This window comes from Centipeda periodontii DSM 2778 (genome assembly GCF_000213975.1).
Lineage (GTDB): Bacteria > Bacillota > Negativicutes > Selenomonadales > Selenomonadaceae > Centipeda > Centipeda periodontii.
The window spans coordinates 1,811,713-1,853,096 of record NZ_GL892076.1 but is presented as its reverse complement, the minus strand read 5'-3'; the positions used below and the strand labels follow the sequence as shown (position 1 = coordinate 1,853,096).

Below are 41,384 nucleotides of genomic sequence, written 5' to 3'. Positions count from 1 at the left end.
CCTTGTGAAGCGGCTGTTCCAAGCGGGCAGGACAAGGTATCGTGGCATCAAGAAGAACCTGCTCCGTTACGATCTGCTCTTTGCATCGGCGAACCTCGTCATGTGTTTGAGGGCAGGAAGGCAGAGGGCGTTCTGCATGACAATGGGATAAGTGCGCCCTTTTTCCCAAATTTCCCGGTGAAACGGGCGATTTGGGGAAGAAAAGAAAGAAATAGGGGCATGATATTCTTCTTTTGCATGCCTGTGGATAACGTGATCCTTATTATCCGTGTTTTATCAGCGTTTCCCTAAAATCCTTGCGAAGAAGTTGTCAACTTTATTTATACAACATCACTCTGTGAAAAAAAGGGAGGGATAAAATATCGTGGGCATTATGAACGGGTTTTTAGATTCTTTGAACAGACTACCGAGTGGAATTTACACCATATTCGGTGTCATAATCGGATTTGGATTGTCTTGGCTAAAAGACCACTATAATAAAAGACCTCGCCTATATTATTCTCTCCAGCCGAAATTGATGCCTGATGATTGGGATTATGCATTGACTACTAAAACAGGTGAATCGGGATTCGCCATCCATGTATTTAACACGGGGCTTGCACCAGTCATTTTAGAAATGCTCCGTATCAACATCAATGGCAAGCTCGTAGCCGATGTGTTCATGGATTACCAAAAAATTATGCCATATGAGCAATACGAGCATAGCTTGGATAAGCAAGATTATGAGGCAATAAAACATTGGTGCCATAAAAGCGGTGTCAGCACACTAAAAATCGTAGCCCATACTGTATCTGGAAAAAAGATAAACAGCGAGATGGACGCAATAGTGATTGCTATGCACAATGGAGACTTCCCTAAAGCAAAGACATCATAGGAGGATTGCACGATGGCAACTTTACAGGACTTAATAGCGCAAGTGGAGGACGAGTCATTGCGTGACCGTATCCAGCAGGAGGCAGACCGCCTCTTGAATCAGAAAAAATTTGGTCTCATCTTTGAGGAGCATTTGCCAGCGTGTACCCCTCTCTATGATGTACCTGTTCGAGTTGGCTCTTTTGTTGCCCTCAAAACTGGGTAATATGAAGGATATTTATCGAGTCCTTCGCATGGAGGGAGAAAATGTTGTCTGCCAATTAGAGGACTCCGATGAGGAGAAAATCCTCTCAATAGATGAAGTCGTGACCATCGCTCGATTCGGTGAGGCTATTTACCCTTGCCTAAAGAAAATCGACACCGTGGAAAATGCGTCGGAGAGTAGCCTTTGGCATATGCTTATCGAAGCGGATAATTATCATGCCTTGCAGCTTTTGGAGTATCTCTATGCGGGAAAAGAGGATGCCGTATATATCGAGGGATTAGTTGCGTGATTGATATGACGTGTTTTGCCCACCTTTGTTAAGAAGTATCCTCCTTCAATGTGGTTACAAAGTACATTCTACGGATTCAGCCGCTTTTGCATACCCTTACGGTCTCACATCTGTTGTAATCCAACAGATTTGCAGGTGTTGTTGGAGGAAGCGCACTTCGTCGACCAGATCATATTTGGTCGTATAAATTATAGCACGGAAGCTCCTGCTTATACGCTGCACAAGCAGTTCTTCAACGCCATGGCTGCGGAGGTAATAACGTTCTGAAACAAAATAAGAGGAACAGACCTGCTGTACGACAGCAGGCTGTATCTCTCTTAAAGCGATAATCAAAAGATGGAGGTTTATCATGATTTATACACTGGACGATTTTGTGAGGAAGTACTCAAAGATTTGTAGCAAAGGCTGGATTAGAACGCATCGATCAGGACCTACCGGAATAGGAAAGACGCTGGAGGATCTTCTTGGCATTGTCGAGAATAATATTAATGCCCCAGACTTTGGTGACTACGAATTGAAATCCTGCAGACTGGATTCCAACAGTATGCTTACCATTTTCACAAAAACACCTCAACCGCAAGGTGCTGCCAACACACTACGGATGACATTTGGCTATTCAAGTGATGCATACGATAATGGTGAAAAAGTTCTTCATTCCACGCTTTCTGCTGACCGCTTTGTTTCAATTGCTGACACAGGACGCAGTTTAAAGGTTGTGTGTGGGTCAGAAAAAATTTCCATTATTGCTGAAGACGGCATCGAATACGCTTATTGGACACGGGATCAGTTGAAAAACGCCTTTGAAAAGAAATACAAGAATAAGTTTGTTTACGCAAAAGCGCAATCAAGAGGTAAAGGAGCAAGCGAGGAATTTCGTTTTGTTGAGGCATATGAAGTCGCAGGCTTTAACTACGAGGCCTTTGTCGATCTGCTTGAGCAAGGAAAGATATACATAGACTTGCGAATTGGTCAGTATCATGGTGGAGTCAAAAATGGTCGGACCCACGACCATGGAACAGGATTCCGGATCAAAGAAAGCGATCAACCGCTCCTGTTTAAGATTAACAGGAGAATCGTATAAAAACAACGAGGAGTCAGCCAATGGCAGATAGAAAAATCTTTGTAACGGGTGATTTAACTTCAGACGACAAATTCAAAGAAGCTATTGAGCAAGTTGAAAAGAAAGGGTTCATCCCGTCACACCGAGCCGGAGATACTGGTGTTGGCAAAACACTTGAAGATGAGCTTGGGGTAGTAGAAAATTCTGTTCAAGCTGCGGATCTCGGTGAAGTTGAGCTTAAAGCTACACGTAGAGATTCAAATAGCAAGCTCACTCTTTTTACAAAAGCCCCCAAAAAGCGTGGGGTAAATTCTCGTGTGCTCCGATCTCGATATGGGTATCAAACCGATGAATCAAGAGCCTTAAATCCGAATATCAATATTCTTCACACCCAAGTAAACGGGCGAGATTTTAACACTCTTGATGGTGAACCGTTCTTAAAGCTGACTGCACAGGACGATCGGTTATACTTAGAACACGCAAAAGACGGAATCCTCGAAGATGTATACTGGGAACAAGAGCAACTCAAGAAAGCCTTCGATAAAAAGTATCCTTCCCAAAAGCTCTACCATGTTCAAGCAGAAGTGAAGAAGGAAGATGATGGATCCGAGTCTTTTCATTACAGTGAAGCATACAGCTTGGGAGACTTTAATGCAGAGAGAATGATAGAAGGATTAAAATCTGGTGAACTAGATGTAGATATTCGACTGGGTGTCTATGCTTCTGGAGCGCGAAAAGGAAAGCCACACGACAACGGAACTGCAATAAGGGTTTCTTCCAAGAAACTCGATGAATGCTTTGACGAAAAGAAAAAGCTCCTTTAAAATTCGAGCTCCACTAAGATAAGTGCCTTAGTGGAGCTCGGATTTTAATTTTTACGAAGGATAATGATATGTTCCATTGTTATAGTGGAACTAGTAGCTCCACTAACATTTGTAGGTGAATTCTGAGAAGGCATTACCTTGTTGGGAATATTTCTGTCAACCGTAAATATTGGTGTTAATCCATATTGAGGAGCCAGCTCAGTTATAATGACATCCGTTTTTAGAAGCTCATTTTTAACTGTTCTGTTCCCAACCACCCAGAACTGATAACCTCCGGAACGTGTCTTCATTGCTACGCTCTTAAGAGAGGCATCAAGGTCTACATAGAAACTATATACATCTCCTGCACGTTCAATGTCTGAGTCTTTGATTCGATCTAAAGATTCTCTCAGGGTAGGACTCTGTAAGGCAAACTCAAAGCCATTCCTATATTTTTTTCCGCCCATTAAAGATCTGTCCACACGCATGATCTCTTTTTCTGTGAGAGCAAAAAGGTTAATCCACTGTAGTGAAAGTCGGCTATACTCTCCGTAAGCAACTGTCGTGCGGCTATCACCATAAGGAGGGGAGGTAATGATAAGATCGTAGGTGTCATCTGGAGCGTCTGTTAAGGTGCAGGCATCATTCCTGAAAATCGACACTTTAGGATGTGCGTTTTCTCTCTCAAGAGCCTCGTAGAAGTCTTGCATTTTGTCGATGTTTCTAATCAATATTTTTTTGAACTCACTAAAAGTATCTGGGCTAAACGTTTGCACTTTGGCTGCCGGCATACGAAACATTTTAAATTCTCCATTGCGTCGGTTAGAGACAAAACGAATACTCTCACTTAAGGCTATAAAGACAAAATCACGAACATCCTTGTCTTGAATCTTCTCAATCTCAGATTTAATAATTGAGAGCTCAAGAACAACACGGGGACGAAGCCAGTATCCAAGGTTTTTGAAATCTGGGACTTTGATATCCAGCTTTTTTTCTTCACAGAATCGTTCCAAGTATTTAGGAGCTTCATCCCCCCAGCCTTTCTTATCAGCGACATCCAAACCAAGGGTATCGATGATATAGGAATCAATCGCATCTATAGCCCACGATAATTCGCTTCTGCGGGAAGATATATGCGACAAAAGGGAATCGGTTTCTTTTACGAGAAGGTCATGCTGAATGGGAGTCGTTTTAACTTTTGTTAGCAGCAACGCCAGTGGATTAATATCGTTTCCTGCAACAGTTTCTATACCACTAAGCATCCCCTCTACTAAAACTGTTCCTGATCCGGCGAAGGGGTCAAATAATGCGTGGACTGGCTGGAGCTCCTTAACTAATCTGATTATATTGCGACTAATCGGGCAAACCATCATTGCTGGATAATTGTGGAGTCCGTGTGTATATTCCTTTGTATCGTCCTCTTTGAAATCCCAATACTCAATGGGGAGAGTTTTCAGTTTTTCTATCAGCAATTTATCTGTAGACGTGATCATAGTACCTTCATTTTTTACTTCTTTCGATTCAGCACTCTTTTTGCGGTATTCTCCTTCATGCGTTTTTACCTCAATAGTGCAAATCGTATCGTTGTGCCATCCTCCATGAGGAACAAGCAAAATCCGTTCAATCTCGAAGCCATACTTGTATCCAATTCCACCGCTATTCCAACCAAATGTTATAACTTTGCCGCCGATTTTTACAATGCGGGATATTTCACGCTTATGGTTTCCCCAAAACGATGCCTTGGTCGTGTCCCATGTGACCGTATAACCCATATCGTTATAGCATTCACTCACCTGTCTTGGTGAATATGGGGGATCATACAACACACCATCGACAGATGAATCATCAAATAGTTTCAAAAAATCAAGGGCATCTAAATGGTAATCTGTATCGTATTCCAGATTAAGATCGTTTGTGACGCTTGCGATTTTATTTCTGTTAGCAAAGGGGTCAATCCAATACTTACTAAGATCCACCTCCTCTTCGAGAAGGGCCTTGATGGGCGGAGTCTCAAAAGTGTTTTTATTTGGCATTGACCAGATACGTTCTATCCGAATACTTTGGGTGTCATTGATCTTCTTCAATGTTGACCTCCTGCATAATCTCTGGTATAAGGATCAGAGCGTTATTATCCTTATCGAAGAAAATGTCTAATTTGGTCTTTCCTTTTTCGACATTCATATTGGCTAAAACGCTTTTTGGAAGGCGTATACGCATATCTTGTTGAAGAGTATAAGAATCAAGATAGATGAGGTTGTTTTTCATGAGAGGTCTCCTTTCTGATGTCGCCCTAATTATAGAACAATTTCAACCTAAAATCAACCTAATATCAGGTCGAGTTTTTTATTCCTATGTCAGCAATTATTGAAGAGAAAGCATTGATGTTGTATAAATAAAGTTGACAACTTCTTCGCAAGGATTTTAGATGGTTCGTTGTAAAATGAAGTTGAACAGCTAAACAAAAATAAAATCCTTAGTGACATCCCGTGCTATAATGGTTCCGCTACAAAACATCAGCAAAGGAGCAATCACTATGGATTACGCCCATTCTACCACAACGGAAGCTGTTCGTAAATCGGGAAAGCACCTTACCCTTGATGAAAGGGGGCAAATACAGGCACTACACCGTGAGGGATTCTCGCTTCTGAAGTGGTATACTAAAACTGGACACAGAAGGGGATATCGAGTGTAATCAAGCACTGCATATTTTATGATCTCACCGTTTCCATCATCATGCGGTAGTGCTGATCTTGCCCCATAATCTCAAACACTTTCTCAAAGGTAGACTTGAGGCTTTGAATATCTTCGGTATCTTCCACATAATCGAATCCTGCATTAAATCCCTGTGTGTCAGAGCCGACATATTGCAATAACGCATTGATGGATTGGACAAGCTCTTCATCTCTGTTCCCGTCAGCATCGTTGAATACGGTTTCGTCCTTGAAGATGCGTTCGCGGAGAACGTGCCCTTCGAAGCCGCTGATCTGCAGGAAGTAATAGTCCAGTATGTGCCGCATAACCCGTTTCAAGGCGATGGCAGACTTTACCTCGCCATATTCATGCCAAAGTGCCGCATAGGAGTTTTGGACAGGATTGTAATTATGGGGGATGGTTGGCTCTTTAGCGTGTGGATTATGCTTGGTGCAGCAGAGAACTTCAGAGATGTTATTGGTCTTTTTTACAACGAACCACGGCGAGAAAAAGCTGTACTTTGTACTTGAGACCAAGGGCAGTACGCTGCAGGAGGACTTGCGCCCCACGGAGGGTGCCAAAATTCGCTGCGGCAAGGCACACTTCGCCGCTTTGGGAGAGAAAGCGCAGTTTATGCCCATAGATGATTTCTCGGACTTCATGCACGAGATTTAATAAGGAAGAGAGCGAGGGAGTGCCCTTCGCTCTTTTTGTATGAGCATCTACGGATTGTCTCGGTTGTCTGCGGAATCAGAATGGGCGTTTTGATTTCCTCGCTATAGTTTCATGGCTGTGTTAAGATAACTACATCAAACGACAGGGAGGCGACCGTGATGGTCAAAATGACAGATATTTATGCGGACATTATAAATCGGTACGGATGGGAGAACTACAAGGATGCCAAAGAGCGGCTTTTGAGAATGAAATATGCAACGCTCCAGCAAAAGCTCGTTCTCTGCGACCGGCAGGAATTTAAGATCAAGGGGAAAAATGTAGTCCCGTGGACTGACGCCCCCGTTATACGGAACATTCTTATGGAGGCCGTTAATGATGAAGAGAACAATATTATAGCTGACTGGTTCAACGGTAAAGTGAACACCGACAACTCCTACAAGGCGATTTTGCTTTATAATTGCATGAAGCTACTTATAATGCAACCGTGCATTTGCGGGGAAACGGACGAAGTGACCATGAATGAATGGCTTGCTACCGTGGCGGCGGCCATCAAATATCCTACCGCAGTTCATGTATCGGAGATTACTCGAGCTTTGGAGGACTTCCGCAACAATTCTCTCGCACTCGCCCATACCATTGGCATAGCCGATATGGTGGTAAGGGCGGAGGATGGCTCAAGGTCGTATGCCCTTCGAGGAAAGGAGCGGGATATTAGCATTGAGGGCAAGACCATCGACGAAGTGTTGGAGGATATTTCGTCGCAAGATGACTACTTCGCAGTGTTGGGGCAAATTCTTCAGAAATTTAACGCTCACGCAAAAGAACGCGCATATAATGCAATTTTATGGTACGCCGAGGCCAAAAATCTCTACGAAGCCAAGAGTGCCGATGATGCCATCGAGTACGAGTCTATCGCCTCAGAATACACCGTATGGTATCAACGAATCCATGAGTTCCTTGAATCCAACCCGGAAATTTGCCGGAAAATTGAGGAGGAGACTAAGGTAAGTGACTTGTCGGACTTCTTCCGCATGGCGGGAAGGTAAAACAAATGATGGCATGGGCAGTATTGTAAACTGTCTCAAGGCTGTTAATGCCCATCAATAGAATAGTAGTTCCCCCCCAAAAAAAAATTGCACGGATTGCATAAATTTTGCTTTACACGCAAGAGTATATGATGTATAATGCAAAATATAGAAGTGAGACAAGCAAAAAGCTTCGCAAATCGGAGGACGAATCATGCAAATAAAGTATACTCGCGGAAAGCCGGTTGATAAAGAGCGACTGGCACAGTACCTTGAGGCTGCCAAGGGGCCTAACAGAACCATGAAGCAATTCGCCGAGGAGTGCAATGTAAATCCATCTACTCTTTCGAGAATCGCCAACAAAAAGCTAGTGGGCGGTAGTTCGGAAGCATTAATGGTGGCTATATTTGAACATGCTGATCCAGCGAGCGGAGTTGCTCTTGAAAACCTTATGGATGCTAACGGCATGGTACCGGCGGGAAGTATTCGCCCACATAACTTTGGCTTTCAAGAGCGTACGGTATCGGAAATTCTTATATCTGAGATGAATCGTAGGGTACAAGCTACCGTTACGGTGCCTCTCAGAAGGCAATTCAGACTTTCGAGAACCATGGGATATACGCCGGATATCGTGTTTGAGAGTGATACATTTGGTGGAAATGGTCTGTGGGCAATAGATGTTGTTCCGATGGCGCATTTTATGGCGCGTAGAGATGATGATACCTCAGAGGAAATGGTCAGGCGTCGTGCTCAGATGATGAATAGGCGCAGATTCTTTGACCGCCTCTCTCGTTATGCGACTATTGGCTACTTCTGGGAGGAAGAACTTCCTCAGAGGTTTTCTTACGTACTTTTAGATGCTGATACCTTTAAGGACATAATTGCTGAATACGGCGAACAAAAATTTAAGGGCGATGTATCGTTAATTTTTGTCGACTTAAACAATCTCAAAATTGTGGATGAATTTATCTTCCCAAGACAAAACGGCGACACTATGGAAAAATTTTTCACCGTTCCTGTAGATGGAAAAATTACAGAAGATGATGACTGGCTGATAAATATCGATGATATAAAGTTAGGGGGAGACATATGATTGGGAATGGCATACTTTATACCCATCATGGCAAGAAGAAGCCACAAGGCGAATTGGCTATGGTTAACAAAAAGGCCGCTCTTGCCTATGTGCAAGGGAGCGGCAAGGACAAAGCAATTGTCGGCTATACATACTTGGATGAAATAATTGACAAAGTCTGTAGGAGCGAATTGCCGTCATATGCGGTCAATTTTTAAGATGCGTTCCCATCAGAGGCGTATGGGGCGAAAGACAAGATTAAATATTTACCCGCCGTGCAGTTCGAAGGCGTAACAGGCCGGGGTAGATGATAGCAGGTACGAATTTACGTACTATGGCTATTAGTCTGCCCCGGCCTATTTTACTCTAACAACAGGGAGGAAAGCACTATGCTTAGGGAAATTAAGGATATCAAGGATCGTTGCGCTTGTTATGTGGATGACATTACCGGCATTGTAGAGCACGAGTACAAAAAGGTAAAAACCACGACAACGGTGGCCGTTGGTAATGAAATAACCATAGAGAGGGACACCACCGTTACTAAATTAAAACGAGTAAGTCCGCAGAAGTTTGAAGTTGAAAAATATAATATACCAAGTGTTGCATAATCATTCGCAGAGCTGCTTGACGGCCAGAGTGAGAATTTCGGTTAAACGAGATTATCATTCTGGCCGTTTTCGTTTCTATGGATACCGAGATGAGTTCATAAACTTTATGGATTCATCTGAGTAGCCATAGACACTCTCTGAAATACAAGGATGTCTTGAAGGATGTCTTGATACTCAGAAACGCTTTAGTCGGGGGTAAACCTCGACATTATTCCGACCAATTGAAACCTTGGAGTCGCTCTCCGTTGTTCCTGAAGGCGTAGATTGGTTCATTAGTCGACCACAGGAACAGTCGGCCTCTATCCTAAGAAAGGATGAGCCGACTTGATTACAAAGTTTGAAAAAGAAAACGGAAACTACAATATCCCTATTGAATTGCCGGGTAATTATGGCAAGAAGACTCCCGAAGAGATAGCTGATACGAAAGCAATCATCGAGAGCGTTAAGCAGGAGTATCCTGATGCCGTTATTTCGACAGTTAAGTGGGGTTGGCGTATTTTCAGAGCGATTGTCATCGAGGGTGACCGCGACCTGTACGAGACCATAATGCACGAGGAAGATGTGGTGCAAAAGCGGAAAAGCCGTGATGAGCGTTGCATTATTTCTGACGGTAGCGGTCACGCGGTTCGTTGCCCGTCGCAACTTGCGAATCCCGAATACGACCACGGCAAGCCGCAGGGCAAGGGCAATCGCAAAACCATTATGAACACCTGCGACGGCTGCCCTTACAACACATTCGATCGCCCGGATTTTAGCACTCAGTCTCTTGAGGATATGTTGGCGACGGATGAGGACGACGAAAATGATTTCCCTGATGCTCTTAAAGCGGGAATACAACGGGAGTCTGACCGTTACCTTGCAGCCAGTAAGGAAGTCCTCGACCTTATTGCAAGAAAATATCCTGACAAGCTGCCGGAGTTTACCCTTCGCCTCGCTGAGGTCAAAGGTAGCGAAATTGCCAAAATACTGGGCAAGAATACGAGCAGTTTGTATAAAATCGGCAAGGGTATCACCAACGACCTTTTGGAGCTTTTGGATTCCCTTTGGTATTTGAACATTAAACGCCGCTAATCCCACCATATAATAACAGGCTAATCGCCGCAGGAGGATTTTTCTCCTGCGGCGGTTTTTTAGTCCTTCATATAAAAATAGCACTCATACCCATCGGCGCGAAGATTTAATCCTTCTATCCAAGGTGGAGTCTTGCCCATAATATCGCATATTTCCTCCACAGGCGTTTCCATCGCTACCTCCAAAATCAGTTCGTCATGGACATGACCACAGATAAAACGGTCAGACAAATTTTTCATGGTATAAGCCAAAATATCACGGCTGACAGCTTGAACAAGATTTTCAACAAACTTGGGGCCGTAACTTTCCAAACGCTCCCATTTTCTTGAAGTCCCGTTGATTCCAAAATATGTGACGCTTTCGCTACCGTAATCATTTGGCTCGATTTTCGGCTTCACATAAGCCAGCCTCCGCCCGGAAGGCAAAACCATAAACATGATACCGCTTTTATACACAAAACGAATACCATGCGTTTCCGTCATAGCTCTGGTCTTTATGCAGTTTTTGACGGCTGCGTCCATACTCCACCAAAGTCTCGTGATATTGGGGCTGGCCTCCCGCCACATATCAACCAAAGGTTGCAGTTCGTCCTCGGTTAAGCCCATATCTAATGCACCCATAGCTTTTAATGCGCCAACGGAGCCGCCGTAACCAAGGGCGAGTTCTGCTATTTTACCTTTTTGACGAAGGTGAGAATTTACGCCGTGCTTTTCCACGGGAACACCAAACATTTGAGACGCGCTGGCGCAGTAAATATCATCGCCCCGGTCAAAAACCTCGATCCGCCAATCTTCTCCGGCAATAAAGCTGATAACCCTTGCCTCGATCGAACTAAAATCCGCAACCACGAATTTGAACCCCGGTCTTGGAATGAACGCCGTTCTTATTAGCTGCGAGAGCGTATCGGGCACATTGTCGTAGAGCATGGACATCAGTTCAAAATCGCCGCTGCGGACAAGTCCTCTGGCTTCGGCAAGGTCATCCAAGTGGTTCTGCGGCAAATTTTGGAGCTGAATATGCCGCCCTGCCCATCGCCCCGTGCGTGAAGCTCCATAAAACTGGAACATGCCTCTGGCTCTGCCGTCAGCGCAGACCGTGTCCATCATTTTCGTGTACTTCTTTACGGATGATCGTGACGTTTGTTGACGCAGAGTCAGGACTTCCGCTACTTCCTTGGGGACGGTTTTCAACAGGCTGATAATCGCGTTCTTATCCAGACTGTCGGTGCGGATATCTCTTTCTTCCAGCCAGCTTTTTAGTTGCTGTACGCTGTTGGGATTTTCCAACTTGGTCAGGGTCTTCATTCGTTTTATGAGACTTTCCCTGGCTTGATCGTCAAAGCGAATGGCGTTTTCAGCAAGCGTCAAGTCAACGAGGATACCACGGTCGTTGATTTTTTCGGAAAGCCAATATTCCTCCCAGGTGGAATCCGGGACAGGGAATCTTGACAGCTTTTCTGCAATCTCCATTTCCACTTGCACGTCACGTCGATTGTATTCCACGAAGGTTGCCCATTTATCTGGGGCGTTATCGGGGAGATTGCGTATTCGGCTGTCGTTCTTGGTGGGCTTTCGAGGGAGGCTGAAAAAACGAATGAGGTTTTTTCCTTCAACCATTTTCTGCTCTTCCAAGTGAAAGATCGCGCCAACCTGCTCCAAGGTCAACGGCAGTCCGCAATATGCTGACCAGACCATCGTGCATTTCCACGAATGGGGGTCGAGGTAATCCGATACTGTGTCATTGGTATCGCCGTAGGAGCGAAAATATTCCGGGCAGTTGCGGCGCAGCCATACGGAGAGAAACACACGTTCAAAGGACGCGTTATGCGCCCATTTGGTAACGGCGGGAGAAGAAAGAGCCGACAGTATCGCCGCAGGAATTTGCTCGCCCTTTGCCGTCTCAATGACTTCGATGGGAGCGCCATCTACGGAATAACCAAAGAGCAGGATTTTTGCATCCTCGGAATCCGCATAACGATAAACGCCGCAGTCTCTCAGGCTGACTGAGGAAAAGGTTTCAATGTCAAGATACAAATCTTTCATGGGATTCATCTCCTGTTGCAAAAGGACGGCGAGGTAATCCCGCCGTCCTTGCCAAACTGTATGCGTCGTTATCTTTTAGGAGAGGAAATCGTCCTCGTCCTCGTCTCCGAATGCTTCGTCGACACTGATGGTGGAGCCGAGAGGCTGACCGTCGGCCATCTTCATGAGGTAGTCAAGGGAGACGCCGATGCCGCGATTGCCGTTCTTGTTGTAGCAGTAGAAGCCGATCGCCGCTTTAGCGTAGATGCCGGAGTACAGTTCCGAGGAATCGAGGATTTCGTTCTTGTTGCTGTCCACCACGCCGGGGCGGCGCTCGTTCTTGGCATTGAGGTAGAAGGCGTTCTGATACGCCGGGTCGCCGTCCTTCTTTTTGTCGCCGTCATGGAGAGGCCCATCCTTGATGATTTCCTCATAGGTGGGAACCGTGCGCCCCTTGCCTTTGAGAATGGATACGCCGTCTTCGTAAGCTGCCCGCATGGCGGCATCGATCTTAGTCAGTGTTGCTACATCGTCCTTGGGGATGATGAGGCTTGCGGAGAACTTGGGCTTGCCGTCGCCGTAGGCTTTCGGGGCATTGATGTTGAGATAGGAGCAGCGGGTGCGTGCTCCGGTGGTGCATTTCGTTGGATGTTTCTTTGACATGTTATTGCCCTCCTTGATTGTTGTCTTCGTTAAATGCATCGTCGATGTTGTGCATTTCCGGTCGCTTGTCGGATTCCGGAGCCAGCACGGGCTTTCCTTGAGGTTTTATAATCAGCTTTCCGAGGATTTCCTCGAATCGCTTTTTACCCAGTAATTTCTTCATGGCGGTGATTCCCAGCACCTTTTTCTCGAAGGGATCGAACCCCGCATTGGAGACGATTTCAGCGACGGCTTCATCGTCGACGTATCTTCTGACACTTCGACCCTCCACAATCTTGAAACCGGGATACTTTGTTCCGGCGATAGCCTGACGGAGCGCATACTCCTTGAGATCGTCTGCCCAAGATACCAGCCCCGCCAGCCTCGGCAACAGGGCGGCAATCTCGTAATTGTCGAGCGTATCCGGCTCATTGAAAGCCGCTCCCGCCAGTTCGAGGTAATGATCCGCTCTGGCACGGCAAATATCTTTCACCTTGCAGAAGCGGCAATGGTCACCTGCAGAAAATTTTCCATCGCCCTTGATGGCAAGCTGCGCCGCCGGAGCGAGATCCTTCTCCGCCCATAAGAGCAATTCGTCCTTGGTCGTTTCCCAAGTGTCGTAATGTTCCCGACGGGGCTGGAAGATGGAAAGCTTCACTTTCTGTATGTCGTAAAGGCCGTCATAAAGGTCAATACCGCCCAAGGCATAGCAGGAAAGCTGTGTGTTTTCCTTGGCATCTACCAGTACGCCGACACCATATTTCATGTCGATTACTTGGAGATAACCATCGGTAACGATCAAGCCGTCCGCCGTGCCGAATCCCTCCGGCACCCACTTGGAAAAATCCACTCTTTGCTCGACGCAGACCACGGGATCGGCGCAGAACTTTTTCGCCTCGGCCACTTGCTCCATAAAGAAGTCACGGTAGCTTTCGGCGGCATCCTGCATTTCGCTGTTGTACACATCGAGATTTTCCGTGGGGTCTTGGCACTCGCGCCCCAATGCCGTGAGTACCAAATACTCGCATAAGCTGTGTGCGCAAGTACCTTCAAGCGCATAGGGGCTTGCCCTCTCCTGTACTGCCGCATTGAGTTTTGCCGACGGCGGGCAATGTGTCCAACGGTCGCTGGACGATGCCGAAAGATATGCGTGTATGTCAGGCATTAAGCAACACCTCCGCCTCGGCTACGATGGCGGCGTATTCACCGGGGTCAACGGCAGACAGGCTGTTTGCACCGTGCTTGTTGATGATTTCCTTTACCTTCTCCCGCTGACCGTTATTGGCAATATCGGCTAAGAGCTTTCGCACATATTCCTTGGTATATTCCGGCTCTTTCGGAGTCGGTGCTTGCTCCTCTACCGGGGGAATTTCCTCCTTGGGCGGCTCCGCTTTCTTCTTGGCGGGAGATTTCTTCTTCGGCTCGTCCTCGGCGTTTACATTGAAATAACGCCGCAGAGTCTCGGATATTTTAAGAAGTCCGTTCCCGCACTCGGCGATACCCTCAATTACCGCCGAGATTTCCTGCATCTTGTCCATCTTGTACCTCCGTTTTACCGTTCTGTTCCAATCTGTCGGCGAGTCGTTTGGCGATTACGCTGATGGCGATAAGCACATCGCGCAGTTCCTCGTCATAACTCGCCTGTTTTGCCTGTGCCATGTGGTAGCCTCCTTTCGTCGATTTCCGCTTCGGTCGAGAGTGTTGTTTAGCCCTCTCACTTAGGTAAGGAAATGAAATGGGCTTTTTTCTACCAACCGCTGAAAATTTTTTTGTTTTTTTGAGCGGCTTGTTTTCCCCTCTCACTTAGGTAAGGAAATGAGAACACAAAAATTCCACCGTCGATGAGAAAAAAATTCTGACCGCACAAACGGTCATTTCTTTTTATGGAAAGAAAAAATTTTTCTCGGACGGTGGAAAAATCGTTAGTTCATTTCCTTACCTAAGTGAGGGGAATAAATCCACACGAAAGGACTGGTGCATATGGCTACAAACGAAAAAACGCGACACTTGGTATACATAGCATCCGCTTACTCCGGCGACATAGACGGCAATACGAGGAAGGCAAGGCTGTACTGCCGTTTTGCGGCTTTGGAAGGAAAATCGCCTATCGCACCCCATCTTTATCTGCCGTCCTTCTTATCGGAGGAAACGGAGCGAGAACTTGCTTTGGAGATTGACCTTGCCATTCTCAACTACTGCTCGGAGCTTTGGGCGTTTGGTGAGCCGACCGTAGGCATGAAGGCTGAGATTGCTGCGGCAGAGGAGCAGGGCATAAGGATTCGTCGGTTTACGGAAAATATGGAGGAAATCGTATGAAGTTCACATTGTTTACCGCCGATTGCGTCGGCAACGAAAAAAACTGCGTCTATCCCCATAAAGCGGAGATTGACTCGCCCACGGCTTTGGCGGCGGCTGTTGCCAATGACCACACGGCGGGGAAGTTTAAGGGCAGCTATCGCTCCAAGGGAAAATTCGAGTGGTCGAACTGCATTCTTATGGATGTGGATAACGACAAAAGTGACAACCCCGCCGACTGGGTGGACGAAAAGAAACTGCTCGCCGACTTCGGCGATATGCAGATGGTGATTATTCCCAGCCGTCACGACATGAAGGAAAAAGACGGCAAGACGGCGCGCCCCAAAAAGCACGTGGTCTTTGTCATCGAGCAAACTGCGGACGCCGTCCGTTATGCAGCTATCAAGGCGGCAATTCAAGCGAAGTACACCTACTTCGATGATAACGCCCTCGATGCGGCGCGGTTTATGTTTGGCTCGGAGGTTAAGCCGGAGGATATTGTTTGGAATGATGGTTGGCTTACCATCGACGATGACCTTGGCGGCGAAGAAGCATTGGAGGACTTGCTCCCGGAACATTCTAAGGAAATCTCGGCGGGGGTCAGGAACAAGACGCTGTCTCGCTTTGTCGGTCGCGTGCTGATGCGGTTCGGAGATACGGAAAAGGCGCGGGAACTCTTCGAAGCTGAGGCGGCAAAGTGCAATCCTCCCTTGGAAGAACGGGAACTTGAAACCATCTATCGCTCCGGCAGGCGTTTCCTTAAAAAGGTACAGCAGAACGAAAACTATGTGCCGCCGGAGGAATACGAGGCCATGTTTGGCAGCGCGGGATATTTGAAGCCCGAAGACTACTCCGACATCGGACAAGCCAAAGTGTTGGCGTCGGTTTTCGGTGACAAACTCTGCTACTCCGGGGCTACCGGCTTTCTCCGCTATGACGGCTCGGCGTGGCTTGAGTCCAAATATCAATCCATAGGTCTTACGGAGGAATTTTCCGATATGCAGCTTGCCGATGCGGAAAACCTTATACAGCAGACCGAGGATGCGCTCCTTGCGTCCGGCATTACCGAGCAGGACATCATCGCCGGTGGCAAGACCCTCGAAAAGCAGATAGCGGGGGAGGAGCAGACAAAACTCTTTATGGCGTACCTTGCGGCAATCAAGTACAAGGCTTTCGCCATGAAACGGCGGGACATGAAGTTCATTGTCTCCGCTATGGAAGCGGCAAAGCCCATGCTTGAAGTCAAAGCCGCCGATTTAGACCGCGATCCCTTTATGCTGAATTGCAAAGACGGCACCTACGACTTGACGCAAGGCGCGGACGGACGGCGTGACTTCAATCCCGACGACCTTATCACCAAGATATGCAACACATCGCCGAGCGACGAAGGAAAAGAACTCTGGGAGAATTTCCTCACGACCATTTTCTGCGGTGACCGGGAACTTATTGAGTATGTGCAGAAAATCTGTGGGCTTGGGGCGATAGGCATCGTTTACCTTGAAGCCATCATCATCTCCTATGGTGACGGAGCCAACGGCAAATCTACCTTTTGGAATACCATCGCTTGGGCTTTGGGGACTTACGCCGGAGGAATATCCGCCGATGCGCTTACCACGGGTTGTCGCCGCAATGTGAAGCCTGAAATCGCCGAAGCAAAGGGTAAGCGACTTCTTATTGCTGCAGAGTTGGAAGACGGCGTGCGTCTATCAACCTCCGTGGTGAAACAGCTTTGCAGTACCGACCAAATCAAGGGCGAGAAGAAATACAAAGACCCCTTCGATTTTATGCCCAGTCATATGTTGGTGCTGTACACGAACCATCTGCCGAAGGTGGGAGCAATGGACAGGGGCATTTGGCGGCGGCTCATCGTCATTCCCTTTAACGCCACAATCACCGGCAAAAACGACATCAAGAATTTCTCCAAGCATCTCACGGAAAATGCCGGGGGATATGTTTTGAAGTGGATTATCGAGGGCGCAAAGAAAGCCATTGACGATGGGTACAATCCCAAGCCGCCCAAGGTGGTGGAGGATGCCATTGGACGGTATAAGAGCGATAGCGACTGGCTGGGCTACTTCATCGAGGAATGTTGTGAAGTAGGCGAGGACTTTGTGGAGAAATCCGGCGAGTTCTATAACGAGTATCGCGCTTTTTGTATGCGGACGGGCGATTACATCAGGGATTCGGCGACCTTTTACTCCACCATCGAGCAAGCGGGCTTTTCTCGCTTTAGAAAATCCAACGGACGATTCATCAAGGGAGTCAGGCTGAAAAATAGTGCCTTTGATGACTAATGACACCCATGACCGTCAATTTTTATGACGGTCAAAGCTGTGTGGTAGTCAGCCAAGAATCCAGATTCGATGGGACTTCAAGTGGGTTATGACACCTATGGCAACCATTTACTATACCCCCTTTAGGGCTGATTTATTCCTTAAATCTCTCTATATAAAAGGTATGTAAAGGGATGTCGTAGGTGTCACATAGGGGGGAAAGCTATGAGGGAAAAGAACATCGAGCGAAAACTCGTAGAGGCTGTGAAGTCACTTGGCGGCATTTGCCCAAAGTGGGGATCGCCGGGACTTGACGGCGTACCCGACCGCATCATTCTCCTGCCCGGTGGACGCACGGCCTTTGCCGAACTCAAAGCGCCGGGTAAGAAGGTGCGTCCGCTCCAAGCGGCACGGCATAAAACCTTACGGCGATTGGGCTACAAAGTCTATGTGATTGACGGTGCGGAGCAAATCGCGCCGATACTTGAGGAGATTGGAGGGGACTGATTTGATTATCACTTTGTGGGACGGCAGAAACGAACCCGTGACCGAAATACGGGATATGCTGTATCTCGTTGACGAATATATGGGCATGGATGCCCGGTGGTGGTTTGAGGACTGGCTCAAAGACCAAGAGGATAACGAAAAAGCCTACGATGGCCTTTGGAAGGATTACGAGGCACAACAAAAAGACCATAAGGACACCATCCGCGAGATAGAGGACAAGGTCAAAAAACTCGCCGAGATTATCGAGTACAAAGATTTTGACGGCAAAGCGGCAGAGAAAGCCTTGCGGGATATTTACCATATCCTTTGGAGGGAACTCCGATGAAGTACACGCCGCATGAATATCAGACCTACGCCGCAGATTTTATCGAAACTCACGACCAAGCCGCCGTTCTCCTCGATATGGGGCTTGGAAAGACGGCTATCACGCTGACGGCAATAAACGACTTGCTTTTTGACCGTTTTGAAATCTCCCGTGTGCTGATTATCGCGCCATTAAGGGTGGCGAAAAACACATGGCCGCAGGAGATAAAGAAGTGGGATCACCTCGTAAACATCAGCTATGCCGTAGCCGTAGGCACGGAGCAGAATAGGCGAGCGGCTCTCACTCAAAAAGCCAATCTCTATATCATCAACCGAGAGAATGTGGACTGGCTCATTACAAAGAGCGGCTTGCCCTTCGATTATGACATGGTGGTTATCGACGAACTCTCCAGTTTCAAATCCCACCAAACAAAGCGGTTCAAGACGCTGATGAAGGTTCGCCCCAAGGTAAAACGCATCGTGGGCTTGACGGGTACGCCGTCTAGCAACGGTCTGATGGATTTATTCGCTGAGTTTCGGTTACTCGATATGGGGGAGCGGCTGGGGAAATTCATCGGTCAATACCGAGAGCAGTATTTTGTCCCCGACAAGCGGAGTCAGCAGATGGTCTTTTCCTACAAGCCTCGACCCGGCGCAAGGGAAGAAATTTACAGCCGCATCGCCGACATTACCATCTCCATGAAAGCGGGAGATTTTTTGAAAATGCCGCCACTCGTGATGAATACCATGACCGTCAAAATGACCGACAAGGAGCGAAAAGTCTACGAGCGTATGAAAGCCGACATGGTGGTACAGCTTGGCGGCAAGGAGATAGATGCCGTCAATGCGGCGGCTCTTTCCAATAAGCTATTGCAGATGGCAAACGGTGCGGTGTATGACAAAGACTGCAAAGCCCTTCACCTGCACGACCAAAAACTTGATGCCTTGGAGGACATCATCGAAGGAGCAAACGGCAAAGCGGTGCTGGTGGCGTACTGGTTTAAGCATGATTTGGAGCGCGTCAAGTCGCGGTTTTCCGTGCGAGAGATAAAGACCGACCGCGACATTGCCGATTGGAACGAGGGGAAAATCCCCGTCGCCGTTATTCACCCCGCTTCTGCCGGACACGGGCTTAACTTACAGGACGGCGGCTCTACCTTGGTGTGGTTCGGACTCACTTGGAGTTTGGAACTTTATCAGCAGACTAATGCTCGGCTCTATCGCCAAGGACAAAAGGACACGGTGGTTATTCATCACATCCTGACGGAGAACACCATCGACCAAAACGTGATGTATGCCTTAAAGCATAAGGACAAAACTCAAGCGGCTCTTATCGATGCCGTGAAAGCTAATCTGGGAGGTGCTGTCCATGAATCCGTATGAGGCTTTGGCTAACGCCATCATCGAACAGGCGGCGAAAGACCATAAAAAAGCGGCGAAGTTTCTGAAGAAAAATCGTCGCACAAAGGAACTATCTGAAATTGTCGCCGCCCAAGTCGCCGCAAAACAAAAACACCGAGAAGAGCGAAAGGCTCTGAAACTTCCCGCCGAGCGTGAGAAACTAAGCCGTGAGGAGCGGAAACTAAACGCCATCATCAGCCATGAAACCTTACGGTATGATACCGAGAAGTTTTTCCGTTCCGATTGGTTTGGGGAACTCACGGAGTTGGACGGGGAAGTGCTGCTCTCGCGGCTTAAGCAAATGGAGGAGGCGATGTAAGCGTGAGCGTGAGAGAATTTTTAGAACGGGCGCGGCATTTGGACGATGCCATTAACGCCCAAATTGCGGAGCTTAACCATCTGCGGGAACTCTCCATGAAGATAAGCGGCAGCCGTTTGGAGGAGCGCGTCAGCCACAGAAAGCCCACGGAAGCACCCTATGCCAAGTGGGTGGAGCGGATTATTGACAAGGAAAAAGAAATCAACGAGAACATCTATCGCTTTCTTGCCGTCAAGATGGAGATCAGCGACTTCATCGACAAGATTGATAATCCCGAATGGCAGAGCCTGTTGCGCCGTCGCTATGTGCTGTGTAAGTCTTGGCCTGATATTGCCGTGGATATGTTCAGCAGTTTGAGAACCGTTCAGCGGCTTCACAATAAAATCTTAAAAAATCTCGAAAATTGACACGGTTTGGCATTAGTTGGCACTATTTGGCACTGCTTGGCACGTTGTTGACCGGGGCTTGACATGGTATAGTATAGGCTAGAAAAGTGTAGATAGACCTCCGAGGGAGAAATCCCTGCGGAGGTTTTTTATTGCCCAAAACGAGGTGGTGCTATGCCGAGGAAACCCAAACGCCCCTGCCGTTATCAAGGTTGCCCAAAACTGACCGACAGCAAGAGCGGCTACTGCGAGGAACACGAAAAGCAAATGCAACGGCACTATGAGCATTTCGCCCGTGGGTACAATCAGCACGAGCGATATGGTGGTGCGTGGAAGAAAATCCGCGACCGTTACATCGCGGCGCATCCTCTTTGCGAGAGATGTCTTGGGCTTGGCTTTGCGACGGTGGCAACGCTTGTTCATCATGTGAAGCCGATTGCTGATGGTGGGACGAATGAGGAGAGCAATCTCAAAAGTCTGTGCGTCAGCTGTCACGAGAAAATCCACCAGCGGAAAAAATCCGACGGCTGACCGGGAGGGGCGGTAGAAATCTCTACAAGCCACGCCCCGTCTGACCGGCACGGGGGCTCGCGTAAAAAAAGAACGGTTCAAACGGGGTATTAAAAAACGGGCAGATTGGAGGTGATGCCCTATGGCAAAGGACGGTACAAATCGCGGTGGTAGGCGAGTCCGGGCGGGAGACAAACCCGAAGCACTGGCAGATAAAATTGCGGGCGGGCGAACGGCGCACATCATGGAGTTCCCCATGACGGAACTGGACGGCACAGACCTTGTGGATGCCGCCGACCTCTATGGTGAGGAGATGCCAACGCCGAGCGAGTTCCTGTCTGCGCGACAGCGGAATGGAAAGCCGCTCGGTGCGGACGAGATTTTCCGCGAGACGTGGCTGTGGCTGAAGGAGCGCGGCTGTGAGCGCCTCGTGAATCCACGCCTGATTGAAAGCTACGCGCAGGCATTTGCCCGCTTTGTCCAGTGCGAGGAGGCAATGAGTCAATACGGGCTCATCGGCAAGCATCCGACCACCGGAGGGGCAATAGCAAGCCCCTTTGTTCAGATGGGGCAGGCATTCCAGAAACAGTCCAATCTGCTCTGGTATGAGATTTTCGACATCGTAAAGCAGAACTGCACCACCACGTTCAGCGGATCGCCGCAGGAGGATCGGATGGAACGGCTGCTGCGTTCGAGGAAGTAAGGAGGGAAGTCATTTGAACAAAACAACATCGGAGATGAAGCTCGTTCCGATCAGTAAACTCGTGCCATATGCCAACAACGCACGGACGCATTCGCCCGAACAGATCAACAAGCTGCGCGGCAGTCTGCGGGAGTTCGGATTCGTCAGTCCCGTCATTATTGACAAGGACTACGGCATCCTCGCAGGACACGGGCGCGTTATGGCTGCACGGGCGGAGGGCATGGAGAATGTGCCGTGCGTATTCGTCGACCATCTGACCGAGGCGCAGAAGAAGGCATACATCCTCGCGGATAACCGTTTCGCACTCGATGCGGGATGGGATGAAGATATGCTGCGTGTCGAGATGGAAGCCTTGCAGGGTATGGACTTCGACATCTCACTCACGGGCTTCGACGAAACCGAGATTGCCGATCTGCTCTCACTGGATGACGACGAAGCGCAGGAAGACGACTTCGACGTGGATGCGGAACTCGCAAAACCCTGTGTTGCTCAATCGGGTGATGTGTGGCATCTCGGCAAGCATCGTGTTATCTGCGGAGATTCCACGTTGCCGGAGACGTATGAACGTCTGCTCGGCAGTGAGAAGGTCAACCTCGTATGCACGGACCCGCCGTATTTTGTGGCTCTGGAAAGCACATCTGGGAAAATCAAGAACGATGATCTGAATGACAAGGACGCTTACGACTTCCTGAAATCTGCCTTTACCGCCTTTCACTCGGCAATGGCGACGGACGCTTCCATCTACGTTTTCTACGCAACGGCAAAAGCCCGCATCTTTCATGACGCTTATGAGGATGCGGGCTTTAAAGTTGGCGCGGGACTCGTGTGGAAGAAAGACCGCCTTGTACTCACACGGACGGATTGGAAGTACATTCACGAACCGGTCATCTGGGGCTGGCGGAAGGACGGGCGGCACAGATGGTACGGCGATCAAAAGCAGACTACGGTGTTCTCTTTTGATCGTATCAAGGACTCGAAGAAGGACGGCTACGGACATCCATCCTCGAAGCCCGTACCGCTCATTGCGTACCTTGTTAAGCAGTGTACGCAGACGAATGGCATCGTTCTTGACGGCTTCCTCGGTTCGGCATCAACGCTCATCGCCTGTGAGCAGCTGAACCGTATCTGCTACGGTGTGGAGCTTGAACCGAAATTCGTGGATGTCGCTGTTGAGCGGTACATCCAGAGCAAGGACGGAAATGCGGAAGATGTGTTTTTGGAACGTGATAGTGAGCGCATTCCGTATGCGGATGTGCCGAAACCAAAGGAGGAAGCATAATGCGTGTGTTTTTGAATCCGGGTCATGCCCCGGACGGGAATCCAGATCCCGGTGCGTGCGGGTACGGACTGAGAGAATGTGATGTGGCAAAGAATGTCGCTGATCTTGTTGTGGGCTACCTTACTGCCGCAGGTGTTGAGGTGGTCGGCAACTTGCAGTCTGACAGCCTCCATGAAGTCGTATCGGCCTCCAACCGTGTGGATGCCGATGTATTCATCTCCATCCACTGTAATGCGTGCAACGGTGTAGCACAGGGGACGGAGGTTTGGCACTACTACGGAAGCGGCGCAGGGGAGAAGCTGGCACAGTGCATCCAGAATCAGATTGTGGATGCGCTCGGAACAGTGGATCGCGGCGTGAAAGGCGCAAAGCCCGGTGTCAACGGACTGTATGTTCTGAGCAACACCGATGGGGTCGCCGTGCTCGTGGAACTTGCGTTTATTGACCATGTGAGCGATGCAGAGCTTCTGCGGTCGCAGCAGGATGAATTTGCCCGCGCCATTGCGCGTGGGGTAACGGACTATGAAGGAGCGTGTTGAAGATGAAACTGGAACACATTCAAAACGAGCTGAAGAACCATGTAGGGGACTTTGTGCGAACGGAGGCAAAGGAAGCGACCGTCCTCTGGATGCACGAGAAAGGGCTCTCGGCGGCGCGTGAAGTATCGGCGGCGTATACGGCGGCACTGAAGGAGAGCGCGGAGAAGGAGACGGGATGGTGCAGGTTCCGCGACCGTATCTTCCTGCCGCTTGTCATTGACGGTGCGATCTGGATGACGAGCAAAATGCTCGAGCGCATGACCGCTCCCCATATTGTGAAATGATGACGCTCGGCAGTTTGTTTTCTGGCTCAGGGGGCTTTGAACTCGGTGCTGTTCTCGCGGGGATTACGCCGATATGGGCATCGGAGATTGAGCCGTTTCCGATTCGCGTCACCACAAAGCGGCTTCCCTCCGTCAAACATCTTGGAGACATCCATCGGATTCACGGCGATGAGATCGAGCCTGTGGACATTATCACGTTTGGCTCTCCTTGCACGAATCTCAGCATCGCGGGACGGAGGGAAGGGCTGCATGGAACAGAATCCGTTCTCTTTTTTGAGGCAATTCGTATCGTGCGGGAAATGAGGTGTGCAACGAATGGAAGATACCCAAGGTTTATCGTCTGGGAGAATGTCGCAGGCGCATTCTCGAGTTCCGGGGGACGGGATTTCCAATCCGTCCTTACGGAGATTGTCCGCATCAAAGAGCCGAAAGCACCCGAGGTGCCTTTGCCTGAAAAGGGTGGATGGGCATACGCAGACATTCTTCTGGGAGACGGATGGAGCATTGCTTACCGGCTCATGGACGCACAGGGCTGGGGAGTTCCACAGCGTCGGCGCAGAATCTACCTTGTCGCAGATTTTGGAGGATCAAGTGCCGGACAAATACTATTTGACACCGAAAGCGTGCGTCGGGATCTTGCGCCGTGCTTCGCTTCGTGGCAAGGCACTGCCCGAGAGTTTGCGGATGGCACTGGAACGTCAGGCGGGCGGATAAGTGCGGGTTTCTGTACCGAGCATTCTGCACAGAGCCGAAGTATCGGCTATGCGGAGGAGAAATCTCCGACACTACGAACTGAAACCGTTCCTGCCGTATTCGAGTCACACGGCTCGGATGCGCGGTACAACGGTCCGCTGGAAATCTGTCCGACTGTGCTTCGGCACTATGGCACGGGCGGAAACAATCAGCCGATTGTACTCAAGGACATACAGGCATACGGAATCTCGTCATTCCAGTCCAATGCCATGCGCTCGGATAACCCGAACTCCGGCATCTATGAAACGAAGACGGCGCGGACGATTGACCAAAGCGGCGGGAACCCTGCGTGCTGTCAGGGCGGCGTTGCGGTCGTCTCCATCCAAGGCTCGATGATCGGACGCTCCGAAAAGAACGGCCCGCAAGGAAGTGGTATCGCAGAGAATGTGAGTTTTACGCTCAACACTGCCGACCGTCATGCGGTCTATGCCATGACGACGCGCTGCCACGCTCATTTTGCAAAGGAGAAATGCCCGACGCTGATGGCGCGGGACTTCAAAGACCCGATGGTCGTGAATCAGCCCGTCTATGCCGTTCGGAGATTGACACCGACCGAGTGCGGACGCTTGCAGGGCTTTCCCGACGGATGGTGCGCGGGACTTGGGACGGATGAGCCGACCGAGGAAGAAGTGTTCTTCTGGCGCGAGGTCTTTGAGACACACCGAAAAATCACGGGTGGGAAGAAGCCAAAGACCGATACGCAGATTCGGAGATGGCTCAGAAATCCACATTCGGATGCTGCAGAGTACAAGATGTGGGGAAACGGCGTCGCACTTCCTTGTGTGCTCTATGTCCTTACGGGAATTGCACATTTTGGGCATTCGGTGTATACAACAGATTTCGCTTGCTAATTCTTCCCGCGTGAGTGATGAATGTAATGACCAAAGTTCATAAAGGAGGAAATTACCATGAAGGTCAATTACAACATCCAAAAGGAAGAGCGCAAGGCGATGGTCGGGATCGTCAGCAAGGTGCTAAACACGAAGCCCGTCTACTGCGGCGCACCGAGCTTTTCCTACAAGGTCGGCGCATTTGAGATCACGAAGGACGGCGGTCTTTGCTTCGACGATGCCACCGACGAAGCGACACTTGTGCGTGTGCGCACGGCACTGTGCGAGGAGGGCTTTATGTCCGAGGGCGGGGAGCATGAGGCTTCCTGCGCAGACACAGGGGCGAAGGAGCCGAGCACAACGGAATCCACGACGAGCGAGACTCCTTGCGAGGACACGGCGCAGAACGATTCCACCCCGACGGAAACGGCAGATGCAGAAGCTGACTCCTCCGAAGATACCCTTTCCATCAGCCTCCCGCGTAGCCTCTTCACGGAGACCGCACTGAACAATCTGGACGCGCTTCTCCTGAGCAAGGGACGGCTCATCCGGCACGCCTTTGACATCAAGGAAGCGACCTACACTCTGACGAATGATCGCATCACCTTCGCGTGGCTGCACGGCACGATCACCGACGAGACGGCAAAGGCATACGCTGAGTTCATCAGCAAACTCTGCGAGATGGCACGGACGCAGAAGCGTGTCACGGCAAAGGAGAAGATTGTGGACAACGAGAAATACGCATTCCGCTGCTTCCTCCTGCGCCTTGGCATGATCGGAAATGCCTATAAGGTAAGTCGAAAGATCCTCATGCAGAACCTCACGGGCAGCAGCGCGTTTAAGAGCGGACATCGGAAAGGAGATGAGCGTCATGCATTTTCCGAGTAAGGAACAGATCGCCGCGCTTCGGGAGAGGTATCCGCGCGGGACGAAGGTGGAACTCCTCGGCATGGACGATCCGCAAGCACCACCGACAGGGACGATGGGCGAGATTCTGGGCGTTGACGATGCAGGACAGCTTCTCGTCCGATGGGAGACAGGATCGTCACTCAGCCTTATCCCCGGTGTGGACTCCTTCCGCATCGCAGAGAAAGGCGGTCAGTCATGAACGAGAAAATTGTTTCCCAGATCAGGGACATCCGCAACTCCGGGCAGGTGAATATGTTCGATGTTCCCGCTGTTCAGAGGATGGCGTTTAAGATGGAATTCTACGAACTCATCTGCTTCATCGAGAGAGATCGCGCCGCATATATTCGCTTCATCCTCACGGGCGAAGAGTAAGTTTTACAGCTTCTTGCACAGCCTTTCGGGGCTGTGTTTCTCTCGAAAAATAAGTGTAGTTTATCCGAAATATGACTTGCTATATTCCTCGTTTAGAGACATATATGTACATGACCGAAGGGAACAACCTACACAAAGGAGGAAACGAAAATGAGGAACGCAGAAGCAAGATGGCCGAAGACCACCACGATGGAGCACCTCGATGAGATGCGGTTCGGGACGAGCGGCGCGATCCTGCGCTACGGCGAGCAGATCCTTGTTGTCGGAATGGAGTGCTGGGGATTCCACGCAGCCATCTACGAGATGGTCGAAACGCCGGAGGAGACTGGCTTCGCGGACATTGAATGCCGCCTGAACCTCGTCGAAGCCAGCATGGAGCTTTTCGAGGACGGCGGGCACGCGATGGCTTGGTGCATGAAGCGCATCTAAGCCACGCCGAACAACAAATCAGCCCTTCGGGGCTGCTTCTCGTTTCTGTGTTTTTGAGTCGCTGACAGCGGCTCTTTTTTGATGGGAGTGATTGCTTGCGGAAACTGACGGACTACACACCGACGAAGTTTATGGCAGAGAACGCGCACTATGACAAAGCCGCTGCGGACTATGCCGTGGGTTTTATCGAGTGTCTGTGCCATACGAAGGGGACGTGGGCAGGAAAGCCCTTCGAACTCATCGACTGGCAGGAGCGCATTATCCGAGACATTTTCGGAATTCTGAAGCCGAACGGCTATCGTCAGTTCAACACAGCGTATATCGAGATAGGGAAGAAGAACGGGAAGAGCGAACTCGCGGCCGCCGTTGCACTACTCCTTTGCTGCGGTGACGGGGAGGAGCGAGCCGAGGTGTATGGCTGTGCTGCTGATCGTCAGCAAGCAAGCATCGTATTCGAGGTCGCAGCAGACATGGTGCGTATGTGTCCTGCACTCAGCAAGCGGGTGAAGATCCTCGCCTCCCAGAAGCGCATGGTGTATTTGCCGACGAACAGTTTCTATCAGGTTCTTTCGGCAGAGGCGTACTCCAAACACGGGTTCAATATTCACGGCGTGGTATTTGATGAGCTGCACACACAGCCGAGCCGCAAGCTCTTTGACGTTATGACAAAAGGCTCTGGCGATGCGCGAATGCAGCCGCTCTACTTCCTTATCACCACAGCGGGGACGGATACGCAGTCCATCTGCTACGAGACGCACCAGAAAGCGAAGGATATTCTCGAAGGGCGAAAGATCGACCCGACCTTCTATCCCGTGATCTACGGAGCAAAGGAGGATGAGGACTGGACAGACCCGGAGGTCTGGAGGCGGTCGAATCCGTCGCTCGGCATCACGGTCGGCATCGACAAGGTACAGGCAGCCTGTGATTCCGCACGGCAGAACCCTGCCGAGGAGAACAGTTTTCGTCAGTTGAGGCTGAATCAATGGGTGAAGCAGTCCGTGCGGTGGATGCCGATGGACAAGTGGGATAGCTGTGCCGCCCCTGTTGACGCTGAGTCCTTGGATGGTCGTGTCTGCTACGGCGGTCTTGACCTTTCCTCCACGATGGATATTACAGCATTTGTTCTGGTCTTTCCTCCGACGGAGGAGGATGAGCCGTTTGCCGTGCTTCCGTACTTCTGGATTCCCGAGGAAAACATCGACCTGCGTGTGCGTCGCGACCATGTTCCCTATGACGTGTGGGAGAAGCAAGGCTTTCTTATGACCACAGAGGGGAATGTCGTGCATTACGGATTCATCGAGGCGTTCATTGAGCGGCTTGGCGAGAAGTACAACATCCGCGAGATTGCCTTTGACCGATGGGGCGCAGTGCAGATGGTGCAGAACCTCGAAGGGATGGGCTTTACCGTCGTACCGTTCGGGCAGGGCTTCAAGGATATGAGTCCGCCGACCAAGGAGCTGATGAAGCTGGCGCTGGAAAAGAAAATAGCGCACGGCGGGCATCCCGTCATGCGCTGGATGGCAGACAATATCTTCATTCGCACCGACCCTGCGGGCAACATCAAGGTGGACAAGGAGAAATCCACCGAGAAGATTGATGGTGTGATTGCGCTCATCATGGCACTCGACCGTGCGATCCGCTGTGGGAATGATACCTCAGCATCTATTTATGACGAGCGAGGAATTTTGTTGCTGTGAGAGGGTAGAAAAAGGAGGGCAGGTGGAATAAATGATTTACTCTGCATATGAATAACAAGCAATGTTAGTTTATATGCGATTCGAGCCGCGAAGATAGTAACGTTCATTCCAACATTAAATTTTCGTATTCTTTGAGTGTTGTTCCGTTTTCTGTTTTCCATGCTATCAAACCGTTTGTAGATTGCCCTACAAGAAATCTTGCAGCGGCAGATGGGCTAGAGAAAAGCATATCTTCTAAGAGAATACCGTCGGATATATGGGCTTTTCTTCTGCGCTTACTTATTCCAGCAGATATTGTTGAATCCTCCACTGGGGAGACCTTGCTTCCTTGTAAAACAACAAATCCCTCTGCCGTATGCTTGCCTTTTGCTTCGATGGTTCTGCCAAGTTTCCGTATTTTTCTTGATAGATAAAAAATCACATTTGTTCTTTTCTCTATAAAGTTTGATATTTGTTCTTCTGATACTGTTGTTGATAGTGGCTCGAAAATTTTGTGTCCTAATACACCCATGATTATACGGGCTTTTTCAGTAAACTCTTCCAGTTCGCTTTCTTTTTCCTCGGTTATATTTCCCTGGGTTGGTTCATTTCCGTTTTTTATCTCGTATCGCTGCGCATCTATTGCAAGGTTACAAAACTTATTCTCAAGAAAACTTATTTCAGTAGGTCCGAAAGAGTTGTTTGAAGTAGTGAAGACAACAGCCTCGTTCCAATAATCATCTTTCTTGTGCTCAAGCAATCGATGGAGAATACCTTTCCCGTTTTTCCGATTACCGGCTTGGCCTATATAGGCGAGGGGCTTTTCTGTTTCATCGGATGTGCCAAAGAGAAAATATACGCCGCTCTGTTTTAGATCGTCACGGTCTTTACATTTTTCAAGAGATGTTCTTGGAATTTTATAGACTGTGCCAGTCCAGTTGGATAAGGTGCATTTTATGCGTCCGATTGGTGTATCGTCCATAAGAAATACGTTGATATTTTTTCCACGTGCCATTTTACTCTCCCTAACCCTAATCGAAAGGTTGCTGATACCATGAACATCTTCTCAAAACTTTTCCGTTCGCGGGACAAGCCCATGAATCATCTTGGCGGCTTGTCCTTTTTGTTCGGGCAGACGGCAGCGGGCAAGGCAGTCAACGAACGGACGGCAATGCAGACAACGGCAGTCTACGCCTGTGTCCGCATCCTTGCAGAATCCATCGCGGGACTGCCGCTTCACGTTTACGCTTACAAAGGGCAGGGCAAGGAGCGCGTGCCGGAGCATCCGCTGTATTTCCTCCTTCACGATGCACCGAATCCTGAGATGACGAGTTTCGTGTTCCGCGAGACTCTTATGGCACATCTCCTCCTGTGGGGAAATGCTTATGCCCAGATACTTCGGGATGGAAGGGGGCGAGTCCTCGGACTCTATCCGCTCCTCCCGGACAAGATGGATGTGAGCCGCGACAGCCGCACGGGGGAACTCTACTACACCTACACGCGAAGCACAGAGGAGAATCCGAATTTTGCGGACAAGGGGCAGATTCGTCTGCGCCGTGAGGATGTCCTCCACATTCCGGGACTAGGCTTCGACGGACTTGTCGGCTACAGTCCGATTGCTATGGCAAAGAACGCCATCGGGATTGCCCTCGCGACAGAGGAATACGGCGCTGCATTCTTCAAGAACGGTGCGCGTCCGGGCGGCGTGCTTGAGCATCCGGGCGTCCTCAAAGACCCGTCGAAGCTCCGTGAGAGCTGGCACGCTGTCTACGGTGGTACGATGAATACAGGTAGGATCGCAGTTCTCGAAGAGGGGGTGAAGTATCAGCAGATTGCCATTCCACCCGAGGAGGCACAGTTCCTTGAAACACGGAAGTTCCAGATCGATGAGATTGCACGGCTCTACCGTGTGCCGCCGCATATGGTCGGGGATTTGGAGAAATCCTCGTTTTCGAACATCGAGCAGCAGTCGTTGGAGTTCGTGAAGTACACGTTGAATCCATGGGTCGTTCGTTGGGAGCAGTCACTGCAGAAAGCACTGCTGACGGAGAAGGAGCGGAAGGACTACTTCATCCGCTTCAACGTGGACGGGCTTCTGCGCGGGGACTACAAGAGCCGCATGGAGGGATATGCCATCGGGCGGCAGAACGGGTGGCTCTCTGCGAACGACATCCGCAGCCTTGAGGACATGAATCCTATCAATGCAGACGAGGGCGGCGATCTCTATCTCATCAACGGGAATATGACGAAACTGAAGGACGCAGGGCTGTTTGCAGGGAATCAGAAGGGAGTAAGTGATGAAACGTAAATTTTGGAATTGGGTGCGGAACGAGGGAGAGAAGCGTATCTTGCTTCTGGATGGTGAAATCTCGGACGAAACGTGGTGGGGCGATGAAGTCACACCTCAGATGTTCCGTTCCGAACTGAACGCCGCCGAGGGAGATATTGACCTCTGGATCAACTCACCGGGCGGGGACTGCTATGCAGCGGCGCAGATTTACAATATGCTCATGGAATACCCCGGCGAGGTCACGGTCAAAATTGACGGGATTGCCGCCTCTGCCGCATCCGTTGTCGCGATGGCAGGATCGACCGTTGAGATTTCACCCTTGGGGATGTTGATGATCCACAATCCCATGACAGTCTCCATCGGAGATACGCACGAGATGGAACGGACGATTACGTTCCTTGCCGAAATCAAGGAGAGTATCATCAACGCCTACGAGATCAAGACGGGGCTGTCCCGTGCGAAGATTTCACGGCTGATGGATGCCGAGACGTGGATGAATGCAAAGAAAGCCGTGGAGCTTGGATTTGCGGATTCCGTTCTCTATACGGACGTTCAGCGTCCTGTGACAGACACGGCAGACGGACTGATCTTCTCCCGTGCCGCTGTCACGAACTCCCTGCTCTCGAAATTCGGGCAGGGAACACACAATGTCGATGCAGAGCCGTTTAAGAAGCGGCTCTTTTCTATTTCACATTAACGGAGGGACAAGAACATGGATAAGATCATGGCAATGCGCGAGAAGCGTGCAGAAATGTGGGAACAGGCAAAGCAGTTTCTGGATTCTCACGAAAAGGATGGGCATCTCACAGCCGAAGATGCCAAGGCGTATGAGCAGATGGAGAACGAGGTGCTCGCGCTCGGCAAGGACATTGAGCGCATGGAGCGTCAGGCGATTCTCGATGCACAGCTTGCAAAGCCCGTGACGGCGGCAATCACCAACATTCCGGGGGCTGCGCTCAATGCGGAAAAGACGGGACGGGCAAGCGAGGCATATCGTGCAGCAATGCTCAAGGCACTTCGCACGAACTTTCGGCAGGTGGAGAACGTCCTGCAGGAAGGCGTGGATGCAAACGGCGGCTATCTCGTTCCCGCGGAATACGATCAGCGTCTGATCGACGTTCTGAATGAAGAGAACGTTCTGCGTCCGCTTGCGACAGTCATCACCACGAGCGGGGAGCACAAGATCAACATCGCCGCCACCAAACCTGCGGCATCGTGGATTGAGGAAGGCGCACCTCTTACCTTTGGGGACGCGACCTTCGACCAGATCGTCCTCGACGCGCACAAGCTGCACGTTGCGGTCAAGGTGACGGAGGAACTTCTCTATGACAACGCCTTCAACCTTGAGAACTACCTCATCGAGCAGTTCGGCAAGGCACTCGGCAACGCAGAGGAGGACGCATTCCTGAGTGGCGATGGGACGCACAAGCCCAAGGGTCTTCTCGTGTTGGCAAAGACATCCGTCACCACGGCAGGTGCCGACATCAAGGCGGACGAACTCGTGACACTCGTCTACAGCCTCAAGCGTCCCTACCGCAAGAATGCGGCGTTCATCGTCAACGACCAGACGCTTGCAAGCATCCGAAAGCTCAAGGATGCGAATGGCGCATACTTCTGGCAGCCGTCCTACCAGATGGGCGAACCCGACCGTCTGCTCGGCTATCCCGTGTACTCTTCGGCATATATGCCTGCTGTCGAGGCGGGCAAGACCGTCATTGCATTCGGCGATTACTCCTACTACAACATCGGCGACCGTGGGACACGTTCCCTGCAGGAACTGAAGGAGCTGTTCGCAGGCAACGGCATGGTCGGCTACGTCATGAAGGAGCGTGTGGACGGCAAGCTCGTTCTTGAGGAAGCGGTGCAGACACTCAAGATGAAGGGCTGATTTATGTTTTGCGGCAAAGAGGGGAGGTGGTTCTATGCTTGTGCCGCTTGCAGCAGTGAAACAATATCTGCGAATTGACGGGGATGAGGAGGATGACCTTCTCACGCACTTTACGGAAACGGCAGAACAAATCTGTACAGCGTTACTGCGCGTGAAGAAGCTGTCCAAGGTCGAAGATCAGGCGATTGTGCGCGTTGCAATTCTCTATGCCGTGTCCTATCTCTACGAACACCGAGAGGAAGCGGATCACAGAGGGCTTGCGCTGACGCTGCGCTCGCTCCTCTTTGGTGTGCGGAAGGAGGTCTTTTAGATGAAGGTGTCTATGAGCGAACTGCGTCACCGAATTTCTATCCTGCGCCCCGTGACGGATACGGATGATGAGGGAAATATCCTCTCCTCATCTGCGCAGGAGATTTCAAAGGCGTGGGCGCTCGTTCTTCCGTTTGCGGCGAAAATCTCCGACGGTTATGCGGAGAAGGTGCAGGAGGTGGATTACCGCATCGTCATTCGTTACCGTGCGGATGTACGAGTGACGGATCGTATTCGTTGGGGTGACAAAACGCTCACACCCATTGCGCCGCCCTATCCGCTCGGCGGCAAGAAGCAATGGCTTGTCATGGAATGCAGGGAGTTGGTGGAAGATGGCTAGATACCGAGGATTCGTCTCTGCCGAAAAGATTCTCTCGGAACTCGGCACAGAGGCGACGGCTGCGCAGGATGAGCAATCTCAATAAATGGAAGAAAGCAGGGGGTGTCTGATATGGATCAGATTTTAACCATACGTCTGTATGCGGCGGGCATCGGCATCGTTGTTGGGGAGTTCCTCGGCAGCTTTGACGATCTGCTCTATGCCCTCGTTGTGTTTGTGGCGACGGACTACATCACAGGAGTTCTCCGTGCGATTGTGGAAAAGAAACTGTCGAGTGCCATCGGCTTTAAGGGCATCTGCAAAAAAGTCTGCATCTTCACCCTTATGGGCGTGGCGAACGTCCTTGATGTACACATCATCGGGAGCGGCTGCGTCCTGCGCTCCGCCGTGATCTTCTTCTACATCTCGAATGAAGGAATCTCGATCATCGAGAACGCAGCACGAATGGGGCTTCCCGTTCCGCAGAAATTGCAGGACATGATGCACAGCCTCAAAGATAAATAACTGCTTTAACCTCAACGCCCGGCGAATGATCGTCGGGTTATTTTTATGCCCGCAAAGGTGACCACAAGAGCCGTTTTTGTCTGCTGCTTCATGAAGGGAGATGTTGAAATGAGCAAGGAAGAAGGAATACGGGAAATGACGTATCAGATGGTGATGCGTGCTTCATGGAAAATGCTGCAGAGCGGACTTTTGTCAGAGGACGAGTATCTTGCGTTTGAAGGGAAAATGCGCGAGAAATATCGTCCCGTCATCGGGCTTCTATTTTCAGATATTGACTTGCTATCGTGCGGATAGTACGGGAATATGGGAGTGGAAAGGAGGGAGCACCATGAAGATACGAAGAGTTCAACCAAGCCCTATATTGCAGAAAAAGCTGCGTGTGGCGGCATACGCCCGCGTCTCTGTGGATACGCTTCACCACTCTCTTGCGGCGCAGGTCAGTCACTACAGCAATCTCATCCAGAAGAATCCCGCGTGGGAATACGCAGGCGTGTACGCAGATGAAGGCATCACAGGCACGAGTACCACGCATCGGACGGAGTTCAAGCGACTGATCGCCGATTGCAACGCCGGGAAGATTGATCTGGTACTGGTTAAAAGCATCAGCCGTTTTGCCCGTGACACCGTGGATTGCCTTCATACCGTTCGACGGTTGAAAGAGAAGGGGATCGCCGTCCGCTTCGAGCGCGAGAACATTGATTCCACATCCGAGGACGGAGAGCTGCTCTTGACGCTGCTCGCATCCTTTGCGCAGGAAGAGAGCAGAAGCATCGGCGACAACATTCGGTGGGGTGTGCGGCGACGTTTCGTACAGGGGATTCCGAACGGGCATAAACCGCCTTATGGCTACACTTGGGACGGCGAGATGTTTCGCATTATCCCTGCTGAGGGCAAGATCGTCAAGGAAATTTACCGCAGATACCTTGCCGGGGAATCTGCCTACGCCATCGCAAAGATACTCGCGGGGCGCGGAATCACAGGACGGCAGGGGAGACCCATCGAGCAGACCACGGTAAAGGACATCCTCTCCAACATCTCCTACACGGGCACAATGGCGCTGCAGAAGAACTACATCAGCGAGGGGCATATCCGCAAACGGAATAAAGGCGAACTGCCCATGTATCTGGTGGAAGGGATGTTCGAACCTCTGGTGTCAAAGGAAGATTTCGACAAGGCACAGGAGATACGGAAACGGAGAGCCGAAGGGGCGGCCAATCGGAATCCTGTGCTAATGCCGTTTTCCGGAATGGTGAAATGTGGATGCTGCGGAGGCGGCTTCAGCAGAAGAACTGCCGGGAAGTACAGGCGATGGGGCTGCAACACAAGAGAGCGGAAGGGCAGCACTGCTTGCGATAGCCGTCCGATCAAGGAAGAGGAGCTTGTGGCTGCGGTCAGAACCGTCATGGAGAAGGATGATTTTGATACTGCAGAACTCAAACGCAAGGTGTCCAAGATCGTCATTTACGGTGATCGGATCGACTTCCATCTTGTGAACGGACGTATAAAAAAGACTGCCCGAATCTACAACGGGCAGCGAGGAAGCAATCCCTTTACGAACAAAGTCTACTGTACTTCCTGCGGCAGCAAGTGTGAGCGCGATATATGGACGAAGGGAGCAAAAGTGTGGTCTTGCAGTCAGCCGCGCACGAAATGCGGACTGAAGCGGCTGCCCGAATCCGAACTAAAGGAAGCGGCAGAATCTTTGTTCGGTGACTGCTGCGAAGGAAAGATTGTGCAGAACGTCGAGCGGATCATCATATCCGACGATGAAGTCATATTTCAACTCAAAGAAGGAGGCGCATACCGATGGCAAAGACAGTGCGGATGATTCCTGCAACTCCCAGAGTGTTTCGGTCAGAAGTTGCGGCAGAACCAAGGCGGCGCAGAACGGCAGGATATGCCAGAGTTTCGACCGATCATGAAGAACAGGCTTCCAGTTACGAAATGCAGATGGCGCATTACAAGAACTACATTGAGAGCCGTGCAGACTGGGATTTCGTCGGTATGTATTCGGACGAAGGGATAAGCGGCACCAACACAAAGAAGCGTGACGGGTTCAACCAGATGATCGAGGATGCCCTTGCCGGCAAGATCGATCTTATCATTACAAAGTCGGTCAGCCGATTTGCAAGAAACACAGTGGATTCTCTGCAGAATGTCCGCAAACTCAAGGAAAACGGCGTAGAGATTTACTTTGAAAAAGAGAACATTTGGACGTTCGACACGCGCGGAGAACTCCTTATAACGATTATGTCCAGCCTGGCTCAGGAGGAGAGCCGCAGCATCTCGGAGAACACGACATGGGGCAAGCGGAAGCAGTTCGCCGAGGGCAAGACCAGTGTGGGCTACAGTGCCTTTCTCGGCTATGACAAGGACTTCGAAATCAACGAAGAACAGGCAAAAATCGTGAGACTCATCTACAAACTCTTCCTTGGCGGGCGATCCTTCTATGCCATCACCAAGGAGTTGGAGAAGCGGGGAATCAAATCCCCGTCGGGAAAGGACAAGTGGTACATCTCCACAGTGCGCTCCATCCTTACAAATGAGAAGTACCGTGGCGATGCACTGATCCAGAAAGAGTATACGGCAGACTTCTTGGATAAGACGAGACGGAAGAATACGGGCGAGATTCCGCAGTACTATGTGGAGGAACATCACGAGGCGATTATTCCGCCGGACTTATTCGACTTTGTGCAGTCGGAGATAAAACGCAGAGAGCAGAACGGCAAGCACAGTGGCGTAAGCATCTTCGCGAACAAAATCAAATGCGGCTGCTGTGGTGGTTGGTACGGGGCGAAAGTGTGGCACTCGACCGATAAGTACCGCAGAGTCATCTACCGCTGCAATAAGAAATATTCCCAAAAGGGAAAGCCGTGCAGCACGAGGCATCTGACGGAGGAGGAAATCAAACAGATTTTCGTCAAGGCATTGAATTCCTTGGTGGAAGTCAAAGAGAACGTGATCGCAGAACTCAGATCCCTGATTAACGGCGTTTGCCAGACAGGGGAGTTGACTGAGGAACACGATAGAACAGAGCAGGAACTCGGCGTTTTGACAGAACGGCTCGAAATGCTGATTCGTGAGAATGCACGGGTGGCACAGGATCAGACGGAGTATCTGAAACAGGAAAATGAGATTCGCGCACTCTATGTGGAAAAGCAGGGGCATTTGGAAAACTTGAGTGGGCAAATTGCCGAGAGGGAGGGCAAGAGAAAGACCTTGGAGGGCATGATATATACGATTTGTGGTATCAACGGGGAGCAGAGCGAGTTTGATGAAGATTTGTGGGGCGGGTTGCTCGATCACATTGTGGTCAAGGAGGACGGACAGATTACCGTTGTTTTCAAGGGTGGGATTGAGATTGGTGTTGAGGGGTGAGAATATAGGAGAGCTTCCATTCGTCATATTGTATGTTTTGAATATCTCTTTCAAAGAAGCATTAGGCAACACGGCGTGTTCTATGGTATAATTTTCATGGAAGATTGGATCAATACGCTGCCACGCAAGATCCTAGACTACGAAACTCCGCAAGAACGCTTCGATACCGCCTTGAAAACTCTTCACACATAATTTTTGATTCTGTTGTACTCTACTGCCCGATTTGATATTGCAATTTAGGGCTAAAAGTTTAACGAGAACTTGCGACAATTAAACTTGCAATTTGCCTTACAAAAACCCTTGACCACAACATTAACAGGAGAACAATATGAGACTATGGCATGAAAAACTTATCCACTTATTGCCCAAAAATCAGCTTCTTGGACAACATAGGGAATGTTGTGCTCTGAGGGGCAATGGATGGAAAAAGAGACATAAAACTGTGGACTATGTGTTTACATATTCCCCGTATCATCTTTTTATTTACCATGTATTGGTTATGGAGGAGATGGAAAAAAGAGGATATAATGTTTCTGCGGAATGGAAAGATAAAAATTATAGAGGAAGGACAGCAGAAAAGTACGATAATCTTAAAGAGGAAATTATAAGCAGCCCAATTTACAAAGAGCATAATATTGAATATCTGGCTGATTGCATAGAAAATTTGAGAGGTAAAGGTATACATTTAAAAGTATAGAAGTTGTGGAGGAGTAAGCGGAAGCCATAGGAGAACTCCTTCTTGGCATGGTCGTAGAGGCGGGCGAGAAGCTCCACCTTTTTGGAGCGGGCGCGATGGTAGATGGAATCGTCAAGGATGAGCACGTTGATGCGATCCGCATGAGTCAGGGGAGCGAGCGTGTCATAGATGATGGCGGCGGCAATCTCTGTCGTGAATCTGTGCCAGTGGATTCGGCAAGAGTTCATGAAGCGGCAGGACGTATCCTTGCCAAAAGGCATAGCGGTCCTATGGAGATGCATCTGCGTGTAAACGGAACGCTGCTGGAACACCATACGGAACGTCAGCAGGAAGATGCTGAGGACAGGAATGCCGCGAAGCTTGTACGCATTTGCCGCACGGAGGATGCGACCGACTTGATAGCGACGGAAAAGACTTGCATGTTCTTGGAAAGCAGCTTCTCGTCTTGGTGATTTTGTGTTATACTGTTCATAGCATAAGCCTCCATTGGATGTTTTTGGTTGACACTTAAAATTATACCAAATGGATGTTGCTCATGCTGTTTTATTTGCCAAGAAGATAGATATTTTAAGGATTACAGCAGATTATTCATCTGCGAAGTTTGAGATAAAAATATTTTTAGAACAGGCAGGAAAATCCACGGGGGGGGGAATAATATACTTGGAGTAAAGACGATTGGAAAGGAGATCTATGGAGATATTTGTTATTGTGGAATTTTTTTCGTTTGCTGTGCTATGTGGCGCAGCAACTTATATGGTGAAAAAGGCGAAAGAAGACCGTGTGGCGATTACTGTATTGTCGTTGCTCTTTCTCCTTCTCATTATCTTCATGGAACGCTGCGCACCGCGCGGAAGCGTATGCGAGATGGTTGGACAGAATGCGTTGCCGGCAGTCGCGACGTTGCTTCTTGTACGATTTTCCTATGTGGGAAGTCAGATAACAGAGAAACTACTGGGACTCGGTTTATTGGGCTTGTTTGTATCAACAGTTGCGTTCGTATTCGTCACCGGAACAGAATGGGAAAAATTTATCCAAAAAGCAGCTGATATTTTCACGGCGCTTTCGATGGGATTGATGTTAGGATGGTTGGATTTTTCCCTTCCCGTAGGGCGTGGGCGGCGTTGCCTAAAATAGCGCATAGGCTTAATGAAATTATGTGTATTGAGGTTTGAAACGCGAAAAGCGCAGCGAACCTTTCCATACGATGGGGATGAACTGTATTGTTAGAAAGGATGTTTATGATGGTAAAGATGGGTCAATTTTTGAGGCTGTTCGGTTTCATCGCGGCGGCGTTTGCGCTCTGCGTATTCGGCAGCTCCCCGGCGCAGGCAATGACGATATCAGACCTGCAGGGCGATTATCGGGTTGTGGAGCAAACGTATACATGGGGAGCTAATGCAGGCAGTATGGTATTCAATCTGCATATGGTAGATGGAGAACTCGTCGGGACGATAAAGCAGTTAAATGGCTCAAAGTCTTTTGATGATGTTGGACGAACGGTTATGGAAGGCTTCTATGTGGATGAGGGGACGTTATATTGTCAGTGGACCTACTGCCCAGGGGCTACGTTTCTTTCCAAGGTTAATGTATATAATAATGGCGCAGAGCTGAAGGTTTCGAGGTCAGATTCTCCTTCCAACTTCTATTGGAAGGTCAAGCGCATATCGTAACCTGATAGATTCCGTGTTGCTGTTCATCCCTAAACTTCGATTGGAACAATCATATCAGACGTATACCGTCTGAATCAGGCGTCGATGAACTCCTCGCATGGGGCGGGCATCGGCGCCTTTTTATTTGAAAACGCGAACCTGTTCGAGATGGGAGCGGGCAGCTTTAACGAGGGCGCTGCGTTTGTGCAGATAGAGAGATATATGGAGGAACGCGCCGATTTATGCTATACTAGGCGGCAGCATGAACGCCGTAGGTTCACGCTCGGTTCGCGTTCTATTGCGGGGCTGAACCGTGTCGGCACGCAAAAATATTCCTCGGGAGGGGATTGGATGACCTATACCATACGTTACACATCGCCGCTCGGGGACATCCTGCTCGCAGAGCGCGAAGGGGCGCTCATCGGGCTCTGGATCGCGGGGCAGGACTATGCGTCAGACCTCTGCGGGGAGACGGTAGAGGAGCGCGAGACGCCGCTCCTCCGGGAGACGAAGGAATGGCTCGCGCGTTACTTTGCGGGAGAGAGACCCGCCATAGAGGAACTCCCCCTCGCCCCGCGCGGGAGCGTATTCCGTCAGGCTGTGTGGCGATTGCTCTGCTGCATTCCCTATGGCACGACGACAACCTACGGCGCGCTCGCGCGGGAGGTTGCCGCCCTGACGGGCAAATCCTGCATGTCCGCACAGGCGGTCGGCGGCGCCGTCGGCCACAACCCCATCTCCATCATCATCCCCTGCCATCGCGTCGTCGGCACGAACGGCAGCCTCACCGGCTACGGCGGGGGGCTCTCGATGAAGATTGCCCTGCTCGAACACGAGGGCATCGATATGAGCGCATTCTTTGTGCCAAAGCACGGGACGAAACTCTAACAGAACGAAATAAATATAGAATGTTCGTTGTAAAATGAAGTTGAACAGCTAAACAAAAACAAAATCCATAGTGACATCCCGTGCTATAATGGTTCCGCTACAAAACATCAGCAAAAGAGCAATCACTATGGATTACGCCTATTCTACCACAATGGAAGCTGTTCGTAAATCGGGAAAGCACTTTACCCTTGATGAAAGAGGGCAAATACAGGCACTTCACCGTGAGGGATTCTCGCTTCGCGCCATAGCCGCACGGGTTGGATGCTCGCACACGGCGATCCACTATGAGATTACACGTGGGACGCCTGAACGCCGATCTGCTCGCGGGCGGTCTCCGCAATATACGGCAAAACGAGGGCAGCAGGCTTACCTCGCGCATAGAAAGAACTCCAAACGACCATACAAGGTTGACGGCGAGGTCTGTGCTCCATTCCTGCGTTGGATGACCGAAAAAATACGCAAGGACAAGTGGTCGATCGATATGTGCGTCGGGGATGCCAGGGCGAACAAACGGTTCGACGAGGAAGGCATCCCATGCACCAAGACGCTTTACAATATGCTGTGGGCGGGCAGGATTCCGTTGACGCCGTTCGATGTCCCGCAAGCGCTCGGACGAAAGTGCAAGCGCAAGCGAAACC

General features: G+C 50.0%; 53 protein-coding genes and 1 pseudogene. 45 read left to right on the top strand and 9 right to left on the bottom strand.

The window, feature by feature from the left end; translation table 11 throughout:
- The first annotated feature begins 364 nt into the window (after positions 1-364).
- The 5 genes from HMPREF9081_RS08405 to HMPREF9081_RS08385 all read left to right on the top strand — a co-directional run bounded on the left by HMPREF9081_RS08405 (position 365) and on the right by HMPREF9081_RS08385 (position 3,251).
- A complete protein-coding gene (locus HMPREF9081_RS08405; RefSeq protein ID WP_154647307.1) occupies positions 365-874 on the top strand; it encodes a hypothetical protein in 510 nt (169 codons plus the stop codon).
- 12 nt (positions 875-886) lie between these two features.
- Complete coding sequence (locus tag HMPREF9081_RS13910; protein WP_154647306.1) at positions 887-1,078, top strand: hypothetical protein; 192 nt, start codon at positions 887-889, stop codon at positions 1,076-1,078.
- Between the two features lies 1 nt (position 1,079).
- Positions 1,080-1,367, top strand: a complete 288-nt coding sequence (locus tag HMPREF9081_RS08400) for a hypothetical protein (protein WP_154647305.1) — start codon at positions 1,080-1,082, stop codon at positions 1,365-1,367.
- A 349-nt stretch (positions 1,368-1,716) separates the two neighbouring features.
- Positions 1,717-2,448: an MvaI/BcnI family restriction endonuclease gene (locus tag HMPREF9081_RS08390; RefSeq protein ID WP_006306724.1), complete on the top strand. Its 732-nt coding sequence runs from the start codon at positions 1,717-1,719 to the stop codon at positions 2,446-2,448.
- 20 nt (positions 2,449-2,468) lie between these two features.
- Positions 2,469-3,251 (top strand): MvaI/BcnI family restriction endonuclease, encoded by a 783-nt coding sequence (locus tag HMPREF9081_RS08385; RefSeq protein WP_006306723.1) that lies wholly within the window; start codon positions 2,469-2,471, stop codon positions 3,249-3,251.
- Positions 3,252-3,295: 44 nt separating this feature from the next.
- On the opposite strand, the gene HMPREF9081_RS08380 is transcribed toward HMPREF9081_RS08385, so the two are convergent.
- Both HMPREF9081_RS08380 and HMPREF9081_RS08375 read right to left on the bottom strand, forming a co-directional pair.
- Positions 3,296-5,314, bottom strand: a complete 2,019-nt coding sequence (locus HMPREF9081_RS08380; RefSeq protein ID WP_009656106.1) for a site-specific DNA-methyltransferase — start codon at positions 5,312-5,314, stop codon at positions 3,296-3,298.
- A complete protein-coding gene (locus HMPREF9081_RS08375; RefSeq protein WP_006306721.1) occupies positions 5,298-5,495 on the bottom strand; it encodes a hypothetical protein in 198 nt (65 codons plus the stop codon). The genes HMPREF9081_RS08380 and HMPREF9081_RS08375 overlap by 17 nt, the downstream gene beginning before the upstream one ends.
- 268 nt (positions 5,496-5,763) lie before the next feature.
- On the opposite strand from HMPREF9081_RS08375, the pseudogene HMPREF9081_RS14835 reads away from it, so the two are divergent.
- Positions 5,764-5,874: pseudogene (locus HMPREF9081_RS14835) on the top strand (helix-turn-helix domain-containing protein); the annotation flags it as partial.
- A 64-nt stretch (positions 5,875-5,938) separates the two neighbouring features.
- Here the strand turns inward: HMPREF9081_RS14835 and HMPREF9081_RS08370 are convergent.
- Positions 5,939-6,247 carry a hypothetical protein gene (locus HMPREF9081_RS08370; RefSeq protein ID WP_006306720.1) on the bottom strand — a complete coding sequence of 103 codons (309 nt, stop codon included), beginning with the start codon at positions 6,245-6,247 and terminating at the stop codon, positions 5,939-5,941.
- A 91-nt stretch (positions 6,248-6,338) separates the two neighbouring features.
- On the opposite strand from HMPREF9081_RS08370, the gene HMPREF9081_RS14535 reads away from it, so the two are divergent.
- The 6 genes from HMPREF9081_RS14535 to HMPREF9081_RS14175 all read left to right on the top strand — a co-directional run bounded on the left by HMPREF9081_RS14535 (position 6,339) and on the right by HMPREF9081_RS14175 (position 10,372).
- Entirely contained in the window at positions 6,339-6,596 is a 258-nt protein-coding gene (locus tag HMPREF9081_RS14535) for a restriction endonuclease (RefSeq protein ID WP_342621208.1), read from the top strand.
- Between the two features lie 158 nt (positions 6,597-6,754).
- Positions 6,755-7,642, top strand: coding sequence for a hypothetical protein (locus HMPREF9081_RS08360; RefSeq protein ID WP_006306718.1), 888 nt, complete (start codon positions 6,755-6,757; stop codon positions 7,640-7,642).
- Between the two features lie 193 nt (positions 7,643-7,835).
- Positions 7,836-8,714 carry a hypothetical protein gene (locus tag HMPREF9081_RS08355; protein WP_006306717.1) on the top strand — a complete coding sequence of 293 codons (879 nt, stop codon included), beginning with the start codon at positions 7,836-7,838 and terminating at the stop codon, positions 8,712-8,714.
- Positions 8,711-8,911 carry a hypothetical protein gene (locus HMPREF9081_RS08350; protein ID WP_006306716.1) on the top strand — a complete coding sequence of 67 codons (201 nt, stop codon included), beginning with the start codon at positions 8,711-8,713 and terminating at the stop codon, positions 8,909-8,911. Before HMPREF9081_RS08355 ends, HMPREF9081_RS08350 begins: the two co-directional genes overlap by 4 nt.
- 171 nt (positions 8,912-9,082) lie before the next feature.
- Complete coding sequence (locus HMPREF9081_RS08345; protein ID WP_006306715.1) at positions 9,083-9,301, top strand: hypothetical protein; 219 nt, start codon at positions 9,083-9,085, stop codon at positions 9,299-9,301.
- 324 nt (positions 9,302-9,625) lie between these two features.
- Positions 9,626-10,372 (top strand): hypothetical protein, encoded by a 747-nt coding sequence (locus HMPREF9081_RS14175; RefSeq protein WP_037366180.1) that lies wholly within the window; start codon positions 9,626-9,628, stop codon positions 10,370-10,372.
- A gap of 59 nt (positions 10,373-10,431) precedes the next feature.
- On the opposite strand, the gene HMPREF9081_RS08335 is transcribed toward HMPREF9081_RS14175, so the two are convergent.
- From HMPREF9081_RS08335 to HMPREF9081_RS14110, 5 genes are all read right to left on the bottom strand, one after another.
- Positions 10,432-12,414 carry a DNA polymerase gene (locus HMPREF9081_RS08335; protein WP_154647304.1) on the bottom strand — a complete coding sequence of 661 codons (1,983 nt, stop codon included), beginning with the start codon at positions 12,412-12,414 and terminating at the stop codon, positions 10,432-10,434.
- Positions 12,415-12,489: 75 nt separating this feature from the next.
- Entirely contained in the window at positions 12,490-13,056 is a 567-nt protein-coding gene (locus HMPREF9081_RS08330; RefSeq protein WP_006306712.1) for a DUF2815 family protein, read from the bottom strand.
- Position 13,057: 1 nt separating this feature from the next.
- Complete coding sequence (locus tag HMPREF9081_RS08325) at positions 13,058-14,200, bottom strand: DUF2800 domain-containing protein (protein WP_006306711.1); 1,143 nt, start codon at positions 14,198-14,200, stop codon at positions 13,058-13,060.
- Entirely contained in the window at positions 14,193-14,573 is a 381-nt protein-coding gene (locus HMPREF9081_RS08320) for a hypothetical protein (protein ID WP_006306710.1), read from the bottom strand. Before HMPREF9081_RS08320 ends, HMPREF9081_RS08325 begins: the two co-directional genes overlap by 8 nt.
- Complete coding sequence (locus tag HMPREF9081_RS14110; RefSeq protein WP_006306709.1) at positions 14,539-14,694, bottom strand: hypothetical protein; 156 nt, start codon at positions 14,692-14,694, stop codon at positions 14,539-14,541. Before HMPREF9081_RS14110 ends, HMPREF9081_RS08320 begins: the two co-directional genes overlap by 35 nt.
- Positions 14,695-15,015: 321 nt before the next feature.
- Between HMPREF9081_RS14110 and HMPREF9081_RS14860 the strand changes: the two genes are divergently transcribed.
- From HMPREF9081_RS14860 to HMPREF9081_RS08230, 18 genes are all read left to right on the top strand, one after another.
- A complete protein-coding gene (locus HMPREF9081_RS14860) occupies positions 15,016-15,351 on the top strand; it encodes a DUF7768 domain-containing protein (protein WP_006306708.1) in 336 nt (111 codons plus the stop codon).
- Positions 15,348-17,624: a phage/plasmid primase, P4 family gene (locus HMPREF9081_RS08310; RefSeq protein WP_006306707.1), complete on the top strand. Its 2,277-nt coding sequence runs from the start codon at positions 15,348-15,350 to the stop codon at positions 17,622-17,624. The genes HMPREF9081_RS14860 and HMPREF9081_RS08310 overlap by 4 nt, the downstream gene beginning before the upstream one ends.
- Before the next feature lie 204 nt (positions 17,625-17,828).
- Positions 17,829-18,110 (top strand): VRR-NUC domain-containing protein, encoded by a 282-nt coding sequence (locus tag HMPREF9081_RS08305; RefSeq protein ID WP_006306706.1) that lies wholly within the window; start codon positions 17,829-17,831, stop codon positions 18,108-18,110.
- A gap of 1 nt (position 18,111) precedes the next feature.
- Entirely contained in the window at positions 18,112-18,435 is a 324-nt protein-coding gene (locus tag HMPREF9081_RS08300) for a hypothetical protein (RefSeq protein WP_009655329.1), read from the top strand.
- Positions 18,432-19,796: a DEAD/DEAH box helicase gene (locus tag HMPREF9081_RS08295; protein WP_006306704.1), complete on the top strand. Its 1,365-nt coding sequence runs from the start codon at positions 18,432-18,434 to the stop codon at positions 19,794-19,796. The genes HMPREF9081_RS08300 and HMPREF9081_RS08295 overlap by 4 nt, the downstream gene beginning before the upstream one ends.
- A complete protein-coding gene (locus HMPREF9081_RS08290) occupies positions 19,783-20,133 on the top strand; it encodes a hypothetical protein (protein WP_006306703.1) in 351 nt (116 codons plus the stop codon). Before HMPREF9081_RS08295 ends, HMPREF9081_RS08290 begins: the two co-directional genes overlap by 14 nt.
- Before the next feature lie 2 nt (positions 20,134-20,135).
- On the top strand, positions 20,136-20,540 hold the full coding sequence (locus HMPREF9081_RS08285) for a hypothetical protein (RefSeq protein WP_006306702.1): 405 nt from the start codon (positions 20,136-20,138) through the stop codon (positions 20,538-20,540).
- 153 nt (positions 20,541-20,693) lie between these two features.
- Positions 20,694-21,050: an HNH endonuclease gene (locus HMPREF9081_RS13310; RefSeq protein ID WP_071530371.1), complete on the top strand. Its 357-nt coding sequence runs from the start codon at positions 20,694-20,696 to the stop codon at positions 21,048-21,050.
- A gap of 121 nt (positions 21,051-21,171) precedes the next feature.
- Positions 21,172-21,732 carry a P27 family phage terminase small subunit gene (locus tag HMPREF9081_RS08275; protein WP_006306700.1) on the top strand — a complete coding sequence of 187 codons (561 nt, stop codon included), beginning with the start codon at positions 21,172-21,174 and terminating at the stop codon, positions 21,730-21,732.
- Positions 21,733-21,745: 13 nt separating this feature from the next.
- Complete coding sequence (locus HMPREF9081_RS08270; protein WP_006306699.1) at positions 21,746-23,011, top strand: site-specific DNA-methyltransferase; 1,266 nt, start codon at positions 21,746-21,748, stop codon at positions 23,009-23,011.
- Complete coding sequence (locus HMPREF9081_RS08265; protein WP_006306698.1) at positions 23,011-23,550, top strand: N-acetylmuramoyl-L-alanine amidase family protein; 540 nt, start codon at positions 23,011-23,013, stop codon at positions 23,548-23,550. The genes HMPREF9081_RS08270 and HMPREF9081_RS08265 overlap by 1 nt, the downstream gene beginning before the upstream one ends.
- A gap of 2 nt (positions 23,551-23,552) precedes the next feature.
- Entirely contained in the window at positions 23,553-23,834 is a 282-nt protein-coding gene (locus tag HMPREF9081_RS08260) for a hypothetical protein (protein WP_040394887.1), read from the top strand.
- The gene (locus HMPREF9081_RS08255; RefSeq protein WP_006306696.1) at positions 23,831-25,438 is read left to right on the top strand and encodes a DNA cytosine methyltransferase; all 1,608 of its coding nucleotides are present in this window, start codon (positions 23,831-23,833) and stop codon (positions 25,436-25,438) included. Before HMPREF9081_RS08260 ends, HMPREF9081_RS08255 begins: the two co-directional genes overlap by 4 nt.
- 57 nt (positions 25,439-25,495) lie before the next feature.
- Positions 25,496-26,305: a hypothetical protein gene (locus tag HMPREF9081_RS08250; protein ID WP_006306695.1), complete on the top strand. Its 810-nt coding sequence runs from the start codon at positions 25,496-25,498 to the stop codon at positions 26,303-26,305.
- Positions 26,289-26,525 (top strand): DUF4314 domain-containing protein, encoded by a 237-nt coding sequence (locus HMPREF9081_RS08245; RefSeq protein WP_006306694.1) that lies wholly within the window; start codon positions 26,289-26,291, stop codon positions 26,523-26,525. The genes HMPREF9081_RS08250 and HMPREF9081_RS08245 overlap by 17 nt, the downstream gene beginning before the upstream one ends.
- The gene (locus tag HMPREF9081_RS08240) at positions 26,522-26,698 is read left to right on the top strand and encodes a DUF5049 domain-containing protein (RefSeq protein ID WP_006306693.1); all 177 of its coding nucleotides are present in this window, start codon (positions 26,522-26,524) and stop codon (positions 26,696-26,698) included. Before HMPREF9081_RS08245 ends, HMPREF9081_RS08240 begins: the two co-directional genes overlap by 4 nt.
- A 150-nt stretch (positions 26,699-26,848) precedes the next feature.
- Positions 26,849-27,127, top strand: a complete 279-nt coding sequence (locus tag HMPREF9081_RS08235; RefSeq protein ID WP_006306692.1) for an Nmad4 family putative nucleotide modification protein — start codon at positions 26,849-26,851, stop codon at positions 27,125-27,127.
- A 95-nt stretch (positions 27,128-27,222) separates the two neighbouring features.
- The gene (locus HMPREF9081_RS08230) at positions 27,223-28,824 is read left to right on the top strand and encodes a terminase large subunit (protein WP_006306691.1); all 1,602 of its coding nucleotides are present in this window, start codon (positions 27,223-27,225) and stop codon (positions 28,822-28,824) included.
- A gap of 103 nt (positions 28,825-28,927) precedes the next feature.
- On the opposite strand, the gene HMPREF9081_RS08225 is transcribed toward HMPREF9081_RS08230, so the two are convergent.
- Positions 28,928-29,818, bottom strand: a complete 891-nt coding sequence (locus HMPREF9081_RS08225) for a GIY-YIG nuclease family protein (RefSeq protein ID WP_006306690.1) — start codon at positions 29,816-29,818, stop codon at positions 28,928-28,930.
- A 39-nt stretch (positions 29,819-29,857) separates the two neighbouring features.
- On the opposite strand from HMPREF9081_RS08225, the gene HMPREF9081_RS08220 reads away from it, so the two are divergent.
- From HMPREF9081_RS08220 to HMPREF9081_RS08150, 15 genes are all read left to right on the top strand, one after another.
- Entirely contained in the window at positions 29,858-31,111 is a 1,254-nt protein-coding gene (locus tag HMPREF9081_RS08220) for a phage portal protein (protein ID WP_006306689.1), read from the top strand.
- Complete coding sequence (locus tag HMPREF9081_RS08215; RefSeq protein WP_006306688.1) at positions 31,101-31,790, top strand: head maturation protease, ClpP-related; 690 nt, start codon at positions 31,101-31,103, stop codon at positions 31,788-31,790. Before HMPREF9081_RS08220 ends, HMPREF9081_RS08215 begins: the two co-directional genes overlap by 11 nt.
- Positions 31,791-31,805: 15 nt before the next feature.
- Complete coding sequence (locus HMPREF9081_RS08210) at positions 31,806-32,981, top strand: phage major capsid protein (RefSeq protein ID WP_006306687.1); 1,176 nt, start codon at positions 31,806-31,808, stop codon at positions 32,979-32,981.
- Between the two features lie 34 nt (positions 32,982-33,015).
- Complete coding sequence (locus tag HMPREF9081_RS08205; protein WP_006306686.1) at positions 33,016-33,291, top strand: head-tail connector protein; 276 nt, start codon at positions 33,016-33,018, stop codon at positions 33,289-33,291.
- Positions 33,292-33,630 carry a phage head closure protein gene (locus HMPREF9081_RS08200; RefSeq protein ID WP_006306685.1) on the top strand — a complete coding sequence of 113 codons (339 nt, stop codon included), beginning with the start codon at positions 33,292-33,294 and terminating at the stop codon, positions 33,628-33,630. It begins immediately after the preceding gene.
- A gap of 111 nt (positions 33,631-33,741) precedes the next feature.
- Positions 33,742-34,134 (top strand): phage holin family protein, encoded by a 393-nt coding sequence (locus HMPREF9081_RS08195; RefSeq protein WP_006306684.1) that lies wholly within the window; start codon positions 33,742-33,744, stop codon positions 34,132-34,134.
- A gap of 108 nt (positions 34,135-34,242) precedes the next feature.
- A complete protein-coding gene (locus HMPREF9081_RS08190) occupies positions 34,243-34,428 on the top strand; it encodes an SHOCT domain-containing protein (protein WP_040394881.1) in 186 nt (61 codons plus the stop codon).
- 34 nt (positions 34,429-34,462) lie between these two features.
- Positions 34,463-35,962, top strand: coding sequence for a recombinase family protein (locus HMPREF9081_RS08185; protein WP_006306682.1), 1,500 nt, complete (start codon positions 34,463-34,465; stop codon positions 35,960-35,962).
- Positions 35,941-37,512, top strand: coding sequence for a recombinase family protein (locus tag HMPREF9081_RS08180; protein ID WP_006306681.1), 1,572 nt, complete (start codon positions 35,941-35,943; stop codon positions 37,510-37,512). Before HMPREF9081_RS08185 ends, HMPREF9081_RS08180 begins: the two co-directional genes overlap by 22 nt.
- Before the next feature lie 328 nt (positions 37,513-37,840).
- Positions 37,841-38,209: a TIGR02328 family protein gene (locus HMPREF9081_RS08175; RefSeq protein WP_009349417.1), complete on the top strand. Its 369-nt coding sequence runs from the start codon at positions 37,841-37,843 to the stop codon at positions 38,207-38,209.
- Positions 38,210-38,256: 47 nt separating this feature from the next.
- Entirely contained in the window at positions 38,257-38,661 is a 405-nt protein-coding gene (locus tag HMPREF9081_RS13895) for a hypothetical protein (RefSeq protein WP_040394872.1), read from the top strand.
- Positions 38,662-38,899: 238 nt separating this feature from the next.
- The gene (locus HMPREF9081_RS08165) at positions 38,900-39,343 is read left to right on the top strand and encodes a hypothetical protein (protein ID WP_006306678.1); all 444 of its coding nucleotides are present in this window, start codon (positions 38,900-38,902) and stop codon (positions 39,341-39,343) included.
- A 104-nt stretch (positions 39,344-39,447) separates the two neighbouring features.
- On the top strand, positions 39,448-39,879 hold the full coding sequence (locus tag HMPREF9081_RS08160; RefSeq protein WP_154647303.1) for a hypothetical protein: 432 nt from the start codon (positions 39,448-39,450) through the stop codon (positions 39,877-39,879).
- A gap of 330 nt (positions 39,880-40,209) precedes the next feature.
- Complete coding sequence (locus HMPREF9081_RS08155; RefSeq protein ID WP_040394866.1) at positions 40,210-40,746, top strand: methylated-DNA--[protein]-cysteine S-methyltransferase; 537 nt, start codon at positions 40,210-40,212, stop codon at positions 40,744-40,746.
- Positions 40,747-40,873: 127 nt separating this feature from the next.
- Positions 40,874-41,384 (top strand): helix-turn-helix domain-containing protein (locus HMPREF9081_RS08150; protein ID WP_040394865.1); only part of this gene is annotated, 511 nt, incomplete at its 3' end.

What these genes read in the sequence shown, in the direction of transcription:
- HMPREF9081_RS08345 (WP_006306715.1), top strand. Translation starts at nt 9,083, where the DNA reads ATGCTTAGGGAAATTAAGGATATCAAGGATCGTTGCGCTTGTTATGTG.
- HMPREF9081_RS08225 (WP_006306690.1), bottom strand. Translation starts at nt 29,818, where the DNA reads ATGGCACGTGGAAAAAATATCAACGTATTTCTTATGGACGATACACCA.
- HMPREF9081_RS08205 (WP_006306686.1), top strand. Translation starts at nt 33,016, where the DNA reads ATGCTTGTGCCGCTTGCAGCAGTGAAACAATATCTGCGAATTGACGGG.
- HMPREF9081_RS08155 (WP_040394866.1), top strand. Translation starts at nt 40,210, where the DNA reads ATGACCTATACCATACGTTACACATCGCCGCTCGGGGACATCCTGCTC.
- HMPREF9081_RS08370 (WP_006306720.1), bottom strand. Translation starts at nt 6,247, where the DNA reads ATGCGGCACATACTGGACTATTACTTCCTGCAGATCAGCGGCTTCGAA.
- HMPREF9081_RS08190 (WP_040394881.1), top strand. Translation starts at nt 34,243, where the DNA reads ATGAGCAAGGAAGAAGGAATACGGGAAATGACGTATCAGATGGTGATG.
- HMPREF9081_RS14535 (WP_342621208.1), top strand. Translation starts at nt 6,339, where the DNA reads ATGGTTGGCTCTTTAGCGTGTGGATTATGCTTGGTGCAGCAGAGAACT.
- HMPREF9081_RS08355 (WP_006306717.1), top strand. Translation starts at nt 7,836, where the DNA reads ATGCAAATAAAGTATACTCGCGGAAAGCCGGTTGATAAAGAGCGACTG.
- HMPREF9081_RS08220 (WP_006306689.1), top strand. Translation starts at nt 29,858, where the DNA reads ATGAACATCTTCTCAAAACTTTTCCGTTCGCGGGACAAGCCCATGAAT.
- HMPREF9081_RS08195 (WP_006306684.1), top strand. Translation starts at nt 33,742, where the DNA reads ATGGATCAGATTTTAACCATACGTCTGTATGCGGCGGGCATCGGCATC.
- HMPREF9081_RS14860 (WP_006306708.1), top strand. Translation starts at nt 15,016, where the DNA reads ATGGCTACAAACGAAAAAACGCGACACTTGGTATACATAGCATCCGCT.
- HMPREF9081_RS08265 (WP_006306698.1), top strand. Translation starts at nt 23,011, where the DNA reads ATGCGTGTGTTTTTGAATCCGGGTCATGCCCCGGACGGGAATCCAGAT.
- HMPREF9081_RS08245 (WP_006306694.1), top strand. Translation starts at nt 26,289, where the DNA reads ATGCATTTTCCGAGTAAGGAACAGATCGCCGCGCTTCGGGAGAGGTAT.
- HMPREF9081_RS08200 (WP_006306685.1), top strand. Translation starts at nt 33,292, where the DNA reads ATGAAGGTGTCTATGAGCGAACTGCGTCACCGAATTTCTATCCTGCGC.
- HMPREF9081_RS08310 (WP_006306707.1), top strand. Translation starts at nt 15,348, where the DNA reads ATGAAGTTCACATTGTTTACCGCCGATTGCGTCGGCAACGAAAAAAAC.
- HMPREF9081_RS08290 (WP_006306703.1), top strand. Translation starts at nt 19,783, where the DNA reads ATGAATCCGTATGAGGCTTTGGCTAACGCCATCATCGAACAGGCGGCG.
- HMPREF9081_RS08385 (WP_006306723.1), top strand. Translation starts at nt 2,469, where the DNA reads ATGGCAGATAGAAAAATCTTTGTAACGGGTGATTTAACTTCAGACGAC.
- HMPREF9081_RS08360 (WP_006306718.1), top strand. Translation starts at nt 6,755, where the DNA reads ATGGTCAAAATGACAGATATTTATGCGGACATTATAAATCGGTACGGA.
- HMPREF9081_RS08250 (WP_006306695.1), top strand. Translation starts at nt 25,496, where the DNA reads ATGAAGGTCAATTACAACATCCAAAAGGAAGAGCGCAAGGCGATGGTC.
- HMPREF9081_RS08165 (WP_006306678.1), top strand. Translation starts at nt 38,900, where the DNA reads ATGGAGATATTTGTTATTGTGGAATTTTTTTCGTTTGCTGTGCTATGT.
- HMPREF9081_RS08400 (WP_154647305.1), top strand. Translation starts at nt 1,080, where the DNA reads ATGAAGGATATTTATCGAGTCCTTCGCATGGAGGGAGAAAATGTTGTC.
- HMPREF9081_RS13895 (WP_040394872.1), top strand. Translation starts at nt 38,257, where the DNA reads ATGGTCGTAGAGGCGGGCGAGAAGCTCCACCTTTTTGGAGCGGGCGCG.
- HMPREF9081_RS08175 (WP_009349417.1), top strand. Translation starts at nt 37,841, where the DNA reads ATGAGACTATGGCATGAAAAACTTATCCACTTATTGCCCAAAAATCAG.
- HMPREF9081_RS08180 (WP_006306681.1), top strand. Translation starts at nt 35,941, where the DNA reads ATGGCAAAGACAGTGCGGATGATTCCTGCAACTCCCAGAGTGTTTCGG.
- HMPREF9081_RS08390 (WP_006306724.1), top strand. Translation starts at nt 1,717, where the DNA reads ATGATTTATACACTGGACGATTTTGTGAGGAAGTACTCAAAGATTTGT.
- HMPREF9081_RS08335 (WP_154647304.1), bottom strand. Translation starts at nt 12,414, where the DNA reads ATGAAAGATTTGTATCTTGACATTGAAACCTTTTCCTCAGTCAGCCTG.
- HMPREF9081_RS08325 (WP_006306711.1), bottom strand. Translation starts at nt 14,200, where the DNA reads ATGCCTGACATACACGCATATCTTTCGGCATCGTCCAGCGACCGTTGG.
- HMPREF9081_RS08295 (WP_006306704.1), top strand. Translation starts at nt 18,432, where the DNA reads ATGAAGTACACGCCGCATGAATATCAGACCTACGCCGCAGATTTTATC.
- HMPREF9081_RS08305 (WP_006306706.1), top strand. Translation starts at nt 17,829, where the DNA reads ATGAGGGAAAAGAACATCGAGCGAAAACTCGTAGAGGCTGTGAAGTCA.
- HMPREF9081_RS08330 (WP_006306712.1), bottom strand. Translation starts at nt 13,056, where the DNA reads ATGTCAAAGAAACATCCAACGAAATGCACCACCGGAGCACGCACCCGC.
- HMPREF9081_RS13910 (WP_154647306.1), top strand. Translation starts at nt 887, where the DNA reads ATGGCAACTTTACAGGACTTAATAGCGCAAGTGGAGGACGAGTCATTG.
- HMPREF9081_RS08185 (WP_006306682.1), top strand. Translation starts at nt 34,463, where the DNA reads ATGAAGATACGAAGAGTTCAACCAAGCCCTATATTGCAGAAAAAGCTG.
- HMPREF9081_RS08260 (WP_040394887.1), top strand. Translation starts at nt 23,553, where the DNA reads ATGAAACTGGAACACATTCAAAACGAGCTGAAGAACCATGTAGGGGAC.
- HMPREF9081_RS08235 (WP_006306692.1), top strand. Translation starts at nt 26,849, where the DNA reads ATGAGGAACGCAGAAGCAAGATGGCCGAAGACCACCACGATGGAGCAC.
- HMPREF9081_RS08375 (WP_006306721.1), bottom strand. Translation starts at nt 5,495, where the DNA reads ATGAAAAACAACCTCATCTATCTTGATTCTTATACTCTTCAACAAGAT.
- HMPREF9081_RS08210 (WP_006306687.1), top strand. Translation starts at nt 31,806, where the DNA reads ATGGATAAGATCATGGCAATGCGCGAGAAGCGTGCAGAAATGTGGGAA.
- HMPREF9081_RS08320 (WP_006306710.1), bottom strand. Translation starts at nt 14,573, where the DNA reads ATGGACAAGATGCAGGAAATCTCGGCGGTAATTGAGGGTATCGCCGAG.
- HMPREF9081_RS08160 (WP_154647303.1), top strand. Translation starts at nt 39,448, where the DNA reads ATGATGGTAAAGATGGGTCAATTTTTGAGGCTGTTCGGTTTCATCGCG.
- HMPREF9081_RS08350 (WP_006306716.1), top strand. Translation starts at nt 8,711, where the DNA reads ATGATTGGGAATGGCATACTTTATACCCATCATGGCAAGAAGAAGCCA.
- HMPREF9081_RS14110 (WP_006306709.1), bottom strand. Translation starts at nt 14,694, where the DNA reads ATGGCACAGGCAAAACAGGCGAGTTATGACGAGGAACTGCGCGATGTG.
- HMPREF9081_RS08240 (WP_006306693.1), top strand. Translation starts at nt 26,522, where the DNA reads ATGAACGAGAAAATTGTTTCCCAGATCAGGGACATCCGCAACTCCGGG.
- HMPREF9081_RS13310 (WP_071530371.1), top strand. Translation starts at nt 20,694, where the DNA reads ATGCCGAGGAAACCCAAACGCCCCTGCCGTTATCAAGGTTGCCCAAAA.
- HMPREF9081_RS08255 (WP_006306696.1), top strand. Translation starts at nt 23,831, where the DNA reads ATGATGACGCTCGGCAGTTTGTTTTCTGGCTCAGGGGGCTTTGAACTC.
- HMPREF9081_RS08215 (WP_006306688.1), top strand. Translation starts at nt 31,101, where the DNA reads ATGAAACGTAAATTTTGGAATTGGGTGCGGAACGAGGGAGAGAAGCGT.
- HMPREF9081_RS08275 (WP_006306700.1), top strand. Translation starts at nt 21,172, where the DNA reads ATGGCAAAGGACGGTACAAATCGCGGTGGTAGGCGAGTCCGGGCGGGA.